Origin of the sequence: Chitinilyticum litopenaei DSM 21440, assembly GCF_000428145.1 — a bacterium.
GTDB lineage: Bacteria > Pseudomonadota > Gammaproteobacteria > Burkholderiales > Chitinibacteraceae > Chitinilyticum > Chitinilyticum litopenaei.
On the sequence record NZ_ATZJ01000006.1, the window covers coordinates 1 to 57,671 of the forward strand.

At 59.5% G+C, this 57,671-nt stretch carries 48 protein-coding genes, 2 tRNA genes and 1 pseudogene (1 of these 51 running past the window's edge); 20 read left to right on the forward strand and 31 right to left on the reverse strand.

The window, feature by feature from the left end:
- Positions 1-657: 657 nt before the first annotated feature.
- The 5 genes from C515_RS22265 to C515_RS0103815 form a co-directional block, all read right to left on the reverse strand.
- Entirely contained in the window at positions 658-1,041 is a 384-nt protein-coding gene (locus C515_RS22265) for a phage holin family protein (RefSeq protein ID WP_051304601.1), read from the reverse strand.
- Positions 1,038-1,343, reverse strand: coding sequence for an ElaB/YgaM/YqjD family protein (locus tag C515_RS0103800; RefSeq protein ID WP_028454452.1), 306 nt, complete (start codon positions 1,341-1,343; stop codon positions 1,038-1,040). The genes C515_RS22265 and C515_RS0103800 overlap by 4 nt, the downstream gene beginning before the upstream one ends.
- Before the next feature lie 4 nt (positions 1,344-1,347).
- The gene (nadC, locus tag C515_RS0103805; protein ID WP_081686732.1) at positions 1,348-2,220 is read right to left on the reverse strand and encodes a carboxylating nicotinate-nucleotide diphosphorylase; all 873 of its coding nucleotides are present in this window, start codon (positions 2,218-2,220) and stop codon (positions 1,348-1,350) included.
- 34 nt (positions 2,221-2,254) lie between these two features.
- Positions 2,255-3,283: a YheT family hydrolase gene (locus C515_RS0103810; protein ID WP_308417118.1), complete on the reverse strand. Its 1,029-nt coding sequence runs from the start codon at positions 3,281-3,283 to the stop codon at positions 2,255-2,257.
- 62 nt (positions 3,284-3,345) lie between these two features.
- A complete protein-coding gene (locus C515_RS0103815; protein ID WP_028454455.1) occupies positions 3,346-4,950 on the reverse strand; it encodes an ABC-F family ATPase in 1,605 nt (534 codons plus the stop codon).
- A 138-nt stretch (positions 4,951-5,088) separates the two neighbouring features.
- Between C515_RS0103815 and C515_RS19385 the strand changes: the two genes are divergently transcribed.
- The 4 genes from C515_RS19385 to C515_RS22270 all read left to right on the forward strand — a co-directional run bounded on the left by C515_RS19385 (position 5,089) and on the right by C515_RS22270 (position 9,664).
- Positions 5,089-6,309: an aminotransferase class I/II-fold pyridoxal phosphate-dependent enzyme gene (locus C515_RS19385; protein WP_051304602.1), complete on the forward strand. Its 1,221-nt coding sequence runs from the start codon at positions 5,089-5,091 to the stop codon at positions 6,307-6,309.
- 3 nt (positions 6,310-6,312) lie between these two features.
- Entirely contained in the window at positions 6,313-7,842 is a 1,530-nt protein-coding gene (locus tag C515_RS0103825) for a cyclic-di-GMP receptor FimW-related protein (RefSeq protein WP_028454456.1), read from the forward strand.
- A gap of 74 nt (positions 7,843-7,916) precedes the next feature.
- A tRNA-Ser gene (locus C515_RS0103830) sits at positions 7,917-8,006 on the forward strand.
- Positions 8,007-8,125: 119 nt separating this feature from the next.
- Positions 8,126-9,664 (forward strand): site-specific integrase, encoded by a 1,539-nt coding sequence (locus tag C515_RS22270; RefSeq protein WP_051304603.1) that lies wholly within the window; start codon positions 8,126-8,128, stop codon positions 9,662-9,664.
- A 67-nt stretch (positions 9,665-9,731) separates the two neighbouring features.
- Here C515_RS22270 and C515_RS22950 read toward each other — a convergent pair whose 3' ends face one another.
- From C515_RS22950 to C515_RS19395, 3 genes and pseudogenes are all read right to left on the reverse strand, one after another.
- Positions 9,732-12,806 (reverse strand): UvrD-helicase domain-containing protein, encoded by a 3,075-nt coding sequence (locus tag C515_RS22950; RefSeq protein ID WP_144290327.1) that lies wholly within the window; start codon positions 12,804-12,806, stop codon positions 9,732-9,734.
- Positions 12,807-13,136: 330 nt separating this feature from the next.
- The gene (locus tag C515_RS23440) at positions 13,137-14,093 is read right to left on the reverse strand and encodes a hypothetical protein (protein WP_144290328.1); all 957 of its coding nucleotides are present in this window, start codon (positions 14,091-14,093) and stop codon (positions 13,137-13,139) included.
- 764 nt (positions 14,094-14,857) lie between these two features.
- Positions 14,858-15,328, reverse strand: a pseudogene (locus tag C515_RS19395) (IS3 family transposase); the annotation flags it as partial.
- A 145-nt stretch (positions 15,329-15,473) separates the two neighbouring features.
- Here C515_RS19395 and C515_RS0103855 point away from each other — a divergent pair.
- From C515_RS0103855 to C515_RS0103870, 6 genes are all read left to right on the forward strand, one after another.
- Positions 15,474-16,397 carry a hypothetical protein gene (locus C515_RS0103855; protein WP_028454457.1) on the forward strand — a complete coding sequence of 308 codons (924 nt, stop codon included), beginning with the start codon at positions 15,474-15,476 and terminating at the stop codon, positions 16,395-16,397.
- Between the two features lie 141 nt (positions 16,398-16,538).
- Positions 16,539-16,967 carry a hypothetical protein gene (locus C515_RS23445; protein WP_144290329.1) on the forward strand — a complete coding sequence of 143 codons (429 nt, stop codon included), beginning with the start codon at positions 16,539-16,541 and terminating at the stop codon, positions 16,965-16,967.
- A 217-nt stretch (positions 16,968-17,184) separates the two neighbouring features.
- A complete protein-coding gene (locus C515_RS23450; protein ID WP_144290330.1) occupies positions 17,185-18,105 on the forward strand; it encodes a hypothetical protein in 921 nt (306 codons plus the stop codon).
- Between the two features lie 223 nt (positions 18,106-18,328).
- Positions 18,329-18,577 (forward strand): hypothetical protein, encoded by a 249-nt coding sequence (locus C515_RS0103860; RefSeq protein WP_028454458.1) that lies wholly within the window; start codon positions 18,329-18,331, stop codon positions 18,575-18,577.
- A gap of 30 nt (positions 18,578-18,607) precedes the next feature.
- Positions 18,608-19,564: a tetratricopeptide repeat protein gene (locus C515_RS19400; protein ID WP_051304604.1), complete on the forward strand. Its 957-nt coding sequence runs from the start codon at positions 18,608-18,610 to the stop codon at positions 19,562-19,564.
- A gap of 185 nt (positions 19,565-19,749) precedes the next feature.
- A tRNA-Ser gene (locus tag C515_RS0103870) sits at positions 19,750-19,839 on the forward strand.
- Between the two features lie 107 nt (positions 19,840-19,946).
- Here C515_RS0103870 and C515_RS0103875 read toward each other — a convergent pair.
- From C515_RS0103875 to rplM, 12 genes are all read right to left on the reverse strand, one after another.
- The gene (locus tag C515_RS0103875; RefSeq protein ID WP_144290331.1) at positions 19,947-20,453 is read right to left on the reverse strand and encodes a hypothetical protein; all 507 of its coding nucleotides are present in this window, start codon (positions 20,451-20,453) and stop codon (positions 19,947-19,949) included.
- Positions 20,446-20,811 carry a hypothetical protein gene (locus C515_RS0103880; protein WP_028454460.1) on the reverse strand — a complete coding sequence of 122 codons (366 nt, stop codon included), beginning with the start codon at positions 20,809-20,811 and terminating at the stop codon, positions 20,446-20,448. Before C515_RS0103880 ends, C515_RS0103875 begins: the two co-directional genes overlap by 8 nt.
- Before the next feature lie 2 nt (positions 20,812-20,813).
- Positions 20,814-22,994, reverse strand: coding sequence for a DUF3987 domain-containing protein (locus C515_RS22275; RefSeq protein WP_051304605.1), 2,181 nt, complete (start codon positions 22,992-22,994; stop codon positions 20,814-20,816).
- A gap of 2 nt (positions 22,995-22,996) precedes the next feature.
- The gene (locus C515_RS24325; protein WP_051304606.1) at positions 22,997-23,416 is read right to left on the reverse strand and encodes a CHC2 zinc finger domain-containing protein; all 420 of its coding nucleotides are present in this window, start codon (positions 23,414-23,416) and stop codon (positions 22,997-22,999) included.
- Positions 23,417-23,427: 11 nt separating this feature from the next.
- Positions 23,428-23,637 (reverse strand): helix-turn-helix transcriptional regulator, encoded by a 210-nt coding sequence (locus C515_RS0103895; RefSeq protein ID WP_028454462.1) that lies wholly within the window; start codon positions 23,635-23,637, stop codon positions 23,428-23,430.
- A gap of 81 nt (positions 23,638-23,718) precedes the next feature.
- Positions 23,719-24,123: a hypothetical protein gene (locus tag C515_RS0103900; RefSeq protein WP_028454463.1), complete on the reverse strand. Its 405-nt coding sequence runs from the start codon at positions 24,121-24,123 to the stop codon at positions 23,719-23,721.
- Complete coding sequence (locus C515_RS19410; RefSeq protein ID WP_245574980.1) at positions 24,120-25,433, reverse strand: tyrosine-type recombinase/integrase; 1,314 nt, start codon at positions 25,431-25,433, stop codon at positions 24,120-24,122. The genes C515_RS0103900 and C515_RS19410 overlap by 4 nt, the downstream gene beginning before the upstream one ends.
- A gap of 265 nt (positions 25,434-25,698) precedes the next feature.
- Positions 25,699-26,049 (reverse strand): iron-sulfur cluster insertion protein ErpA, encoded by a 351-nt coding sequence (gene erpA, locus C515_RS0103915; RefSeq protein WP_028454464.1) that lies wholly within the window; start codon positions 26,047-26,049, stop codon positions 25,699-25,701.
- A gap of 59 nt (positions 26,050-26,108) precedes the next feature.
- Positions 26,109-26,519 (reverse strand): bactofilin family protein, encoded by a 411-nt coding sequence (locus C515_RS0103920; protein ID WP_028454465.1) that lies wholly within the window; start codon positions 26,517-26,519, stop codon positions 26,109-26,111.
- 2 nt (positions 26,520-26,521) lie between these two features.
- A complete protein-coding gene (locus C515_RS0103925) occupies positions 26,522-27,247 on the reverse strand; it encodes a DUF6776 family protein (RefSeq protein WP_028454466.1) in 726 nt (241 codons plus the stop codon).
- A 262-nt stretch (positions 27,248-27,509) separates the two neighbouring features.
- On the reverse strand, positions 27,510-27,902 hold the full coding sequence (gene rpsI, locus C515_RS0103930; protein WP_028454467.1) for a 30S ribosomal protein S9: 393 nt from the start codon (positions 27,900-27,902) through the stop codon (positions 27,510-27,512).
- A 26-nt stretch (positions 27,903-27,928) separates the two neighbouring features.
- The gene (rplM, locus tag C515_RS0103935) at positions 27,929-28,357 is read right to left on the reverse strand and encodes a 50S ribosomal protein L13 (RefSeq protein WP_028454468.1); all 429 of its coding nucleotides are present in this window, start codon (positions 28,355-28,357) and stop codon (positions 27,929-27,931) included.
- Between the two features lie 319 nt (positions 28,358-28,676).
- On the opposite strand from rplM, the gene C515_RS0103940 reads away from it, so the two are divergent.
- The gene (locus C515_RS0103940; RefSeq protein WP_028454469.1) at positions 28,677-29,096 is read left to right on the forward strand and encodes an OsmC family protein; all 420 of its coding nucleotides are present in this window, start codon (positions 28,677-28,679) and stop codon (positions 29,094-29,096) included.
- A gap of 119 nt (positions 29,097-29,215) precedes the next feature.
- On the opposite strand, the gene C515_RS0103945 is transcribed toward C515_RS0103940, so the two are convergent.
- The 6 genes from C515_RS0103945 to coq7 all read right to left on the reverse strand — a co-directional run bounded on the left by C515_RS0103945 (position 29,216) and on the right by coq7 (position 37,571).
- Positions 29,216-31,954: a M16 family metallopeptidase gene (locus C515_RS0103945; RefSeq protein WP_028454470.1), complete on the reverse strand. Its 2,739-nt coding sequence runs from the start codon at positions 31,952-31,954 to the stop codon at positions 29,216-29,218.
- Between the two features lie 309 nt (positions 31,955-32,263).
- A complete protein-coding gene (locus C515_RS0103950) occupies positions 32,264-32,923 on the reverse strand; it encodes an MCP four helix bundle domain-containing protein (RefSeq protein WP_028454471.1) in 660 nt (219 codons plus the stop codon).
- Between the two features lie 73 nt (positions 32,924-32,996).
- Positions 32,997-33,605, reverse strand: a complete 609-nt coding sequence (locus C515_RS0103955) for a cytochrome b/b6 domain-containing protein (protein WP_028454472.1) — start codon at positions 33,603-33,605, stop codon at positions 32,997-32,999.
- Positions 33,606-33,617: 12 nt separating this feature from the next.
- Positions 33,618-34,445 (reverse strand): formate/nitrite transporter family protein, encoded by an 828-nt coding sequence (locus tag C515_RS19415; RefSeq protein ID WP_051304608.1) that lies wholly within the window; start codon positions 34,443-34,445, stop codon positions 33,618-33,620.
- A 125-nt stretch (positions 34,446-34,570) separates the two neighbouring features.
- Positions 34,571-35,869 (reverse strand): L-lactate MFS transporter, encoded by a 1,299-nt coding sequence (locus tag C515_RS0103965; RefSeq protein WP_028454473.1) that lies wholly within the window; start codon positions 35,867-35,869, stop codon positions 34,571-34,573.
- 1,057 nt (positions 35,870-36,926) lie between these two features.
- The gene (gene coq7, locus C515_RS0103975) at positions 36,927-37,571 is read right to left on the reverse strand and encodes a 2-polyprenyl-3-methyl-6-methoxy-1,4-benzoquinone monooxygenase (RefSeq protein ID WP_028454474.1); all 645 of its coding nucleotides are present in this window, start codon (positions 37,569-37,571) and stop codon (positions 36,927-36,929) included.
- Between the two features lie 112 nt (positions 37,572-37,683).
- Here coq7 and C515_RS0103980 point away from each other — a divergent pair, with 112 nt between their 5' ends.
- From C515_RS0103980 to C515_RS19425, 5 genes are all read left to right on the forward strand, one after another.
- Positions 37,684-38,292 carry a peptidylprolyl isomerase gene (locus C515_RS0103980; protein WP_028454475.1) on the forward strand — a complete coding sequence of 203 codons (609 nt, stop codon included), beginning with the start codon at positions 37,684-37,686 and terminating at the stop codon, positions 38,290-38,292.
- Between the two features lie 40 nt (positions 38,293-38,332).
- Complete coding sequence (locus tag C515_RS0103985; protein ID WP_028454476.1) at positions 38,333-38,833, forward strand: peptidylprolyl isomerase; 501 nt, start codon at positions 38,333-38,335, stop codon at positions 38,831-38,833.
- A gap of 61 nt (positions 38,834-38,894) precedes the next feature.
- Complete coding sequence (locus C515_RS19420) at positions 38,895-39,644, forward strand: UDP-2,3-diacylglucosamine diphosphatase (protein WP_043648018.1); 750 nt, start codon at positions 38,895-38,897, stop codon at positions 39,642-39,644.
- Between the two features lie 197 nt (positions 39,645-39,841).
- Positions 39,842-41,872, forward strand: a complete 2,031-nt coding sequence (gene recG / locus C515_RS0103995; protein WP_028454477.1) for an ATP-dependent DNA helicase RecG — start codon at positions 39,842-39,844, stop codon at positions 41,870-41,872.
- Between the two features lie 190 nt (positions 41,873-42,062).
- The gene (locus C515_RS19425; RefSeq protein WP_043648021.1) at positions 42,063-42,521 is read left to right on the forward strand and encodes an acyl-CoA thioesterase; all 459 of its coding nucleotides are present in this window, start codon (positions 42,063-42,065) and stop codon (positions 42,519-42,521) included.
- A 29-nt stretch (positions 42,522-42,550) separates the two neighbouring features.
- Here the strand turns inward: C515_RS19425 and C515_RS0104005 are convergent, their stop codons facing one another.
- The 3 genes from C515_RS0104005 to C515_RS0104015 form a co-directional block, all read right to left on the reverse strand.
- Positions 42,551-43,885, reverse strand: a complete 1,335-nt coding sequence (locus C515_RS0104005; protein ID WP_028454478.1) for a sensor histidine kinase — start codon at positions 43,883-43,885, stop codon at positions 42,551-42,553.
- A 178-nt stretch (positions 43,886-44,063) separates the two neighbouring features.
- Entirely contained in the window at positions 44,064-45,173 is a 1,110-nt protein-coding gene (gene corA / locus C515_RS0104010) for a magnesium/cobalt transporter CorA (protein ID WP_081686735.1), read from the reverse strand.
- Positions 45,125-46,606, reverse strand: a complete 1,482-nt coding sequence (locus tag C515_RS0104015) for a Ppx/GppA phosphatase family protein (RefSeq protein WP_144290332.1) — start codon at positions 46,604-46,606, stop codon at positions 45,125-45,127. Before C515_RS0104015 ends, corA begins: the two co-directional genes overlap by 49 nt.
- A gap of 346 nt (positions 46,607-46,952) precedes the next feature.
- Between C515_RS0104015 and C515_RS0104020 the strand changes: the two genes are divergently transcribed.
- Together C515_RS0104020 and C515_RS0104025 are read left to right on the forward strand one after the other, a co-directional pair.
- Positions 46,953-51,593, forward strand: a complete 4,641-nt coding sequence (locus tag C515_RS0104020; RefSeq protein ID WP_028454481.1) for a glutamate synthase-related protein — start codon at positions 46,953-46,955, stop codon at positions 51,591-51,593.
- Positions 51,594-53,057 carry a glutamate synthase subunit beta gene (locus C515_RS0104025; RefSeq protein WP_028454482.1) on the forward strand — a complete coding sequence of 488 codons (1,464 nt, stop codon included), beginning with the start codon at positions 51,594-51,596 and terminating at the stop codon, positions 53,055-53,057.
- A 279-nt stretch (positions 53,058-53,336) separates the two neighbouring features.
- Here C515_RS0104025 and C515_RS19430 read toward each other — a convergent pair whose 3' ends face one another.
- Positions 53,337-54,104 (reverse strand): formate/nitrite transporter family protein, encoded by a 768-nt coding sequence (locus C515_RS19430; RefSeq protein ID WP_051304610.1) that lies wholly within the window; start codon positions 54,102-54,104, stop codon positions 53,337-53,339.
- Positions 54,105-54,312: 208 nt separating this feature from the next.
- Between C515_RS19430 and C515_RS0104035 the strand changes: the two genes are divergently transcribed.
- Positions 54,313-55,362, forward strand: coding sequence for a metal-dependent hydrolase (locus C515_RS0104035; RefSeq protein ID WP_028454483.1), 1,050 nt, complete (start codon positions 54,313-54,315; stop codon positions 55,360-55,362).
- Between the two features lie 290 nt (positions 55,363-55,652).
- Here C515_RS0104035 and C515_RS0104040 read toward each other — a convergent pair whose 3' ends face one another.
- Positions 55,653-56,564 carry a LysR family transcriptional regulator gene (locus C515_RS0104040; protein WP_028454484.1) on the reverse strand — a complete coding sequence of 304 codons (912 nt, stop codon included), beginning with the start codon at positions 56,562-56,564 and terminating at the stop codon, positions 55,653-55,655.
- Between the two features lie 332 nt (positions 56,565-56,896).
- Between C515_RS0104040 and gdhA the strand changes: the two genes are divergently transcribed.
- A protein-coding gene (gdhA, locus tag C515_RS0104045) for an NADP-specific glutamate dehydrogenase (protein ID WP_028454485.1) crosses the window boundary here: on the forward strand, positions 56,897-57,671 show its 5' portion. The gene runs 569 nt beyond the window's last position; 775 of the gene's 1,344 nt are visible here — the first part of the coding sequence; its start codon is at positions 56,897-56,899; its stop codon lies off the right edge, out of view.

Below are 57,671 nucleotides of genomic sequence, written 5' to 3' on the forward strand. Positions count from 1 at the left end.
TCAATCTGAGCCAGGATCAAACTCTTTCGTTTAATCACTGTTACTACTTAATTGCGCTCGCTTGCTTAAAACTCAGAATCAACAAGTGTGTACTTGTTACTTCTGTCTTAAGTGCGAGTGCTGGTCAAACCAAGCACTCACACTCATCGGCTGTAGATTGTTAAAGATCGTTGCCCTGACGCTGCAAACTTCGCTAAACTTGTCGTTTCGCTTCGTTTCTTTCGCTGCGTCAGCAGCAGAGAGGCCGAACTATACGGCCCGAACCCGAACCCGTCAACACCCCGCCACACAAAATCACCACACAGTTCGATAAGCGCTTGATTTTCATCAGGCCAATCAACCAACCTGGACTCCCCCCTGCAAACAAAAACACCAGCAGAAGCCGGTGTTTTTGTTTGCAGGGGGGGTACTCACTTGCGCACCTTGCGATATAGAAGGAATACCTGCAAGGCAAGACGCGGCCACGGTCCGCGCAAGAAACGCGACACCACCCCCTGCCCGACGGAACAAGATGCCACTGCCGGCGTATCAAACCACGCACCAAGCAAACGCACAGGCCTGATCAACTCCCGGCCACTTTTTTGCATGACTAGTCGGTGCTGCTTCGCCTTGAGCTGCAGAAACTCCTTGCGAATTGCACGGGCCAGCTGCTCATTCCTAGCCATCTGCACGCCCTCCGCTGGCATTCAGCATCGCAATCGCGGCACGCAACTCTGCAAGACTGCACGCAAACAGGCAACGCCCTGCCCGAAGCTTTTGACGCACTTGCCAAAAGGCAAAAACGGCAACGGCCAGGTATGCAGCACAGAGGCTGGACGCCACCATAATGCGATGCGTCTCCCAAAAGATGATCAAAAGCAGCACCGAGAGCAAGAGACAGGCAAGCCCGCCAAATACGGCAATAACCCCAAGCCAGAACAGGCCGGAGACCCCCGTCTCGATAGCCTCCTGCAATTCAATGGCAAAAAGCTCAGCACTCACCTCACACAAACCTAGAGCGTGCGCGGAAAACTCCCGCAAGCGCTGACGATAGTCGCTCATTTGCGCGCGATCAGCATGCCAATCAATACACCGACTGCTGCAGCTATCCCTACAGCTTGCCAGGGATGCTCATGAACATATGTATCAGTGGCTTTGGCTGCACACTTGGCACGCTGCACAACGGCCTGCTCTGCATTGATCAGCTGCCCCTTGGCCGCACGCAAGCGCTCGGCAACTTTCGCGTAGAGGGCCTGGGCCTCACTGCCACCGGCGGCGATAGCTTCGCTAAGCAGTTGCTCGGCATCCTGCAAGAGCTCCTGGGACTCTTCAAGCATTTCACTGGAACGATCTGCACTACTCATGACCTTACTCCTCGTGGATACGCATGGATAAATCGATGGACTGGATGTCTTTGGTCAACGCGCCGATGGAGATCCGGTCAACGCCTGTTTCGGCAATCGCGCGCACTGTTTCAGCATTGACACCACCGGACGCCTCCAGCAACGCCCGGCCAGCCGTCCGGGAAACCGCCTCCCGCAAATCAGCAAGGCTCATGTTATCCAGCAGTATCGAAGAGGCACCAGCCGCCAGCGCCTCTTCCAGTTCACGCAGATTTTCGACTTCGATCTGAATTCCGACACCCTGCGGCACCAGCCTGTTTGCCTCTGCCAGCGCAGCAGAAATGCCGCCAGCTGCAGCAATGTGGTTTTCCTTGATCAAGACTCCATCGTATAAGGCTAGCCGCTGATTATCGCCACCGCCAACGCGAACGGCGTATTTTTGAGCCAGCCGCAAGCCCGGCAAGGTTTTGCGCGTATCAAGCACCCTGGCCGCAGTATCCGCCACCCTCTCGGCAAAAAAGGCTGTCCGGGTGGCCACCGCCGAAAGCGTTTGCAGAAAATTCAGCGCACTGCGCTCGCCCGTCAGCAAGCTGCGTGCCGGCCCGGAGAGCGAGCACAGCAGCGTACCCGCCGCAACGGCATCACCCTCCGCGACATGCCAGACAATACTCACCAGCGGGTCAAGCTGCCGAAATACTTCGTCAAACCAGGGGCGACCGCAAATGACGGCGGCTTCACGCACAATCACAGTCGCATGCGCGACAGCGCCTTCGGCGATCAACATGGCGGTCCAGTCACACACTCCGACATCTTCCGCCAGCGCCGCCGCAACATTCGCGGCCACGATATCGCCACGCGGTGGAACATGTTCTTTCATCAATTCAGACTTGCTGTTCATTCTCTTCGGGAGTCCTGCATGCCAGCCGGGCCATTCAGCGCGGCAGGTGATAGTGATAGTTAAAGAAGCGCATCAGCGTATCCGGAAGCCAGCTCAAACGGCCAGGCGGGTGTCCGCTGACAAATCCCGCATGCCCGCCTTCGTCGGGCTGTAGCAAGCGCACGGCATCGGGCATCTCGTCCGGCACCGGCAAACTGCCCTCCGGAATGAAGGGGTCATTGCGGGCATTGATGACCAGCGTTGGCACGGCAATGCCAGCCAGCAGCGGCTTGCTGCTGGCAGAACGCCAGTAATGATCCACGCCATGAAAACCATGCAGAGGCGCGGTGACCAGATCATCGAATTCGCGCAAGGTCTTGACCCGACGCACCCGCTCGAAATCAATAAACGGATTCTGGTTAAGCTTCAGACCGGTCAGGGTTTTGATTCGCAAGGTTCGCAGGAACTCACGCGTATAGACCTGGCGATTGAATCCCTGATCCAGCACCTTGCCGGCAGCGGCCAGATCCATGGGCACCGAAACCGCCGCCGCCGCATCGAGCACTGCCAGAGCCCGCTCGCCCTGTTCGCCCAGCCATTTCAACAGGGCATTTCCACCCAGCGAGACGCCGACCGCAAAAACCGGAGCCTCGGGGTGCATGTCCTTGACTCGGCGCAGCATCCAGTCGATCTCGGCAGAATCGCCCGCGTGATAGGCTCTCGGCAAGCGATTGGGGACATTGCCGCAGGTACGAAAATGCGGCACCACACCAAACCATCCCTGCCGACCAACCCGTTCGATGATCGAAGCAGAATAGTGGCTGCGGGAGCCCCCTTCCAGGCCATGAAAAAGCACGACCACCGGCTTGCCCACCCGACCATCCAGCCAGTCGGCCGCAATCGCATCAAGATCAGGCGTAATCCAGCCCTCGCGACGCCAGTGCAAATGCCGGCGCCAGAACATCAATGCGGGGTAAATGGTCTGCGCGTGCCCACCGGGCAGCCAGTGCGGCGCACGGTAAGGCGGCAGCTCAAGGGTGTGCTCGCGTAACATGCCGTCAGTTTGGCTGAACAGGGCAGGCAAATCCAGTGCACAAAATGCAGACAGCCCGCCAAAGGCGGGCTGTCGTGGCAGAGCGTGGTGATTTATTCCAGACCACGACTTTCGAGATACTCCTCGTAACCGCCAAGGAAGTGCTCATATGTGCCGTCGCCATTCAGCTCCAGCACCTGCGTGGCCAGCGAGGAAACGAACTGGCGGTCGTGCGACACGAAGATCAGCGTGCCCTTGTAAAGTTCGAGCGCGATATTCAGCGACTCGATGGACTCCATGTCCATGTGGTTGGTCGGCTCATCCATGATCAGCACATTGGGCTTTTGCAGGATGAGCTTGCCGTACAACATGCGCCCCTTCTCGCCACCGGACAACACTTTCACCGATTTCTTCACATCGTCGCCGGAAAACAGCAGACGACCAAGAATGCCGCGAATCACCTGGTCGTCATCACCGGGCTGACCCCAGTTCTTCATCCAGTCGAACAGCGTTTCATCCTTTTCGAAATCCGCTTCGTGATCCTGGGCGAAGTAGCCCGGCTGCGCCTTTTCCGCCCACTTCACGGAGCCGGCATCGGGCTTGAGCTCACCGACCAGCAGCTTCATCAGTGTGGATTTGCCCACGCCATTGCCGCCGATTACAGCGATCTTCTGGCCGGCTTCCAGAATCAGGTTCAGGCTCTGGATCAGCGGCTTGTCGAAGGACTTGGACAGATTGGCCGCCTCAAAGGCCTGGCGGTGCAGCTTGGCCTTGTCATCCATGTCGAAGCGGATATAAGGATTCTGGCGTGAGGAGGGCTTCACCTCGACCATGTTTTCCTTGATCTTGTCGGCCAGCTTCAGGCGCGAGGTGGCCTGGCGGCTCTTGGACTTGTTCGCGGCAAAGCGCGCGGCAAAGGCCTGCAACTCGGCCACCTTTTCCTTGGCCTTGCTGTTGTCGGTCAGCAGGCGCTCGCGCGCCTGCGTGGCGGCCAGCATGTAGTCGTCGTAATTGCCCGGATAAATGCGGATCTCGCCATAATCAACGTCGGCAATGTGCGTGCACACCTGGTTCAGGAAGTGGCGATCATGCGAAATGATCAGCATGGTGGATTCGCGCTCGTTCAGCGTGTGCTCCAGCCAGCGGATGGTGTTGATGTCCAGGTTGTTGGTCGGCTCGTCGAGCAGCAGCACGTCCGGATCGGAGAACAACGCCTGCGCAAGCAGCACGCGCAGCTTCCAGCCTGGCGCCACTTCGCTCATCGGGCCGTTGTGCAGCTCGATCGGAATGCCAGCCCCCAGCAGCAGCGCGCCCGCGCGCGCCTCGGCCGTGTAGCCGTCGTATTCGGCGACCTTGCCTTCCAGCTCGGCGGCGTGCATGTAATCGTCTTCCGTCGCGTCCGGATTCGCGTAGATTGCGTCACGCTCGTGGATCGCCGCCCACAGTTCGGCGTGACCCTGCATCACCACATCGATCACGCGCTGCTCTTCGTAGGCGAACTGATCCTGCTTGAGTTTGCCCAGACGCACGCCCGGCTCAAGGCTGACGTTGCCGGCACTCGGCTCCAGATCGCCGCCGAGGATTTTCATGAAGGTGGATTTGCCGCAACCGTTGGCGCCGATCAGGCCATAGCGGTTGCCATCGCCAAACTTGACCGAAACCTTCTCGAAGAGGGGTTTCGCGCCGAATTGCATCGTGATGTTGGAAGTACTGATCATGTCTGTATTGTGTGCCGCACGCGTGGCGCATTGGCCGCACCGTCAGGTGTGACCAAGGCATTAAAATGGGAAAAACACCGGCCCGCCAGATTGGCGGGCCGCTTAAACTACTGAATTTTAGCATAAACAGAGGCCGCCATGCCGCATACCGCCCCACGCCTGCGGGCGATCGAGCCCTTTCACGTCATGCGCATCCTCGCCGAAGCGCAAGCCCTGGCAGCCAGCGGCCGCGACGTGATTCACCTGGAAGTCGGCGAACCGGATTTTCCGACACCGCAACCGATCATCGATGCCGGCATTGCCGCCCTGCAAAACGGACAGACCTTCTACACCGGCGCCTGTGGCCTGCCGGCCCTGCGCGCCGCCATTGCCGGCTTTTACGCCGCGCGACTCGGCGTCATTGTTGACCCCGCACGCATCATCATCACGCCCGGCGCCTCGGGCGCACTGCAGCTGATTCTTGCCCTGCTGGTCGGGCGTGACGACGAAGTGCTGCTGACCGATCCGGGCTATCCCTGCAACCGGCATCTGGTCAGCCTGCTGGAAGGCAAGCCCGTCAATATTCCGGTCGATGCCGCCAGCAACTTCCAGCTGACACCGGAACTGATCACCCGCCATGCTGGCCCGCGCACCGTCGCCGCCCTGCTGGCCAGCCCGGCCAACCCGACCGGCGCCGTGCTTTCCGCAAGCGACATGGCAATACTAGCCGAGGTATGCAGCCAGAGCCAAATAGCGCTAATCGTTGACGAGATATACCAGGGGCTGGTTTACGACAGTCCACACGACACCGCCCTGCGCCTCAGCCAGGAACTGTTTGTCGTGAACAGCTTCTCCAAGTTTTTCCAGATGACGGGGTGGCGGCTGGGCTGGCTGGTCGCCCCAGCCTGGGCAGCACCGGAACTGGAAAAACTGGCGCAGAACCTGTTCCTTGCCCCGCCCACGCCGGCCCAGCACGCCGCGCTGGCGGCATTTACCCCCGAAACGCTGGCCCTTCTGGAAAGCCGCCGCCAGGAACTGGCACGCCGCCGCGATTTTCTGCTGCAGGCACTGCCGGGACTGGGGCTGCCCCCAATGGCCAGAGGCGATGGCGCGTTTTATCTTTGGCTGGACTGCCAGCAACTGAGCGACGACGCCGAGCATTTCGCCAGCGCCCTGCTGCAGGCCGAAGGCGTGGCTGTCACGCCAGGTCGCGACTTTGGCGCTCACGGCACGCGGCAGGCTTTGCGGATCGCCTACAGCCAGCCGCTACCCCGACTGGCCGAAGCCGTGGCGCGAATCGCGCGATTCCTGCCCGACTATTGCGCCGCAACAGGGCGCAGATTACCCTCTCAGCAAGCAAACCATTTTCAGGACCACTGACTCATGTTCGATTTCAAAGGCCTGATCAGCGCCCTGTTCTCCCGCAAGGAACAGGAAGGCGTACACGATCTGAAATCCGCAACCCTGCTGATGCAGGAATTGCCGGAAAGCGACATCCTCAACGCCCAGATTGAAATCGTCAAAGCGCTCCAGCAACTGAACGGCAACACCCAGATCAGCCTCAAGGAACGGATGCGCACCGTCCCCTATCTGGACGAAAAGGCCCGCGGCCTGCAAAAGCATCTGGTCGACATCTATTACGGCCGCCAGATCGACACCGGCGCAACGCCGCAGCAGGTACTACCCACCCTGCTTGCCTTCTGGAACGACATGGGCGAGGCTTATCGCCTGTGCCTGAAACAGGCCAGCCAGACCAATGCCCGCGGCCTGGAAGAACAACTGCAGCGCTTCAGCCTGCGCGCCATGCGCTACTTTGGCGAACACATCAAATGGGCCTACCTGCGCTACATGGAAATCGACCCGCGCACCTGGCGTCGGCTCAACAAGCTCTACCAGTTCGCCGAACAGCAAGGCTTCGCCATCGCCCCGCAGAACGCCTACAGCGACACACCGGGCGAAACCATCCGGCATGAATACATCCGCATCCTGATGCTGGCGCTCGCCAATCCGGACAAGCTGCAGCCCGAGCAGATCGAACTGATCAGCGAATGGCTGGGGCACTGGTCACACCGCATCGACCTGGAAGACCAGATTCGCCCGAACCGCCAGCTGTTTGCCGTCAATATCGCCGGCACTTCACCTCCGAAGCGCCTGCGGCGCGACATGGTTGGCGAGAACTGGCGCTACTGGTACACCGAAGCGCTGATCACCCACCTGAAGGATGTCAGCGAACAACTGCAGCGCGGCGTACCGCCGGAACACCTGGAGCTGCCGGAAGCGTCGGCCACCGCAGCCAACCAGGAACTGCTGCGCAGCCTGATCGACCTGTGGTCACGCGACACGCCCGCCCCCATCCGCAAAACCGAACGCCAGCTCACCAGCAAGAAAGTGCTCGTGCAACGCGGCTTTGCCCAGGTTCTGCGCCGCTACACCGAGCCGGACAAAACGGCGCCGCGCGGCAGCCTGCAACAGTGGGAAGTGGTGAATGAAAGCGCAACAGGGCTGGGCGTGCGCTATCAGAGCCTGATTGACGACCAGCTGCTGGTGGGTGAACTGATCGGCATCAGCGATGCGCCGGAAACCCCGCCCAGCATCGCCATCGTCCGCCGGATCAACAAGCGGCTGGACGGCCAGGTGCTGGTCGGCATCGAAACGCTCACACACACACCCATCCTGGTCGAGCTGGCCGAGCTGCAGGGCGGCGGCGCGCGCAAGGCACTCTACTCACCGGAAAACACCACCGCCTACCAGAGCCGCTTCCTGATGGTGGCGCTGGAGGATTTTGCCGAACAGCGCGAATACCGGCTCGCCGCCCAGGGCAAGGCCTACCGCATTCGCCTGTCGCCCGCACTGGAGCGCACGACCTCCTGCATGCTGGCCAATTTCGCGGTACTGGAGAAACTGGATAACTGAACGGAAACGGTGCAAGCGCGGCGTTCTTTTGCTAAACTTGCGCCCGCTGTTGCCTCCGGCAACGGCATCAGGACGGAGGCGTGGCTGAGTGGTTTAAGGCAGCGGTCTTGAAAACCGTCGGGGATTTACGTCCCCCGTGAGTTCGAATCTCACCGCTTCCGCCACACTCTTGAATAAAACACTAAAGCCTTGATAAATCAGGGCTTTTTTATTGCCCGAAATTTACTCAGCTGGATTTGTTACACGCACTGCTACACAGCGTGCTACACAAAGGACAGCGGCCATGGCTCACCTCAGCAAACGCAACGGCATTTATTACTTCCGTTGCCGCATCCCCAGTACATTAATCAGCCACTTCAAAAAAACAGAGATTTGGAAATCACTCCGGACATCAGATCGTAAGACTGCAATCCTCAGATGTGCCAAAATCCAGATTAGCTTTCAATTGCAGATGCTAAAAATGGTCAAACCCATCCCTACCGTCGAAGAAATGCTTGAACAAGAGTTGCGCGATGCCAGTATTGCAGCCATTGAAAACGGCACCTATTGGGATAGCTGGACAGCCCCCGATCCACAACCAGAACTTGAGCTTAGTAAAGACCAAATTGAAGCCATTGAGACTGAAGGCGCTGCATTTACACGCCATTACGAGTGGCTAGGCGCTAGACGCGAAGGCATGGCTATGATGGCTGCCACGCACGAAGAAGAGCAAAGACGTGTTGCTGCTCAGCCCACTTCAAACCAGCTTGTAAGCGATTTAATCAAAACGCTGAAAAGCGCAGAGATGAACATCAAGCAAGACGGCAAACTCAGCAAAATATACGAAATGTATATTGAAGAAAAAACGCTATCTGGTGTGGGTGTGGCGCAAATCACCTCGCTCAAAGAAGTCATTTATGGCATCTTGACGGGGTTCTTTGGAGCGGAAGCTGTCTGCTCTGATGTAACGGATGAACGCGTCCATGAGCTTTTTACCTTAATCCAGCAATTGCCTCAAAAATTCACACTGACACCAGACTGGAAAACCAAAATCGACCGTGCAAGAGAGCTGGAAGGCACGCTTTCATTCACCACAGTAAAACGCAAATGGCTCACTGTGCTGGAAATTTTCAGCTCAAACTCCGCGCTGACATTTTTTAAACGCTCACCGTTTGAAGGTGTTCGTTTCAAAAAAAATGACAAGCGAAACAAACAGAAAAAAACATATAAACTCTTCAATGACACCGAACTTGTAGCCCTATTCGCGCAAAGTCACCTGAAATTCAATGCCAAACGACCAGCCCAATACTGGGTGCCATTGATTGGCTTGTATGCAGGGCTACGACTGAACGAAGCCTGCCAATTGCTTGTCGCAGATATTAAGCAGCATGATGGCATTTGGTGCTTCCGGGTGCAAGAAAGCGCAGATGATAACGACCAAAGCATTAAAACAGAGTACAGCGAACGCAACACCCCGATCCATTCGAAACTGATCCAGCTTGGCCTACTCGAATACGCCAATTCGCAAGCAAAAACCGGAAGACTATTCCCAGAGTTGACTTGGACTGCGAAAAACAAATGGGGCGGTTCAACTTCAACTTGGTTCGGTCGATATAAAACAGGGCACGGAATTAATGACCCAGAAAAGGTTTTTCACAGTTTACGCAAACACTTTAACCAATCCATGAAAGACAATGGCGTAACCGAAGAAATTCGAGAAGCCGCCTCAGGGCATGCACCGACAGGGATCAACTCTGAGATTTATGCTAACAAAACATTAACATCCATGCTTAAGGATGCGGTCGAAGCAGTGCGCTTTCCTTGCTTGGATGGCGTTATTTAGATTTTTATTCAAAAACGGGCACCTGGCAGTTCGTAGAACTGCCATTGTTTTGTACAGCTCACAATGACTACTCCAAAGCCTGTAAAAATGCGGTAGGCAAGCCACCCACAGCAGTAATCAGTAAACTTTTCTTGGCTCTTGTGATACGCACATACCATTCGTTAGTCGTTTCCAGACCATCGACTTCTGCACGCTTCCTTTTCCCGCATCGCAAAACAACATTCTCAGCCTCAGCTCCTTTTGCAGCATGAATAGTCATGACGCTTGCTTTGTTAGCAAGGCCTTTTTCCCATAATCGTTTTTTGATTTTAATTCGTTCGGAGTTCTGCCTTGTAAGCACAAGTGAATGACTCTGCTGATTTTGGACGAAAGTGATAATTTGTTGATGCTCCGATACCTCATCTTTACACTGCTTGCTAATTACTGAGCCGCCTCGCTTGATTGCAATGGATGAGGCATAGTCACTGGCTAGCTTGTTGGCTAAGCCAATAATTGCAGCACATGACCTCCTACTATGAGTCATTAATATACGGCCCGAAGTACCAAACAGGTCTCGCTGGCAGGAATTTAGAAAATGGATAAACTGCGTAGATTCTGCACCTCTCCAGCCATAGATGGATTGCCTCGCATCACCGACTGCGTAGATTGATGCACCCAATGCGTGAAGCAGCTGCCACTGATCCGCATCCAAATCCTGAGCTTCGTCAGCCAGAACATGAAATTCTTTGATTGCAACTTTTGCTGCTAAAACGATCAGTTGATCGTAGCTATTACAAGCATGTGAAGCACCGTTCTGAGCAAGCACTTGACCTGCAAAATGATGCAGCGTCCCCACCATAACTTTGGTGATTCCTAATTCAGCCAGTCTTGTTTTAAGTTCATTCGCAGTATGACTGGTGTAGGTGGTTACCAGAATTGAGGATGCAGAAATCCCCGCTTTGAGCATGATTTGGACTCTTCTGATGAGCACATAAGTCTTGCCTGAACCTGCTGCGGCCATGATGGCGTGGTTTTTACCAATTGGCGCATAAATGGCAATGTTCTGCGCCAAATCTGAATCAGTGGACGCACCAAGAATGGCGTGTTCAATCAGTTTTTGTGTGTGATCAGTTGTTAATACTGAGTCATTCCCCACACTCGTATAATTTGGATTTTTTAAAACGGACACATTTTTGTTTTCGTCTTGATGATGTTCTTGGGCTGGTTCACCAGACCTTGCCAATACATTTAACTGCGTAAGATATGCCATGTAACTGTCACGATGGTTATGTGTAGTAATTTTGTAATCACCCAATTTAGTCTTGACCGTGGTTGCTATAGCTAGTTTCTGTTGATTTTTTCGAACCAATAGGCGCTGCTTTCGCAGAATCAACAATTGTCTTTGCTTTGACAGTTCTTCCTGCAGTGGATAAATGTTTTTACCTGCACGCGCCCAGTCAATGACCTTTTTTTGTAAGCTTTTGATTTCCCTTTGTCGTTGCTTGACTTTGATTTGAGCCGGATTGTCACGCATTAGAACGGCAAGCCGTTGTACGTCGTATACCATTAGTCCAGTGACCTTACCGCTTGATTTGTCGGGCTGAATTTCTTTCAGTACTTCAACTTTGTAAGTATCTGCGTTTTTCTGCATCCACACCCAGAGTTCGAAAAGCCTTGTATGAAACTGCACCTGATCGTTCGAGTTCGACCATGCCGAAGGCATCTTTTTACAATGCCTGATCAAATTGATCAGGATTTCGGTTCGCTCGGTTTTGTCCGGTCTTTTTTCTAAGGCTTTCAGCACATGTTCTGGAGTGTGTAAGGCCACATCCCATACACCAAGCGAGCCATCAGGAATTCCCGATGCCTGCATCGCCTTCAGTCCATGAGCACTTCTATGTGCCATGACAGCTAAAACCGAATCTGTCAGCACACCAGATTTTGGAATTCCTTTTGAGATGTATTTGATCAGGTAACTGATTAATGACTGTTTACCTGATATGGGCGAAAGCTGGTCGGGCGGGATCATTTTGGAAGAAATTGCCTCCAGATCAAACCTGACGCCGCCTCCGCCTTTGTTTAAATCAAATGCCTCTCCTTTCGATGGACTGCCATTATGAATGGCATAAACAGTGCCTTGCCTGTTGTTGATTTGATATTTCAACTTGTCATCTGCACGTTCAATGACATTTGCTGTACGAGTACGGATCACCAACCCAATATTATGTTTAAAGCTGAAACCTTGGCCTGTGATTGTGCTCCTGTGGCCATATAGCCTTGGCAAATCCATCACCAATCGGTGCTTAATGGCATCAAACCATTCAGGTTTATACCAAATGACGATGTGGTAATGTGGTGTGCCATCCTCTTGTGGCTCCTCCACCTTGACGGCAAGCAGCTTGATCTTGCATTTCAATAGCACCGCTTTGACAGCGTTGAAATAGTCAGTGATCAGTTTTGCGCCACGCTTGATGGTGTGCTTGGAAGTCCATTGTGGTGTGTTTGTACGGTCTTTGGCTTCTTTGGGATTCGAGTGATATTCAGGAGGCAAAGTAATGGTCAACATTCCGCCAGAAGTTAACCCTTGATGCTCTGCCAGCAGACGCATCGCTTGTAGCTGGCAGTACCATTCCGCAAATTTTATGTCGGGCTTCTGCGGTGTTATTGCACATTTCTCTGCTCGCCTTGAATCGAACAGAACTCGACTTTTCGCAAACTGGCGACAAGCATCGATTTGTGATTTTTTGTGCGAAATCGCTGCCTTAGAGGCATAGGACTGACCCGAATCACCACCAATTTGCTTTCTCTTCTGCGCCGCAAGTTCAACCGCTTGCAGAACATTCGCCCTGTACAGCCTTCGCCAGTTTTTGGGATTTGTCGCCTTACCGAGCACCCATTTTAGCGTAGGCGGGACATAAATTTTCTGATCATAAAGGCTGGAAAACGATGGAAACTGACCAAAAATCTCGTCTTTTAAACGATGAATATGGTGCTCGGGGATCAGGAAATTTTTGTTTTCCAGCTCAAGATGGCTGAAATTCGCTTGGATGTACTCAAGGCATTGATTGGCTTTTTCTATCGCGGCAGCCTGAATGTCAGGCCTGCCCCAACTTATTCGCTCAGCGATGTTCTGCCTGATGTATTTGTATTGTGATTTCGTCATTCGCGCCCCCCCAATTGTGGTTATTAAATGGAGGTAGAACGCTGAAAACACCAAATAATCGCTACACTACATAGACGTGATTCCTCTTCACTCCCCCCCCTCTGATGTCCAACCACTTGCAGGTGGTTGGATATTTCTTTGTGCGTTCATTTGGTCTCTAGGATTTGATCGCAACAATTGAAAGTATATGCCCGAAGCACCGTGCTTGATGAACTCGCAAAAAATAAAAGCCCCGCCGAAATTGGCGGGGCTATTACCGACACGAAGTCGAAATCAAGTGCAGTGTGCTCCAAAATATGAGCATCACATCGTATGGCCTACTAGGTATAGTCAGCAATTCGAATTTGGATCAAAGACTAGCGAAAAATTCTTGTCCAAATATGCGCTTGAAGCAATGACGGAAGCAGTCGGAGTTTTATGGTGCAAATAATCGCTTAATGCATAAGGGATAAACTTGATGAATTGCATGCTTGTTAAATAATCGTAAGTTTCATCGTCTAACCTATTTTTCAATCTGCTTTCAAAATCCCCTGCGCCACGAGGTGATGTATTTACGTAAAACAACACGTTCCTGAGCTGTGCTGCACCGTGCAACAGCTGAATGCTTGCTAGCATTTGCGACGCCCGATTTCCTTGAATCGCCTGACTTTTATCTAATCGAATACCAGTCAGAAAAGTAGCTAAATGACGAAATTGCTTCTGCCCTTTGGGGGTTTTCTCGTTTTCTATCCAAGTCACTGCTGCGGGTTCGTTCGGATCGGTAGATCGCGTCATAATCAGCCCATCGGCGAGTTTTCCTTTGCAAGTGTAACGGGCTTTATCGACGTAGAAGTCCAACTCGGAAATCAGTGATACTCTTGCCAGCAGTCGATTAACCTTACTGATGGCATCCACTGAGTTTGCCGAGGTATTCACTGTCTTTTCTAGCCGACGGGCAGTGATTTGCAACCGCCTTGCCAGCATGATGTTGGCTGTGTACATCCTGTGAACCCGTCGCCCCATGCTAGTCTTGGCATAATCTGCATGGTGGCGCACTCCAGTTTCAAAATGTGCAGATACGAAACTTACTCCCTTTTTCGTAATGAAAATGATGTCTGGCCTAAAACCAGTAATCTTCCTTTTTGCCAGCAATCCTTGCCGAAAAAGGTATGCCAAATCGCTTCTTGTCGTTTTGATATTGCCGCACTGAATGGCGCATGCTTCATCAAAACTCAGAAAGCCAAACTTCGCAAAACCTGCAAGCAGGTTGATCTTTCTATCGCTTGGGCGTAGCTGGATGTATTGCATATAAAATCTCCTAGTGCCGTTGAAACTACGTATAGCTAACAACATCGGAGCTTTGTCACCTCATGAGAAAACCACATGAAATTATCAAAAAACGCTGGAAAAACACAGCAAAATCAAAATCACGGATTCCCCGCTAAAATATGCAGCCCTGCCGAACTGATATATGGATACACCAATTACAAACATACTGCGCAAAACGTCGGACAATCTCAATGTTCTCCGCTGGACGCGGCATCTCGAATTCGGCTGGGGCCTCTGCGACCAAGTTTTTTGTCAAGGGGGGGGCCATACCTCATCACATATGATGATGGGCTTTGAGAAAATCCACTCAAAGCCCATCATCAATTAACGCTCACATTCATTTTCCCTTTGGGGAAACTGTGTTCCGTAACATTGTCTCGGTCTGGCGGAGCCCCCCCTGTCATGCTGACCGTAGCCAATGACCAGCCATTGGGATGGCTTTCCATCAGGAGTCGCAAAATTTCGCAAGCTCAATTATTGCTCAACCTGATGAATTCATTAGCTCCTCCTTGCACGTACTCGCCGTAGGCGTCGAGCATCGCCCTCCACGACGCTGCAAATAGCCATAAAGCGGACTATTTTTGCTGCGGAATTCGACCCTTTGGGCTTTAAAACAGCAACAGCACTTCGCTTCAAGTCAACATCTGCGCCAGTCGCTATGCTTTGTGGCACACATCTCGACACTCAAAACTCAGCCAAGCCCAAAATCATCGAAGCAAGCCAACTGAATCTCACCAACTTTTCTAGAGACTCTTGAGCCGTTGGAAATACTGCTTTTCAAACTCTACCGGCGATAGCCCATTTGCGGAACCGTGACGACACTTCGGGTTGTAGAACAGCTCGATGTAGTCGAAGATGTCCCGCCGGGCTTCTTCCCGGTCGTTATAGGTTTTTCGCTTGATGCGCTCCCGCTTCAACAACTGGAAGAAGCTCGCCGCAACCGCATTGTCGTGGCAATTCCTGCGCCGTCTCATGCTCGGCACCAAACGATGCGCCTTCAAGAAGTTCTGCCAGTCATAACTGCTGAACTGGCTTCCCTGATCGGAATGCACGAGCACCTCCTGCGTGGGCTGGCGTCGCCATACCGCCATCCACAAGGCATTCAAGACCAGCTCCCTGTCGATGCGTGACTGCATCGACCAACCAATCACCTGCCGTGAGAACAGATCAAGCACCACCGCCAAGTACAGCCATCCCTCATGCGTGCGGATGTATCCACGTTGTTATTCCGATTACTCCAGCATCATATATTTGAACTTTTATGCCAACGGAGGTAAGCTCGAACTCAGCAGAAACAAAAAAATATTATGGAATTTAACAGCTAAGTTTTCATAAATTCTAATATTCGGAGATGGCGCAGTGGGAAAGATCACAACTAAATACAACCATATCTTGCGCACCACCGCTTTGCTTGCACTAGCATCTAGCGCAAACGCAGGCCTGCTGGATGATGTAACGAAAGAAACCAACAACAGCAAGGAATACTTCGCGATTTGGGACATTCCGAACGTTACCAACCCAGATGCACTGTACGACCAGTTGAAAGACTCAATCCGCGTACAGGCCACATCTGCCCATGCCACTCGCCCAGTGCAAGCAGATGAACCGCCAGAGTTCCCGAACAAAATGGAATTCAAAGGCATCACCGTCATGGGCATCACCATCCCGATGCCCAGCTGCAACGGCCATACTTTCCAGATCACCACGATGGACAACAGCATGGCGCAATACGGTGATAGCACGATGATGATGGCTTGTGTATTTCCTTATCGCACAGGCATGCGCATCAACTATTACGCACGGTTTTCTGAACAAGTAGGCACCAGCTCACTACTTTCAGGCGCACTACTGGGTAAAATGATTACAAAGGCAGTTGGTTTAGGCGATACCAGCAAGTTTGTTGGCTCAACCATGAATCAAATCGACTCTGATTTGAAAAATATGGGTTTGCAAGCCACTTTAGTGCAACTGCAACCAGCGATGGAAGGCAAAGTCGTCAGCGCAGACCCTCTAGCCGCCCAACAGCAAAAAAACAGACAATCCGCCAGCAACACCCAAGCAGCTCTTGCAGCTCGCAAAGAGCTTTTAGGTATTGGCCTGACTTATTCAAATCGGGACCAATTTGTTGACGCCATTAAACGCGGCGACGCCATTACCGTCGATTTATTCGTTAAAGCACGTGGCGTGGATTTGAAATCAGCAGATAACAGCGGAAAAACACCACTTCGCTATGCCACCGATGAAGAAGTAATTGGTATTTTAAAGGGTGCAGGAGCAAGCTAAGCGACCTTAAACCCTTTAATACATCGGACAAGGCCGAATGCAATTACACATAAAATCCGAGCAGCACTCAACAATGAGTTTTCGACTGCCGTGCCGCGGAAGCCAATAACATTGGCAATCAAATTTAAAGGACACTATGAAATGAATTGGAAAAACCATTCAAAAATCATTATCACTATCTGCATTTTTTCTATTTCTTTTTGGTGTCCGATGGCTCTAGCACATACAGCTGTTGCCACCGTCAAAAACCATGCTACGGAAGCCTTTGGATATGCATATAACTACCCAACACAGAAACTAGCCGATGAAAATGCCGTTAAAGCATGTCGTAGTGATGCACTAAAAAATGGGGTAGGTCATTTAGCCAAACAATGCAAAGTTGATTTACGTGGCAAAGGCCCGGGTTATGGAGCAGTCACTTGTGGGGAGAATGGCTGTGGATACGTCACAGGTTTTGATGATTCACAAGCAGCTATTGATGCTGCATATGTGCTTTGCAACACGTATTACACAAGCTGCAACACAAAAAATATTAAATACTGGGAGGACTTTGTCGGTTTTGGAAGATAACAATTAGCTGCATTCCTAGGAACAGTCAGTGAAACTGCTAGTCTTTATGCAAAGACGGTGGTTACATTATTAAGTATTCCTATGACTGTAAAATTAGAGCACAGGTTAACCCAACCTTTGATTCACTCCCAAATCAATGACCCAGTCCCAGTAAATACTGCTAGCAAAATATACCCCCCATCAGTTATAGCAATATCAACTTTTAGGTAAAATGCACATGCACAAACAGAGTTATTTTTTTGTTTTATTAGGTTTCTTAGCACTAATCGGTGCATTTGGCAATCTTGCCCATCAGCCGACTCCACTCGGAACATTTGAATATGTTTACAATGACATCAGTTATGTAGGTGGTTTGGCATGGCTATTACCGCTCTTGGCACTTACTGGAACTTGCCTTGGCTTTTTGCGAGTATTTAAATGGAGCAAAATACCCGACTTGCGTTGGTGGAGTGTTTTATTCTCTATAATTAGCCTAGTGGTGCTATTTATCGTTCAAGTACAGTCAGTCCAAAAACTTAACGAATATGCCAGCATTCCGGGAAGTAGCCCGGGCTGGGGTGCATACCTGCAATGGACTGCATATCTGCTTTATTTTGTTTACTCCTTGCGTTGGTATTCCAGCGAAGCAAATGAGCAAAACGGAACTACTGATACTGATGGACTTTCATCGTTCATAATTAATGATTTTATACCTGATGCACCAAGCAAACTCGTCAAAGTGGCGCTTTGCCTCTCCTGCCTGCTAACGGTTTTAGTATTTGAGGCTCCAGTTATCCAAGTCTCCTTGCTGAATAAAAGCGTCGGGATCAACATCAGTGCATCTGACTGGATCTGGGCCTCTTATTTCAGTGCAATTCAAATCAATCTGATTGTTCTAGCACTTATATTTGCTCCGGCAAGAATAAATTCAAGTTATTTATTTTCTGGGAAAACAGCCTGCATCGTGATTGCAATTGCTTATGCTTACATTTGGTGGGAGAGCAAACAACCAATGACAGAAGAGCTTGCAATACAAAAAGAAATGGTTTTCCAAACTACTGCATGGCCTTTTTTAATTGTGATTCTTGTTGCTATAATCGCTACATCTTTACTGCTAATCAACAAGTCACGCAAGAAAAATTTAAAAATGGCTGATTAACAAACGAAGCCGCAAGCACTTAACTGGTTTCGCAAAGCGGCCGAACAGGGCGAAGACACGGCGCAATATAACCTTTCGGCCGTGCAAGCAACTGGTCAAGGCGTTCGGCAAGATTTTGTTCAAACGAGCCGCCGAACAAGAGCTAGCCAAAGGTCAATGAGTCCAACAGGATAATACCCTTGCTGCTCACTGGTATACCAAAGCTGCCGATCAAGGAATAGCAATGGCGCAAACCCATCTTGCTCAATTGTATATGGATGGGCAACAGGCGCCACAAAACTGGGAAATTGTTTATGCACCATTCAATCTTGCCGCCAATGACGCCACCACCAATGCAGCAATAAGCATAGTGCTCGCCGCCGAACAGCTAAGCGCCAGAGACCTTGCCGAGGCAGAGCGACTTAGCAAAGACATAGCCAGACCAAATAATTTGAAACGTGCCATTGAAGCCTACCTCAGACTCTCGATTTAAAAACATGCAGCTTAAGAAATTGGAAGCCTCATGAAAATCAACCCCACACTACTTACCCCACTCATTGCAGTGCTATTTTCGTTTTCAACTGCTGCCTACGCAGGATTTGATGAAGGCCTCACAGCCTATCAAGAAAAGAACTATCCGCTTGCCCTAAAAGAATTTTCTGCTGCGGCAACCCAAGACGATGCGAGAGCTCAATTCGGCCTCGGCCTCTTATATTCCAAGGGTCTTGGTGTAGCACAGGACCATATACAAGCCATCAGTTGGTACCGCAAAGCAGCGGAGAAAGGTAATGCTCAAGCGCAGCATAATCTCGGTCTCATGTATCAAAAAGGCCAAGGTGTTGCACCGGATTACCCGCAAGCCGTCAGCTGGTATCGCAAGGCAGCCGAGCAAGGGTATGCAGATGCGCAAAACAACCTCGGTCAAATGTATGACGAAGGTCGAGGCATAGCACAAAGCTACAATCAAGCCCTGTATTGGTATAGGAAAGCCGCCGAGCAAGGCAATGAAGCTGCACAATTAAATCTAGGCATCATGTACCACTTGGGCCAAGGTGTGAAACAGGATGTCATGCAAGCCTTCAACTGGTATAGCAAAGCAGCCAAGCAAGGACATGCGGGTGCTCAATACAATCTCGGCGTCATGTATGGCAGCGGCCAAGGTACAACACAGGACTACTTGCAAGCGTTCTACTGGTATCGTAAATCAGCCGAGCAAGGGAACGTAGGGGCACTCAACAATCTCAGTGCGATGTTCCTCGGCGGCCAAGGTGTACAGCAAAATCCAATCGTTGCTTATGCTCTATGTAATGTCTCCGCCTCACTAGAAGGATCAACGGACAATAAGGCAATCAAGGTTCGCGATATATTAAAAACTAACATGACGCCCAAGCAAATCACTATTGGGGATGCCCTCAGTCGAGAAATGCTCAAGCCAAATAATTTGTTGAAAGCATTGGATGCCTATTTGAAAAAAAGCTAAAAAGTCAGCAGGGGGACTAGACCTGTTACACAAACTGCTACACAATACTCACCTCGATTGCCACTTAGCCTTAAGAGTTATTTAAAATTAATTTTTAGAATTTACAGAAATTAAGGCAATCTAAAAACTTAAATCATTGAATTTAAACACAAATTCAGCAATGGTTGCGGTGTTTTATCAAGTACGGAAGCGTGGCTGAGTGGTTTAAGGCAGCGGTCTTGAAAACCGTCGGGGATTTACGTCCCCCGTGAGTTCGAATCTCACCGCCTCCGCCAGAATATGCGCACAAAGCCCTGATTATTCAGGGCTTTTTCTTTTTCACACCTAGGCGACCCCACATTTAGCCCCACATCAGGCGATGCACTGCGCTGGCGCTGCCCGGTCAGCTTGCCCGTGTGCGCTCGACAATCGCTTCCAGCGCAGCAAGGCGCGTGGCTAGCTGCTCAGTTTCAAAAATCGCCATCCGCGTGCTGATCGCTGAAACCATCGCCACCCCAATGTCGGCAGGTACATGCCCAGTCGCGATGCCATCGATAATCGCGTCGGCCCGTTGCGTCGCCGTTGCGCCGGCAGGGAATTGGATCTCAACAAGCGGCATTGCTGATTTTGATAGCGGCGCAAGTCTGGCGAGAATCTCGGCCATGATGCGGCCAGCTTGAGGGCTGGCGTCATCGAGTGCACGGGCCACAAGCTCACTGGCGAAAGCCTCTTCACTTAGCCCACGGTCTGCCAACGCCTTAAGGATGTGCGCGCGCCAGCCATTGCCCCGACGACGTTGCGGCTGATAGTCTGCTGAAAATTGAGCCATTTCCCGTATTTTCTCCGTTTTTACGATGCAGCAATGATAGTCTTTAGCTACTGAAAATGGTATTTGATAGTTTCTACGCATAGCAGGGGCCGGTGTCCGGTCGGGAAATGAAGGCCATCACATCGGCCAGCGCCAGCGATTCGGCTACATCCCGGCTGTGCTGCCCATCATGCTCACGAATTGCGGCGCGTTCCTGATACAGCTCGGCTACGGTTAGCCAAGGCAGCTTGCAGCCACTTGTCAGCCATGCCCCGACAATCTCGGGTGGCGCGTGGTCTGTCTGCTGCTTCAATTCGGCAATGATGGTTTCCTTATGCCGGCGGATGTAGTTGGCCAGCTCCGGGGTGATGCGCTCGGCAGGTGTAACCGCGATTTTCTGGCCGTCCGGTTTCAGGCTGACGCAGAGGCCAGCCCCGGCCAAAATGAACAGGGCTGACATGGTCAAAACTCCATACTTGCGGCTTCCAGATCGTCCAGCCAAGCCGCATGATCGGCTGTAAGGTTTGGCGGGGTTGTGGCCTCCTGAAAAATCACGCTTTCCGGTTTGCTGTCGCTGTCTTTGCTGTTTTTGCTGTCTGCGGCGCAGTTTTCTCCTGTCCAGACAGCAGAGACAGCAGAAACAGCGACAGCAGCGGGCTGAAACAGCGTTATTTCTCCTGTGTCCTCCGTAAGCCAGCGGCGGCGCAATAGCTCATCAATCGCAGCGGTGCGGCGGTTCACGTCCCTGCGCAATACTCCCGGCGCATACTGCCCCAGCTTTTTCCGAGTGAAGCTCTGCCAGTCCTTGCGTTGCAGCCAGTGCAGCAGGCTTTGCGCATCGCGCTCGGCTTGCGTCAGTGTGCCGGCCTTCTGGTGGGCGAGCCATTCTTGCAGCGAATATTCCACCAGTGACACGGCGCAGCGCATGACATCGCCATTCACGACGGGCAGCGCCAGCCCCTTGTAGTGCTGCTCCCAGATTGCAAACACGGCGGCGATCCGAGCGGCCAGTTCGCCGGCACGGTTGGCAAAGGCAGCGATGCAATCCAGATCGCCGGACTTGCCAAGCTCACTTTCGGTGCGGTTGTAGAAGTCCAGCCATTCGGTCGTGGCGGCGCTATCCAGCGTCACGGCTTCCAGTGCCAGTCCACCATTCGCATCCAGATTCAGCGGCTTGGCAACCATACCGGCCAGCGTTTCCCAGTAGCGGCCAATACGCCCATCCTGATCGGCACGACGGCTCAGGTCAGCAGCGGTCAGCAGGCGATTACCTGCCAGTGATGCCGGCGCAGCCAACAGGAATCGTGGCAGGAAACCTTGCCCCCGCAAGATCGGGTCGCCCAGCGCCTCACGCACAACAACGGGTTGCACGCTCAGGAAAAGGCCAAAACGCACGCGGAAGCGGAAGCCGCCCATGCCCTCCCCGACGCGGTCACGCTCGCAGCCCTTGCCGTCAAATAGCCTCGTCAGACTGCCAAGGCTGGCGGCGCGGGTGTCACTCTTAAGGGAATGCCCGCCCAGCAGTGAGCCACCTTCATCAGTGGACAGGCTCAGAGCTGGCGCTGAACCACGGATAAAGGCGACTTCCACGGCCTGTACGGTCGTGTCCGTGAAAATCGTTCTCGGGTCGGGCGGCAGATCAGTCAGCAGCGCAGCGCGGTCTTTGGGCTTGGCGGCAAAGGCTTCCTGCTCAGCCTGCTGCATGGCGAGTTTGTGGGCATTGCGTGCCTCAACTTCGGCCGTGGTAATGGGGCGTGTCGCCAGCCGGTAGCATTCCGATTTCCGTTCGCCGGACGCGGCCAGCGTCAGCACAAACACGCTGCAAGGCATGGCTCCGGTCTTGGGGTGGCTGGCATCGGCAAGGCGCATCGCCACATGCGCCACGGCAGCAAGCACGGCCATGCCAGCCAGCGCGACAGGGGCTTGCGCATGGTCGGCAATGGCTTGTGCTGCTTCCCGCATGCCGTCGGGCAAGCAATCATCCGGCCATGGCGTCGGCTCGCTGTCTTGCTCAAACGGCTCCGGCCCTTCAATCTCCGGGCTTACCTTTTCCCATTCCAGATCGGCAAACGGATCGCCGTCCGGGTGCAGCTCGAACCAGTCGAACGCATCGCCCTTGTCGGGTGCGCCAGTGCTGCCCGGATCAACAGTCCAGGCAGTGCAGCCTTGTTGCAGCAGGCGCGGCAGCAGTTCGCACGCCCAGCTCGTCCCGGCTTTGTCATAGTCGGCCCACAGGTGCACGGAGCGGCCTGCCAGCGGCTTCAGATCGCACGTTGCGGCATTGCCAGCCCCGCCGGTACTCAGCGCCACGAAACCGCGCCGGGTGCAGGCATCAGCGGCTTTCTCGCCTTCCAGCAAAATCACGCGGTCAGCGCCAGCCAGCAGCGCCAGGTTAAAAAGCGGCCTGCCGTCCGGGTGCGTCGGCTCGCCCAGCTTGAAGCCCTGCCCATCGCGCCAGAATGGGCGGATTTCCTTCCTGCCGTCCCGGTGCTTGCAGCGAAAGCGCCAAAACAGAGGCGCTCCGTCTTGGCTGGTATAAACATGCAGTCCTTCCGCTACATAACCTTGCGCCAGATACCTAGCGGCAAAGCCCCTTGCGGCGTCCTTGGTAGCGCCATCGGCTCGAATCGTTATATCAGCCATATTCAAGCCCTCCAAGCGTTCAGCCGCTTGGCTGCGGTCGGAAAATCGCAGCCGCTGCGCTGCATCTCGAAGGCCAGCACATCGCCGCCATGCACTCCGCAGGCCATGCAGCGGAATGCCCCGGTTTCGAGATTGATCCGCAGGCTTGGCGTCGTGTCGGTGTGAAAGGGGCAAAGCGCATCGCGCCAGACGCCACGGCCATGCAGGCGCATCGCTTGGCGGTCGCCGTAGTAGCTGGGTGGCGACGGCAGCAAATCACGATCAAAGCGCCCTTGCTGGCGCTGTGCAGGCTTGGATTTTTTGGCTATCTGGCTGGCGGCAAAGGCGGTCAGTGCTTCCCCGATACGGTCGCGGAATGATGTAGAATCGACGTGCTGATCGTCGGCGCTGCTCGTTTTTTGGGTGGCGCTATTTTTTTGCATGGCCGCCCCCGTTATGCCGCACGGCGGGCGCGGGAATCTACAAAGTCGGCGATTTCATCAGAGCGCCATGCCACAGCACGCGCACCAATGCGCACCGGCTGCGGGAATTGGCCGGTGGCCATCATCGCGTAAATTGAGCTGCGGCTAAGGCCGGTAACCTGCTCGACAATCGGGCGGCGCAGCAGTTGCGGCAGGGTGGGAAATTGGCTTGCCTGGGTCATCTCGAATCGTCCTTTGCCTTTCGCGGCGTTTGTTGGAACGACTCGGATTTAATACCTGATTATCTGCGCAAAATAGAAACGTCAGCGGGGCTTGGCGTTACCCCTTTTAGCGCGAGCATATGCGGCTTTGGCCGTTTCTTGCTCGGTATAGCCAAATGCGCTTGCCAGCATGGCGTGCAGGTCATCGTTGCGCAGTCGCAGCGCCTTCTTATCAGCCCGATTCAGCGGAACGTATTTAAACTGCTGCCGCCATGCCTCCCAAACCTGCCCCAACTCCAGCAATTGCTGCTCTCGCAGCTTGGGTTTTTTGGGTCGATCAACACGCCCCCTGATGAAGTCTGCAATATATCGCCGCGCCTCAGCATCCAGCGGCAGGCCTTCAATAATGACCTGCTCAAGCCGGGATGTATCGCCCGTCTGCTCGAACCATTGCCGGGCAGCGATGAATTGCGAGCGTGCGCTGATTTCTTCAATGGTCGCCATCATGCAGCCCTTGCATGGATCGGCACGACGTTGTCCGCGCCAGCCTCTTTGCCAGCAACAAAGTCAGCCCATGCCTGCATCATTGGCCGGCGCAAATCCAGCAGGCGCTCGCGATGATAGGCGGCCTCGACTTTGCCCCCGACAGCATGCGCCAGCGCCATTTCGGCAAGGTCGCGGTCATAGCGATTTGCGCTTGCCCAGTCCCTGAAGCTGGATCGGAAACCGTGCGCAGTTGCAATACGGCCGGGCGTGCTGCTGGGGGCCTGTACGCGGCGCAGAAAGGCGGTCAGTACCATGTCGCACACTTCTTTGCGGTCGCGTGGGCTGGGGAAAATCAGCGTTTCGTGCATGCCTTGCTGCTGGCGCAGAATCGCAAGCGCCCGGTCAGATAGCGGCACGACATGGGACTGTTTTGCCTTCATGCGTGAGGCCGGCACGATCCATAAGCCAGCCTCCCAATCAATTTCCGCCCACGTTGCCCCGCGCACTTCACCGGATCGCGCAGCAGTCAAAATCAAAAATTCCAGCATAGGGCGCGTAACGTCATATCTGTCCGCGCCATGCAGGTGTTCCGCCACCCATGCCGGCACATCACGCCACGGCATTGCAGGCTGGTGCAGTGTGCGGGCCGCCTTGCCCGGTTGCTGAGGCAGCAGGTAATCCACGACATCAACCGGGTTTGCGCTCACGAAACCGTGCGCCCAGCCCCACGCCATCACGGCATGCATGCGCTGCTTTGTTCGCGCCGCAGTCTCCGGCTTTTCCATCCAGATCGGGCGCAGCGCATCGGCCACATGCTTTGGCGCGATTGCATCCAGCGGCAAGGCCCCAATTTTGGGAAAAATGAACTGCGCCAGGGTGTTTATCCACTGCTGGCCGTGCTTGGCGTTTTTCCAGCCCGGCAGCAATTCGGCATGCAGCGTGCGGGCGGCCTCTTCAAAGGTCGGCATTTTCGGCGCGGCGGCTTCGGCTCGTTTGACCTCAAGCGGATCAATGCCGGCGGCAATCTGCTTGCGCATTTCTTCGGCAGCCTCTTTCGCAGCGGCTATGCCCACTTCCGGGTAACTGCCCAGCCCAGCATCACGGCGCTTGCCGGTCAGTGGCGACACAAAGCGCAGCTCCCATTTGCCGCGCCCTTTGGTCTTTGTTGGCAGCAGTCGCAGGCCCGGAACGCCGCCATGCGGCAGCGGCCTGCCATCAGGCTTGAGTGCTCTTGCTTTGGTGTCGGTTAGTAGCGCCATTTTGCCCCCGGAATCAGCCCCACATTTAGCCCCACACGAAAGGCAGGCTTTTGCAGGAATCCACAGGAACATTCTAGCACAGCACCACACACAAACCCTTGTTTATGCTTGGATTTATTGGATTAAACAGGAACATGCCGGAACAGCATCAGGCGGTCACCGCCTCCGCCAGAATATGCAAAACCCAGACGCGCTCTGGGTTTTTTCTTGTCCACTCGTCAATACCCGCCAACCCATCAACCCTCACGCCAACCTGCTGCTTGGCCATGGGCACATACCCAGCAAACGACCATAAAAAAACCTCGCCGCAGCGAGGTTTTTACGAACGGGCAACAACTCAGACCGAGAAGGACGAACCGCAGCCACAGGTCGACTGGGCGTTCGGATTCTTGATGGTGAACTGCGAGCCTTCCAGGCTTTCGACATAATCGATCTCGGCGCCAACCAGATACTGGTAGCTCATCGGATCGATCAGCAGGGTAACGCCGTTTTTCTGCACGGCAGTATCGTCATCGTTGGTGATTTCATCGAAGGTGAAGCCGTACTGGAAGCCCGAGCAGCCGCCGCCAGTCACGAAAACCCGCAGCTTGAGGTCCGGGTTGCCCTCTTCGAGAATCAGTTCATTGACTTTGGCAGCCGCGTTATCGGTGAAGATGAACGGCAGCGGGGTATCTGTAGCAGCGCTCATGCCTGGCTCCAAAATAGTTGACTAATAAAGTAGGATTATCCGCATTCGTGCCGCGCGGGTCAATTGGCTTCCTTGACCGGCTCGATGGAGGCCGGATCGACCTCGACGCGCTGGCCGTTCGCCAGATGCACCAACCGCCCCTGGATAACGGCGCCGGCGTGCATTTCCAGTGTCTGGTAGCTCAAATCGCCGTTGACCCGCGCCTTGGGCTGCAATTCGACATACTTGGACACCTCGATCGGACCGTTGATTTCGCCATTGAGGATCAGATGGCTGCACTGCACGGCCCCGGTAATCACCGCCTTTTCGCTGATGACCAGCGTACCGTTCTTGCGGTCGGCAGCAAGCACATCGCCCTCCACCCGGCCATCAATGCGCAAGCCGCCACTGAAGGCAATATTGCCGGTGAGCGTGGTGCCCTGGCCGATCAGGCTGTCGATCTTGGTGCTGCCCTTCTTGTTGCCAAACATCCTCATTCCCCCTGTTTCTGCTGGCAACTGGCCAGCACATTGTTGTCGGCATCGACGACCCTGGCTTCAAACCACTGCGGTCCGGCGCCAGCGGGCAGACTGATCACGCCATCGCTGCGCCCGTAATGCCGGAATTTCAAGGCCTGCTCCGGCAGCGTCTGCGCCAGCGTCTTGCCATCCTGGCGGTAATGCAGCGCCAGCTGCAAGCGCCCCTGAAAATCGGTGTCGCGATTGATACCCTGAATCAGCAACAGGCGATAACGCGCGCCGCCGTTGGCCTCCGGCACAATACCGCACACGGCAATCGATACCGGCTTGTTGCGCTCATTGGCCTGCAGCAACGACTGGAAAAACGCCAGCGTCTCCTGCTGCAGGCTCAACTGGCCACGCAATTCAGCCAGCTCGCTGGCCTGTGCGGCACGTTCGGCCTCGCGCATGCGCAAGGCCTGACCCAGCACGGCTTCGCGCGCGAGCACGGCGGCAAACTCGCTTTCGAGATTGGCGCCACGGGGCATGCTGGCGGCACCGCTCGGCGCGGCAAGCAACCGCTGCGGCTGCGGCTGCGACTGGCGCGCATGCCAGCCCCCACCCAGCCAGCCCAGCCCCAGCAGCGCCACGGCCAGCCCCGCCTTCAGCAACCAGGCTTGCCAGCCGTGCGCAGCCTGTACGCGCGGCGGTGCGGCTACCAGACGGCGACGGCGCGCACGATGCCAGTGCTTGATGGGCATCTCAGCGCCAGCTCATTCCCGGCACAGGTGCGCAACCACGGCGCTCCTGCCAGCCAGGCTGATCACCCGCCGCACCATCCGCATCAACGGCCACTTTCAAGCTGAACATGCACGTTTCCCGCCTACAGAAATTTGTCAGCGATATTAAAACAAAAAGTCGCCGAACGGCGACTTTGCAGCAGGACTGCCCCGGAAACACAAAAGCCACCCCGAGGGGTGGCTTTTTGCGTGGGCAAGCAGTCCGGCGAAATCGTTGTAACGATTAGCGCTTGGAGAATTGCTTGCGACGACGTGCGCCGCGCAGACCCACTTTCTTACGTTCAACTTCACGGGCGTCGCGGGTCACCAGACCTGCGGCCTTCAGCGTGCCCTTCAGGGCTGCGTCGAAGTCAACCAGAGCGCGAGTCAGGCCGTGGCGGATGGCGCCAGCCTGGCCGGTTTCGCCACCACCGGTCACATTGACCATGATGTCGAAAGCTTCGAGGTTGTTGGTCAGCGCCAGCGGCTGACGAACAACCATGCGGCCGGTTTCACGGGCGAAGTATTGGTCAACCGGCTTGCCGTTAACCACGATGTTGCCAGTACCCTTCATCAGGAATACACGCGCAACAGCGCTCTTGCGACGACCGGTACCGTAGTTGTACTTACCTACCATTTTGCAATCCTTTCCTATACGCCGGCTTACAGAGCCAGGGCTTTCGGTTGTTGCGCGGCGTGCGGATGCTCGCTACCGGCATAAACCTTCAGCTTCTTGATCATGGCGTAACCGAGCGGGCCCTTCGGCAGCATGCCCTTTACGGCCAGTTCCAGCGCACGACCCGGGAATTTGGCTTGCATCTCGGTGAAGTTACGCTCATAAATGCCACCCGGGTAACCGGTGTGACGGAAGTACTTCTTGCTGGTGGCCTTGTCACCGGTCACGCGCAGCTTGTCAGCGTTTACAACAACGATGTAATCGCCGCAATCCACGTGCGGGGTGTACTCAGCCTTGTGCTTGCCGCGCAGACGCTTGGCAACTTCAGCCGCAACACGACCGAGCACGAGATCAGCTGCGTCAACGACGAGCCATTCGCGCTTCACTTCATGCGGCTTGGCAGAAAAGGTTTTCATGACTGCTATTCCACGTTTTCTGATTTCGAGAAAGTCGCAGATAATAAACGACCCGGCAAGGGGATGTCAAACCCCGATTGCGGATGCGTACAAAAATGGCGTCTGCGAACAAGAATGGGCGCGCCGTGCGCCTGCGGTTCATTCGTCGGGCCGGGCCCGGCGACCGGGCTTGGGCTGGCGCGCAGCGGCCATGCGGGCAGCGGCGCGGGAATCAGCAAGACCGGTCTGCCGGCGGCGCGGGGGCACGCGGGCGGTCTGGTCGTGGCGCGACAAGGCGGTACAATGCGCCATTACCACCGGAAACACAAGGACCAAGCCGATGAAAGTACGTCTGAAATGGGTTGAGGAAGTGAGCTTTCTCGCACAGAGCGAATCCGGCCATGCCGTGCTGATGGATGGCCCGCCCGAGGGCGGCGGCCGCAATCTGGGCCCGCGCCCGATGGAAATGGTACTGATGGGTGCCGCCGGCTGCTCGACCTATGACGTGATCCACATCCTGAAAAAGGGCCGCGCCGATGTGCGCGACTGCGTGGTCGAGGTCGAGGCCGACCGCGCGGAGACCGAACCCAAGGTCTTCACCCGCATTCACCTGCATTTCATCGTCAAGGGCCGGGGCCTCAAGCCCGAACAGGTGGAGCGCGCGATCAAGCTGTCGGCGGAAAAATACTGCTCGGCGACCATCATGCTGGCCAAGACCGCCGAGGTCACCCACGACTTTGAAGTGCTGGAAGTCGACTAAACCCAGGCTCTGTTGATGTTTGGCTGATAGCAATCAGACATCAACACAGCCTGATACCCCAGCACCATACAGCCTCTGACCCTTTACGTAAAAAGGTCAGAGGCATATACCCCGCAATATCAGCCCCCTTCCTGCCACAGACCGGCCAGCTGCCCTGCCGCGACGGGCGCGCTGCAGCCGGTGGCATCCAGATAGGCGGCGTCAGCCGCCAGCCAGCGCAGCGCGGCTTCCTGCACGGTCGCCGGCGTGATGATCTGCGCCAGATCGGGCGCGAGCCAGCCGGTATCCGGCCCGTAACGCCAGTGGAAACTCAGCGTGCCGGCAAAGCCGGCCGCGTGCAGCGGGCGCTCGGCAATCTGCTTGGCCATGCGCGCCAGCACCGCATCGACTTCGGCGGCGGTGACACCCCCGTCCTGCAGGCGGCGGATTTCGCGGATGCTCAGTTTCGCGAGATCCAGGCAACGGTCGGCCGCGCCCTGGTTGGCCAGCTGGAATGCCACGCCGACGCCGGGCCCGACATCGTAGCCGGCATGCACGGCATAGCTCAGCCCGCCCTCGACCCGCAGCACCGGCATCAGCCGCTGGCGCAGGATGTCGGCCAGCGCGTCGAGCAGCCAGGCATCGCGCGCCGCAACCGCCTGCGGCGTGACAAAGCGCCAGCTCAGCTGCGCCTGTCCCTTGCCCACCCCATTGAGCACGCGCTCGGGACGCAGCGGCAGCAGGGCAACGCCGGCACGCGGGGCGGCGGGTCGCGCCTTGAGGCTGCCCAGATAGCGCTCGGCCAGCACCTGCAGCGCCTGCGGGTCGGCAATGCCGGTAAGCGTCACCCGCAGTTGCGCCGGGTCGCCGAACAGCAGGGCGTGTGCCTGCTGCAATTCCGCGACCGTCAGCTGCTGCGCGACCGTCTCGGGCCAGTTGCGCCAGGGCCAGGCCTCGCCATGCGCCAGCAGGCCCAGGCGGTCACCGCGCTCGCCGCGCAGCCACTGCGCCAGGCCATCGGCAGCCCGCTGGCGGGCGCGCTCGTCGGCGGGCAGCGGCTGCAGGGCCAGATGCAGCACCTGCAGCAGCGGCTCGAGATCCTGCGGCGCCGCACTGCCACCCAGACCATGTTCGTCGACGCCAATCCACGGCGAGAGCCCCAGCGTGCGTCCGGCCAAGGCATCGGCCAGCTGTTCGCGCGTCAGGCCTCCGAGCCCGGCCTGATTCTGGTAGCCCGCCAGCACGCTGCCGGCCACCCGCAGGGACTCGGGCAGCGCCAGCATGCCGCCATCCGCACGCACGGCGATGCCGACCTGCTCGTCGGCCTGCAGGCGCTTTTGCCACAACAGCTGCAGGCCGTTGGCAAAGTGCCAGATCGCTCCTCCGGCCACGGCCTCGCGCCGCAGCACCGGGCCGGCAGGTGGCAGGGTCTCCAGCAGCGGACGCGACGTCACCTGGCGCACGCCGCCTTCCAGCTGGCGCGCGGCCACGCGGGCGCGGATGGCCAGCGCATCGTCGCGATTGAAATAACCAAAGCGGACGGCATCATCGGCGCTGGCGCGTTGCAGCTGCGCCACGACGCCCGGACTGGCAAGCAGGCCGGCCAGCGCCTGCTGCACGGCCTGTGGCGTCGCCGCAGCCGCCTGGCGCGTCAGGCGCGGCAGATAGTCGGCCGGCGTTTCCAGCCGCCCGCCTTCGCGGGCATGCGCGCTGAGCAGCGCCAGCCAGTCCTGCTGATCGAGCGGCAATCTGGCACGCGCCTCGGCATTGGCGCGATGCAGACGCAGGACTTCGCCAACCTCTTCGGCCGAAAAGCCGTTGCGGGCGGCGCGCTCGGCCTCCGCCAGCACCTCTTCCAGCGCCAGCAGCGGCTGGCCGGCACGCAGGTCGACATTCAATCCCCACAGCACCAGATCGGGCACGCCGCTGCCGCTGAAAGCCTGGGAATTGTCGTAGCTGCGCCCTTCGCGGGCCGCATGCAGGCGGCGCTGCACCAGATCCAGCGCCAGGCCACGCAGGAAATCGCGCTGCAGCAGCGCATCATCGGCCGGCTGTCGGCGCTCTTCCAGCCAGACCCAGCCGGCCTGCGAACGCGACAGCTGGGCGCCATGATAACTGGCATACAGGTCGACCCCGCGCAAGGGCTCGGCCGGTGCGCGCCGGGCCGGGGCGCCGGCCGGGAGATCGCCAAACAGGGCCGGCAGCAGCGCCTCGACGGCCGCCGCGTCAATGTCGCCCACGACAATCAGCGTCATGCGGCTGGCTACATAGTGGCGGCGGTAAAAATCGGCCACGCGCGCCAGCGGCATGCCGGCCACGATTTCGGCCACGCCAATGGGCAGGCGCGCACTGTATTCGCGCCCCGGATAAAAGGTGTCGATGTAGTGCACCCAGTTGCCGCTGTCCTTGCTGCGCATGCGCATCTCGTCCAGCACAACCCGGCGCTCGGTGGCCAGCTCCTCGGCATCGAACTCGATGCCGCCGCCCCAGTCCGCCACCAGCCGCAGCGCACGCGGCAGTGCGTCGCGTCCGACCTTCAGGTGGTAAACGGTCTCGTCGTAACCCGTCCAGGCATTGCTGTCGCTGCCAAAGCGCATGCCCTGACTGTCGAGAAAGGCCGCGACCTCGCCCTTGCCGAAATGGCGGGTGCGCCGGAACGCCATGTGCTCCAGCAGGTGGGCGACGCCACGCTCGTCGTCGGCCTCGTCCAGCGCGCCGGTCTTCACCACCAGCTGCAGCGCCACCTTGCCGGGCGGATTGGCGCTTTCCTTCAGCAGGTAGCGCAGGCCATTGGGCAGCACGCCGTCGCGCAGCACCTCGGCCGCGTGGGCCGGGGCAAGGAGGATCAGGACGCAGGAAGCAAGCAGCAGGCGCAACATGGGCACATCATCCGGCAAATCGCGAAGTCCCGATCATAGCACCGTGCGGGCGACAGACGGCAGGCAAATACTTGCCACACTATCGCGCCACAACCCTTTACTGTATTGGGTCACAGACAAATACCTACCGAATCACGGAGAAAGTGCCGCGCAAAAACCGGAAAACCTTCAACGCAGAGACACAGTAGAAAAACCAGAGAGGTGCGCATCTTTCCTCTGCGTCTCTGCGTTGGATTCTGACTTTCCCGCTACCTTCCGGCTTGCTCCGGCGCGGTGAGGCCGCACATTGTGGGAGCCGGCATGGCCGCCTCAGGTGTCGCCCGGCCCTCGGGGCAGGCTGCGGCGAAACAGCCAGGCAGCGGCCAGCACGAAGAGAATGCCGGCGATGGTGGCCACGATGATGATCAGCGCCGTGCGCCGGCCGGTCTGCATCGACTGCTGCACCACCTGGTCGACCAGCCTTTCCTTGTAGCGCATGTGCTCGGCAAAGGCCGCGGTCAGGCGCTCGCCGGCCGGCTTCCATTCGCTTTCGATGATGATCACCGCCTGCTCGCGGTCATGGCGGCGCGAGGCGTCGAGCACGCGGTCGAGCGCGTCCAGGTACACGGCAAGCAGCGCCTCGTCGCTGGCCAGCAGCTCGCGGTCGCGCGCATTGACGGCCAGGTCCTTGCCGTATTCGGCCAGACGTTCGCGGATTTCGGCGATATTGCGGCGTATCGTCGCCTCGTGCGGCGCCTTGCGCTGCGCGTCGTCGTAGGAGAGGTGATAGAGCGCGTTGACGCGGATCAGCAGGAAATCGCGCTCGACGCTGGAGAGGATGGCGAGGCTGCGGATGATGTTCTCGTCGGTGAACTCCAGCTCGTCGGCGACCTGGCGCGAGCCGAGCACACCGATCAGGCCGGTGATCAGCAGCGCCAGGATGGCGCCGCCGACGATGGCAAACAGGCGCTGGCGGACGGTAAACAGCATCGCGGCCCTCCCCTCTCAATCACGTCCCCTGCCGGCGTGGCGCAACGGCAGGCAGGGGCATCCAGACCGCGCCTCAGCGCCGGGCGGTCTCCGGCTGATCCAGCCGCACGCCGGCGTCGTCCTCGACCGGCGCCAGCAGATAGGCCAGCGCCTCCTGCTCGGGCTGCATGCGCGCCAGTGTACCGGTACGCGCGAAGCAGTGCAGCGCCACGGCATAAAGCGCGTGCAGCAGGCACAGCGCCACAAAGATCATGCTGGCCATGCCGTGCAGCTCGCGCATCAGCGCCAGCGCCGACGGCGCCAGCAACAGCGGCACCTGCCAGCCCAGCCAGACATTGCCCGCCGCGTAGGCCAGCATCAGCAGCGTGCCGGTGCAGGCCAGAAAACCGACCGCGCCGTACAACAGCGCGTGCAGGCAGCGCGCCACCAGCTGCTGCTGCGCGTCGCAGCCGTCGACGGCCGGCGTGCCGAAGCGGCTGAACACGGTCAGGCGCAGCAGGTTGAGCAGAAAGAGCAGCTGGCCGGTCACGACATGGGCGCCCAGCAGCGCGGCGCGCGACAGGCCGCTGCCGCCCCAGCCAAGCAGCAGCGCCGACACGCCGCAGGCGCCGGCCAGCAGGGCCACCAGCCAGTGCAGCAGGATGGACAGTGGATGATAGGCGGGGCTGGTGCTGAGCGTCATGGCAGTCTCGGATCAGGGCAGGTCGATTTCGGCAGGCTGGTCGACCTTGCCGTCGCTTTCGCTGTACAGCCAGGCATAGGGCAGACCGATCAGCAGGGCGCCGCCGACGATATTGCCCAGCGTGGCCGGCAGCAGGTTGTCGATCACGAACTGGCCCAGGCCGATGTCCGCGCCGGCCAGCATGGCAGCCGGAATGAAAAACAGGTTGGCGATGCTGTGCTCCATGCCCAGCGCGACGAAGGCCATCACCGGCGCCCAGATGCCGACCATGCGCCCCAGCGTGTCCTTGGCCGAATAGCCCTGCCAGGCGGCCACGCACACCAGCATGTTGGCCAGCATGCCCTTGATGAACACCACATGGAACGGCTGGTGCACCTTGTGCTCGGCCAGCTTGCGGGCATAGGCGGCCCAGGGCTGGTGCGCGTCGAGCAGGCCGGTCAGGTAAGCAAACACCAGGGCGGCAAACAGCGCGCCGACCAGATTGCCGGCATAGGACACGCCCCAGACGCGCACCACTTCCAGCAGCTTCACCTGCCGGCGATAGAGCGGCACCATCTGCGTGGCGCAGTTGGAGGTGAAGAGATCGGCGCCGGTCAGCACCACGGCGATAAAGCCCACCGGAAAGACCGCGCCAAACAGCAGCTTGTCCAGCCCCGGATTCTGGGCGGCCAGCGTCGTCGCACCGCCGGCAACCACCAGCGCCAGCAAGGCGCCCAGCGCAATGTAGACGCCGCCGAGAAAGGCCATCACCAGCAGCCGGGGCTGCTGCAGCGTCGCCTTGCTGACGGCGGATTCGTTGATGTAATTGACCAGGTAATGCGGAGCGAGAATCTGGGCCATGGCAGCTGAAATCATGACGGAGGGATGAGGTGACTCTACGCCATCCGTACTAGTCCGAAAGTGGTAATAAAACACAAAAGGGAGCCTGTTTGCCCCCTTTTGCGCCTTTGTTTGCGACAGGTCAATCAGCGGCTTTCTTCATCCGCCGCCGCCAGTGCCAGGCCATCGGCCTCCACCTGGGCATAGGCCAGATGACGACGGGCCAGTTCGCGGTTGACGAAGAGCTTCATGGCAATCGACACGCCCAGGGCGACCACGAAGATCGCGGCAAACACGGTGGTCATCGCGGCATAGCTGCCGGTCGCCTCGCGCAGGAAGGACGCGAACGAGGAGCCGACCAGACCGGCCATTGCCCAGGCGGTGAGCACATAGCCGTGGATCGCCGACACCTGCTTGGTACCGAACAGATCGCCAATATAGGCCGGCAGGGTCGAGAAGCCGCCACCGTAGCAGGTCATGATCAGGTAGAGCACCACCTGGAAGAGCAGCACATCCTTCAGCGTCGGCAGCAGGAAGAAGGCAAACACCTGGATCAGGAAGAAGGCGATATAGGTATTCGGACGCCCCAGCGTATCGGAGAACGAGGCCCAGGCCAGCCGCCCGCCACCGTTGAAGAGCCCGATCATGCCGACCACGGCGCCCGCCGCCAGTGCGCTCATGCCGGTCACTTCCTGCGCCATCGGCGAAGCCACCGAGATCACCGCGATGCCACAGCTGATGTTGATGAACATCATGATCCACAGGCCATAGAAGGGCTTGGTTTTCACCGCTTCGTTGGCAGTCATCGGCATCAGGTCCATGGCCGGCTTCTTCTTGCCCGAGGCCAGCGCCTCTTCAAAACCGGCCGGCTTCCAGCCCGCCGGCGGCGGCTCCAGATAGCGCGCGGACGCCAGCATCACCACCGCATAGATGCAGCCCAGCGTGTAGAAGGTATTGGCGATGCCGAAAGACTGGATCAGCTTGGCCATCAGTGGCGCGCCCAGGAAGGACGCAAAACCGAAGCCCATGATCGCCAGCCCGGTCGCCAGACCGCGCCGGTCGGGGAACCACTTCATCAGCGTGGACACCGGAGTCACATAACCGGTCCCCAGGCCAATGCCGCCGATCACGCCATAGCACAGATACAGCAGCCAGAGATTGCCCAGATCCACCGCCAGACCGGCGCCCAGCAGGCCCACCGCCCAGAAGATGGCGGACAGCGTACCCGAGAAGCGCGGCCCGCGCTTTTCAACCACATGGCCCATCACGGCGGCCGAGGTGCCCAAGAGGAAAATCGCCAGGCCAAAGGTGAACCCGACTTCCTTCAGCGACCAGCCAAACTGGGCCATCAGGGGTTTCGAAAAAACACTCCACGCGTACACCGAGCCGATCGATATATGGATACCGACCCCCGCCGCCGCGATCAGCCAACGATTCTTAGCCATCTCACCACTCCTCCAGAATGCCTGGTCCATGTCGTTAATTTTTACGAGGCCAGCTTCGCAGGAATACGGATTGCGCATCTTGACAGGCGTCAAGTTGAGCCAGTGCGCCGGGGCGCAAACGGATACGGGCCGAGCAACGGCGGACAAGGGGCGCTTGATGGTTTTCAGCGCCTGCGGCGCGGTGTTTTGATGCCGGTTCCGCCCGGCTGACGGGATACTTTCTTTGCTTCGCCAAAGAAAGTATCCAAAGAAAGGCGAGCCCAATCCGCCGCCCTTCGGGTGCCCTGCGATGCTCGCAGGCCACAGCGCGGGTTCGAAACTCGCCCTACGGGCTCAAACATCTCACCCGCGAAACCCTGTGGCCTGCTGCGCTTCTCGGCGGCTTCAGGGCGGGGCGTGCTAACTGGCAGCTGTGGTAATTCGTAGGGCGGGTTAGCCGATGGCGTAACCCGCCATGCAATAGTAGGTATACAGCTACAGCCCTTTGGATTATTAGGCTGCGGGCTTATCACTGCATGGGTATACTGTGTCGCTGCTTAGCACACGATGCCCTCGCAGTCGCCGAGAAGCGCAGTCTGCGGCAGGATTTCGACGGGGGGAGTGTCTGAGGGCGAAGCCCGAGTTGCCCCCCGTCGCTGCCGCAGACGAGCATCGCAGGGCACCCCGCGCAGCGGGGCGACGGTCACCGCAGAGCTTGGCGGCTTTGCCGCCTAGCGTCGCGCGATGCCGGCTTGCTGGCACCGGGCGCGCCTTGGGGGTGTCGGGGGGTTTGGCAAGACAAGCCCCCTGACGTGCCGCCGGGCACACCCGGCATCAAATACTCGCGCCGCAGGCGCTGAAAACAACAACCGCATCAGCAAAAAACAGCCTGATCAGATAGCCAGCTCAGCAACTCGTCATGCCGGCGAAGGCCGGCATCCAGAGCGACGCTCGAACAGGCATTGCAGCTGGATTCCCGCCTTCGCGGGAGTGACGAATGTTGTTTGCTGAGGTAGCCAACTGATCAGGAAAAACAAAGCCCGCAGCAGCGGGCTCTGTTCCTGAAACGCCGTCCGGGTCAGAAGCGGTAGCTCAGCGTCGTCATCACCTTCGAACTGGCCTGCATCAGCGCCTTCACCGGCGCCGGCAGCTCGGCCGCGCCCAGCTCGACGGCCTTGTCGGCGTGGCTCATCTCGTCCTCGTACATCTGCGCGACGATGGCGCGGCTTTTGGCGTCCTGCGCGGGCAGCTCGTCCAGGTGCGACTGCAGGTGCGCGCCGACCTGGCGCTCGGTTTCGGCGAGAAACCCGAGGTTCCAGCGGTCGCCGATCAGGCCGGCGGAAACGCCGATGGCCAGGCTGCCGAAATACCACAGCGGGTTGAGCAGCGACTTGTGGCTGCCCAGCTCATGCAGCCGCTGCTCGGTCCACGCCAGGTGCTCGACCTCTTCGTGCGCGGCTTCGCGCAAGGCCTCGCGTGCCGCCGGGTCGCGCGCGGTGAGCGCCTGGCCCTGGTAGAGCGCCTGCGCGCACACCTCGCCGCAATGGTTCACGCGCATCAGCCCGGCGGCGTGCGCCTTTTCGGCGGCGCTCAGCTCGGCGCCATCCACCCGGGTATCCGGATGCGGGCGAACGCTGTGGGCGCTTGCGGCCAGGGTACGCAGCATGGTATCGAATTCAACAATCAGGGCATCGAGCGCAGGCGGGGGCGGCAGCTTGAACATGGCGGGCGGTTCCGTTTACAGGCAGGACGGGGCAATTCTATCACCGCGCTGCGGGCGCGGCAGAGCATGCTATATTCGCGACTTTGTCACACCAATCACGAGCGTGTTCACCATGAAACGTCTGTTTGCCTCCCTCGCGCTGGCCTCGCTCAGCGCCGCCGCACTGGCCGCCAACCCGCAGGTCGAGCTGACCACCAACCAGGGCAAGATCGTGCTGGAGCTGTACCCGGAAAAGGCGCCGAAAACGGTGGCCAACTTCCTGCAGTACGTGAAGGAAAAACAGTACGACGGCGTGATCTTTCACCGTGTCATCGACGGCTTCATGATCCAGGGCGGCGGTTTCACGCCGGACATGAAGGAAAAGCCCACGCGCGCGCCGATCAAGAACGAAGCGAACAACGGCCTGAAGAACGAGGCCTACACGATCGCCATGGCGCGCACGCAGGACCCGCACTCGGCCTCCGCGCAGTTTTTCATCAACGTGAAGAACAACGATTTCCTGGACTTCAGCGGGGAAAACGTGCGCGGCTGGGGCTATGCCGTCTTTGGCAAGGTGATCGACGGCAAGCAGGTTGTCGACAAGATCAAGGGTGTGCCTACGGCTACCGTCGGCTATTACGAGAACGTGCCGACCACGCCGGTCATCATCCAGTCGGCGCGCGAACTGCCCGCGGCTGGCGCCAAGAAGGCCGACAAGAAAGACGCTTCGAAAGCCAAGTAATCGTCGCGGCCACGCCGCGCCCATCGCAAAAGGAAACAGCATGACCAAGGTAAAACTGACCACCTCCCTGGGTGAACTCGTTCTGGAACTCGACGAAGTGAAGGCGCCGATCACCGTGAGCAACTTCGTCCAGTACGTGCAGGACGGCCACTATGACGGCACCATCTTCCACCGCGTCATCGACGGCTTCATGATCCAGGGCGGCGGCTTCGAGCCGGGCCTGAAGCAGAAGAAGACCCGCGACAACATCAAGAACGAAGCGCAGAACGGCCTGAAGAACGTCGCCTACAGCGTGGCAATGGCGCGCACCCCCGATCCGCATTCGGCTTCCGCGCAATTCTTCATCAATGTCGGCGACAACGATTTCCTCGACTTCCGCAGCGAAACCCCGCAGGGCTGGGGCTATGCGGTGTTCGGCAAGGTCGTCGAAGGCAAGGATGTCGTTGACCAGATCAAGGGCGTGAAGACCGGCAGCAGCGGCTTCCACCAGGATGTACCGAAGGAAGACGTGCTGATCATCAAGGCCGAAGTGCTGGCCTGATCCGCCCCAACAGCGCGGCCTGTCGAAGATGGGCCGCGCTTTTTCTTTGCCCCGGCCCGCCATGACCGCAGCCCTCTTTATCGCCGACCTGCACCTCAATCCCGCCGACCCGGCCACGGCCGAGGCCTTCGCAGGCTTTCTGGCCGGCCCGGCGCGCGCGGCCGGCACGCTCTACATTCTGGGCGACCTGTTCGACTATTGGCTGGGCGACGATCAGCTCGATGACCCGTTCTACGCCGCGCAGGCCGCAGCGCTGCAGGCGCTGGCCGCTGAGGGCGTCGCGCTGCATTTCATGCCGGGCAACCGCGATTTCCTGTGCGCGCGCCGTTTCGCCCGCGCGGCCGGGCTGACCATCCTGCCCGACCCGAGCGTCATCACCCGCGATGGCCAGCGCCTGCTGCTGGCGCATGGCGATGCCTACTGCACCGATGACATCGCCTACCAGCGTTTCCGGCGCTTCGTGCGCAACCGCTTCCTGCAGGCGATCCTGTGGCTGGCGCTCCCCCGGCGCTGGCGCCAGCAGAAGGCGCGCCAGTTGCGCGAGCGCTCGCAGCAGCACAACCGGCGCAAGGATTACCGCATCATGGACGTCAACGCCGACGCCATCGACGCCGCGCTGGCCGGGCACGACTGCCGCATCCTGATCCACGGCCACACGCACCGCCCCGCCACCCACGCGCACCGGCATGGCGTGCGCCATGTGCTGCCGGACTGGCACGCCGGTCAGGGCGGCTATCTGCAACTGCAGGATGGCCAGCTCAGCCGGCACGACTGGCCGGCGACCCAGCCAGAAAACCCCACCGGTATATAGCCAGAAGCCAACGTGACATTGAGCCCAAAGCATATACACCGCAATGTATGCAATGCTTTCGCTTCCCCTTCGCGACGGCCGGCCCTGCGGGTTCACGGCTCTGCCACGAATGCCAGGGGCCAGATCATGCACGGCGTCCAAGCGGCCCTGGGCACAAGCTGCTAAAGTAGGCGAACGTTCGTACGCTTTCGCTATTCATGGATTTCCAGGCCCTTTCCCCTGCGACGCAGGCCCGGCTCGGCAAGCTGGGCATTTCCCGCGCCTTTGACCTGGTGCTGCACCTGCCGCTGCGCTACGAGGACGAAACGCATCTGTACCCGATTGCCGATGCGCCGCTTGGCGAACCGGTACTGGTCGAGGCCACCGTCACCAGCGTCGAGAAACAATTCAAGCCACGCAAGCAGCTGATCGCGCGGGTGAAGGATGCGTCAGGCACGCTGAATGTACGACTGATCCACTTCTATCCCAGCCAGGCGCAGCAGCTCACACCGGGCAATACCGTGCGCCTGTATGGCGAGATCAGAAGGGGCTATTTCGGCGACGAAATGGTGCACCCGAAAATCCGCGTCGGCGGCGAAGAAAAATCGCTGAACGACGCGCTGACCCCGGTCTACCCGACCACCAGCGGGCTCAACCAGAACACGCTGACCAAGCTGATCCACATGGCGCTGCGCCACACGCCACAGCCGGAAACCCTGCCGCCGGCGCTGCTCGACGAACTGGGTCTGCCGGGCTTCGCGCAAAGTGTCGCGCTGCTGCACGCGCCGCCGCCCGACATTGCCCGCGTGCTGCTCACCGAGCGCATCCACCCGGCCTGGCGACGCATCAAGTTCGACGAACTGCTCGCCCAGCAACTCAGCCTCAGAATGGCGCACGCGGTGCGCCGCGAGCGCAATGCGCCGGTACTGGCGCCAGCCGGCACCCTGGCGGCGCAACTGCTTGCCGCCCTGCCCTTTCCACTGACTGGCGCGCAAACACGTGTGGTTGCAGAGATCAACGCCGATCTGGCGCAGGCACACCCGATGCAGCGGCTGCTGCAGGGCGATGTCGGCGCGGGCAAGACCATTGTCGCCGCGCTGGCCGCCTGCCAGGCCATCGAGGCGGGCTATCAGGTGGCGCTGCTGGCGCCCACCGAAATCCTCGCCGAACAGCACTTCCGCAAGCTGGAACACTGGCTGACGCCGCTCGGCGTCAAGGTGGTGTGGCTGGCAGGCTCGCTGAAAGCCAAGGCCAAACGCGAGGCGCTGGCAGCCGCAGCGGACGGCTCGGCGCAACTGGTGTGTGGCACGCACGCGATTTTCCAGAGCAAGGTCGAATTTGCCAAATTGGGGCTGGCTCTGGTGGACGAGCAGCACCGCTTCGGCGTCGCCCAGCGCCTCGCGCTGCGTGACAAGGCCGGCGACATGAGCCCGCACCAGCTGATGATGAGCGCGACGCCGATTCCGCGCACGCTGGCGATGAGCTATTACGCCGATCTGGACGTGAGCATCATCAACGAGCTGCCGCCGGGGCGCACGCCGATTGTCACCAAACTCATCAGCGACGCCCGCCGCGACGAGGTCATCGAACGCATCGCCGCCAAGGTGGCGGAAGGCCGGCAAGTCTACTGGGTGTGCCCGCTGATCGAGGAATCCGAAGCGCTGCAATTGCAAACCGCGGTAGACACGCACGAACAGCTCGCGGAAGAGCTGGAAGGCATCGCGGTGGGCCTCTTGCACGGGCGCATGAAGCCCGACGAAAAGGCCGCGATCATGGCCGAATTCATCGCCAACCGCATCCAGGTGCTGGTGGCCACCACCGTCATCGAAGTCGGTGTCGATGTGCCGAACGCCAGCCTGATGGTCATCGAGCACGCCGAGCGCATGGGGCTGTCGCAGCTGCACCAGCTGCGCGGTCGCGTCGGCCGTGGCGCGCACGCCAGCCTGTGCGTGCTGCTCTACACCGGGCCGCTGGGCGACACGGCCAAGGCGCGACTCAAGGTGATTTATGAGAATACCGACGGCTTCGAGATTGCCCGCCAGGATCTGCAGATCCGCGGGCCGGGCGAGCTGGCCGGAGTAAAGCAGTCGGGCGTACCGATGCTGCGTTTTGCCGATCTGGAAGCCGATGCCGATCTATTGGATGCCGCGCGCGAGGTCGCCGAAACCCTGCTCGCCACGCGGCCGGACATCGTGCAGGCACACCTCGACCGCTGGCTGCCGGGACGCGAAGCATTGCTACGGGTTTAGCCACTATCAACAGGTATATCCATGCAAGCAATGCGCATAAAAGGCCCCAGCGTCATACACGCCACTGTATAAATTCAAAACCCAACGCAGAGGCGCAAAGGCGCAGAGAAAACCGATGTGCCTGTGCCTTTTCTCTGCGTCTTTGCGCCTCTGCGTTGATAGCTTTTAACTTGTGCCACTGGAGAATGCGATGTCCGACCTCCCCCGCCATGAACTGACCATGACCGTGCTGATGACGCCGGATCTCGCCAATTTCTCCGGCAATGTGCACGGCGGCCAGCTGCTCAAGCTGCTCGACGAAGTGGCCTACGCCTGCGCCAGCCGCTACGCCGGCACCTATGTCGTGACGCTGTCGGTCGATCAGGTGATGTTCAGGCAGCCCATTCATGTCGGCGAGCTGGTGACCTTTCTCGCCAGCGTCAACCACACCGGGCGCACCTCGATGGAAATCGGCATCAAGGTGATCGCAGAGAACATCCGCGCGCGTTCGGTGCGCGATACCAACAGCTGCTATTTCACCATGGTGGCCATGGGCGAGGACGGCAAGCCGGTGCAGGTGCCGCCGCTCGTCCCGCAAAGCGCAGTCGAACAGGCCCGCTGGCAGGCCGCCGAACGCCGCCGCAAACTGCGCCTGGAAGCCGGCGACTGAATGCCTGCCACAGCGCGCACTGCCGCGCATCAGGCCTCGGGCTGGTCGGGCAGGAAGATCTCGTAGCGCAGACCCGCCCCCGGCGCGCTGATGACCTCGATATCGCCCTGCAGCTTCTGCACCAGGTTGAACACCAGGTTCAGACCGAGGCCGGTGCTGCCCTGGGCGCGGCGGGTGGTGAAGAAAGGCTCGAAGAGCTGCTCGCGCACCGTGGCATCGATGCCGCAGCCATTGTCGGCAAACACCAGCAGCACGCCCCCGGCCTGGCGACTGGCCGTGATGCTGACCCGCTTGTCGTCCTGCGCGGCAAAGGCATGCAGCTGGGCATTGGCCAGCAGATTGGCAAGAATCTGCGTCAGGTGCCCCGGTGGCAGGCGCACACGCAGCTCGGGGTCAATCGTCACCTCAACCCGGATATTGTCCGCATCCAGCAGGGAACAGTAAGCCTGCGTCACCACCGCGACCTGTGCCGCCAGCGGAAACTCGCGCACTTCTTCCTGTTCCTGTGCGACGGCCAGATTGCGGAAGTGGTTGATCACTTCGCCCGCGCGCAGCAGATTGGCCACCGTCATCTCGGCGGCTTCGCTCAGCGTGGCGGCAATCTGCCTGAGCTCGCTGCGCGACACCCTGTCGCCGGCCAAGCACTCGCCCAGATGGCGCGCCTCGTGCTGCAGGCTGCTGACTGCGGTAAGCGCCACGCCCAGCGGCGTGTTCACCGCATGCGCCACACCGGCCACGAGCCCACCCAGCGCCACCAGCTTTTCCCGCTCCAGCAAGCGCCGGTGCGCGGCCTTCAGGCTGGCGGTACGCTCGGCGATGATGGACTCCAGCTCGGCCTCGCGCCGCTGATGCTCCAGCTCGGCAGCGGCACGCGCCGAAAAGATCGACAGCAGCGACAGGGCAAAGACACGCTTGCCTTCATCCATCGGCCGGGTATCCAGCGCCACCAGCACGCCCAGCGTGCGCCCCTCGGTGCCGATCATCGGCATGCCGATGTAGCTCTCGGCCTGCATGGCCACCAGCAGGGTATCGAGCGGATAGTCCTGCTGGATGCGGCAGGAGTGAAAGCACATGCTCTGGTCAGCCACATTGCGGCAGGGCGTGTGCGCCAGCGGGTAGCGGATATTGGGCGCATAGTCGTCGCCGGCCCAGACGGCCAGCGTCTGGATGGCTTCTTCGCCGTTCTCGTCACGCACCAGCGCGCCGGCAATCACATAAGCCACCTCCATCGCCTGCGCCAGCTCGCGCACCAGCACGCGGTAAAAGGCATCGCCGCTGCTGCGCGAGGTGGCCAGCGTAATGGTGCGCAAGGAGGCTTCGGCCAGGATTTGCTGTTCGGCCAGCGAAAAGGTCGGTGCGGTCATGGGGGCATCCCGGAGCGGATTGGCTCTTACTATAGCCAACGCCTTCGCGGTCTTGCCCCGGCGCGGCAGCTGATGGCACCGACGCGCGGCCGGTGCGCCAGATGATCAACACCATATACCCATCACCCGGTATCGCCGTAGCCCATACCGTTAAATGGCTACAGACACATACCCACCATCACACCCAGCGGCGCGAGCGAAACAGCAAGGTCAGCAAGCCGGCAATCAGCGCCATCGCCAGCAGCGTGGCCCAGAAGCCGAAATGCCATTTCAGTCCCGGCATGCGCTCGAAATTCATGCCGTACACGCCGGTGATCAGCGTCAGCGGCATGAAGACAATGGTGATGACGGTCAGCCGGCGCATCTGCAGGTTGAGCCGGTGGCCCTGCAGCGAATGATAGGTATCCTGCTGGCCCAGCAGCGCTTCGCGCAGCGCCTCCACCGTTTCGATCAGCTGGATCGAATGGTCGTAGACATCACGCAGGTAAAGCTGGGTTTCGTCGTGGAAATAATCCTGCTCGTCGCGCTGCAGCGTGTTGAGCAGCTCGCGCAGCGGCCACAGACCACGGCGCATGCCCTGCAGGCTGCGGCGCATTTGCTGCAGCTGCAGCAACTGCTCGGGCTGCGGGCCGTGTTCCAGCATCGCGTCTTCCAGCTCGTCGGAACGGTCGCCCAGCTGTTCAAGCACGGTAAAGTCACGATCAACCAGCTTGTCGAGAATCGAATACACCAGATAGTCGGCGCCAAAACGGCGGATGTTCGGCTCCCCCTGGCGCAGGCCCTCGCGCAGCGCGGCAAAGGTGCCGGTGGGCTTTTCCTGGAAGGTCAGCACGAAACCACGACCGAGCACGATGCTGACCTGCTCGCCCTCCAGCCCGCCCTCGGCATCCAGCCCGTGCAGGCGCACGGTGATGAACAGGTATTTGCCATAGGCTTCGACCTTGGGGCGCTGCTGCGTGTTGAGGATGTCTTCCAGCGTCAGCGGGTGCAGACCGAAACGCTCGCCGACCAGCTGCAGCAGTGTCTGGTCCTGCAGCCCATGCAGATTGAGCCAGAGCACCGGATAGGTCGGCCGGTAGTCGCGCCCCTGCTGCAGGTCGGTAAAGCGGGTTTCCAGAAAATCGCCGGGGTCCGGGCCGTATTCGATCAGCGTCGCCAGCGTCGGCAGCGGCTCCTGCGCGCCGACATAGCGCAAGGTGCCCGGCGCACTGCCGGCCTTGTCGGCGCGCAGGTGTTTCTTTACCGGCTTAGCGCCGGAACCCTTAGGGTGATGCCGGTGGCTTGCCATGCCGCGATTTCCTCCTGCAGCGCCTGCTCGATCAGCGGCGCATTGGCCAGCCAGCTGGCCGGCAGATCGAATTCATAACACTGCCCGGCCGTGACGGCGCCACCCTGCCAGCCCTCGGGCCAGACACAGTCGGAACGCGCGCGCGTCAACAGCACGGCCAGGCGCAGCGCCAGCAGCGCGGCGATGTCGGCAGGGCTGCTCGCGGCAAGCGCGGGCAAGGGGCCGCATTGCGCACCGGTCATCCACGACAGCCAGGCCTGCTCGCGCTCGGCAAAGCCCAGCATGTCCGACCAGGCGAGGATGTAGGCCGTGTGCCGGGCATAATCCTGATGCGCGATCGTGCGGCCGATTTCATGCAGGGCGCCAGCCATGCCAAGCCGGTGCTGCAGCTCGGCCTCCCCGGGGCAGAAGTGCGCAAACAGCTCCTGCGCCAGCATGCGCACCCGCTCGGACTGGCCGACATCGGCGTGATAGCGCCGCACAAAGGCCGCCACCGTGCGGTCGCGCACGTCCTGGCTGGCCGAGCGCGCCATCAGGTCATACAAAATGCCATCGCGCAGCGCACCATAGGTCACGCTCATGCGCTGGATGCCGAACATTTCAAAAGCGGCATTCAGAATGGCGAAGCCGCCCGGCAGCACGGGGCGGCGGTCGGCGCGCAGGCCGTTGAGTTCAACGCGGTCGATGTGCCCGGCCGTCAGCAGCTCGGCGCGCAGCCGGGCCAGCCCGTCACGCGTGATGCCGAAGGACGAGAATTCGTTCAGTTCGAGGATGTCGGCCAGCGAACGCGCGGTGCCGGACGTGCCGATGGCGCGGTGCCACTGGCCGGCACGAAACTCCGGCACCAGCGGCAGCAGGGTGCCGCGCGCCGCCAGCTCGGCAGCGGCCATGCGCTCGGCATTGATGAGGCCGTCGGGAAAATAGCGCAGGCTCCACGCCACGCAGCCCAGCTGCACGCTTTCGGTCACATGCGCGCGAAAGCCGCTGCCGATGATGAGCTCGGTGGAGCCGCCGCCGATGTCGAGCACCATGCGCCGCTCGCGCGTGGCCGGCAGGCTGTGCGCCGCGCCAAGATAAATCAGCCGCGCTTCTTCGCGGCCGCTGATGATGTCGATGGGATAACCGAGGGCGGCTTCCGCCGCCGGCAGAAAGGCCTGGCGGTTGCCGGCCACGCGAAAGGTGTTGGTGGCAACGGCGCGCACGCAATCGGGCTGATAGCGCGCCAGAATGGCGCCAAAGCGGGCCATGGCGGCATTGAGCTCGGCCTGTGACTCCGGATTCAGATGGCCGGAACGGTCGATGCCGGCAGCCAGGCGGACGGTTTCCTTGCTGGACTCCAGCGGAAAAACCTCGCCATCGACAACGCGGGCGACTTGCAGGCGAAAGCTGTTGGAGCCCAGATCGACGGCGGCAATCACAGGACAATCAGGCATGAGCAAGTTCCGGGGCTGGGCAGCAGCGCTGCCGATCAAGGCGGCATGATAGCGGCTTGGCTGCGGCGGCGGCAATGTGGCGCAGTGCAACACATGGCCGTAAGTAAAATGATCTTGGTTAAAAAAAAGCCGAATTTCCACTGACAGCCCGGCCGATTCTGGCAAAATCATCAGGGAATTCCCGCATGGCGGCAAAGAAGCCCGCCGGCCCTGCAGGAAACGGGACAACCCCAGCTGGCGCACGCCGGCTTTTTTTGACTGCAGCGGCCCGGCATTAGCGGCTGGACGGCTTGCGGATTATGCCTGCACTGCGGTGCGTGAACGACTTGAGCGAAAGGTAGAGGATATGGAAGCAATGCCTCCCGAGCAGCAGGGTTTGTATGACCCGGCAAATGAACGCGATGCCTGTGGCGTCGGCTTTGTGGCCCATCTGAAGGGCCAGAAAAGCCACTCGATCATTGAACAGGGTCTGCTGATTCTGAAGAACATCGACCATCGCGGCGCGGTCGGCGCCGACCCCTTGATGGGCGATGGCGCGGGCATCCTGCTGCAGATCCCGGATGCGTTGTATCGTGAAGACATGGCCAGCCGGGGCATCGCCCTGCCGCCGGTCGGCGAATACGGCGTGGGCATGATCTTCCTGCCCAGGGAAGCTGCCGCGCGTGCCGCCGCCGAAGAAGAAATCGAGCGCGCCGTGCGCGCCGAGGGCCAGATTGTACTGGGCTGGCGCGATGTGCCGGTGAATGCCGACATGCCGATGTCGCCGGTGGTGAAAGCCAAGGAACCGGTGATCCGCCAGATTTTCGTCGCCCGCGGCTCCAACGTGCTGGTCACCGATGCCTTCGAGCGCAAGCTGTACATCATCCGCAAGCGCGCCAGCCACGCCATCCGGGCGCTCAAGCTCACGCACGGCCGCGAATTCTACGTGCCGTCGTTCTCGGCGCGCACCGTCAACTACAAGGGCATGCTGCTGGCAACGCAGGTCGGCGAATACTACTGCGATCTGCTGGACAGCCGCTGCGTGTCGGCGCTGGCGCTGGTGCACCAGCGTTTCTCGACCAACACCTTCCCGACCTGGGATCTGGCCCACCCCTTCCGCATGATCGCGCACAACGGCGAAATCAACACGCTGCGCGGCAATGTGAACTGGATTCGTGCCCGTGAGCGCGCGATTTCCTCGCCGGTGCTCGGCCGCGATCTCGACAAGGTCTGGCCGCTGATCTACCCGGGCCAATCCGATTCGGCGTCCTTCGATAACGCACTCGAACTGCTGGTGATGGGCGGCTATTCCCTCGCCCAGGCCGTGATGATGATGATTCCGGAAGCGTGGGAAAAGCACACGCTGATGGACGAAAAGCGCCGCGCCTTCTACGAATACCACGCCGCAATGATGGAACCGTGGGACGGCCCGGCCGCGGTGGCCTTCACCGATGGCCGCCAGATCGGCGCCACGCTCGACCGCAACGGCCTGCGTCCGGCACGCTATCTGGTCACCGACGATGATCTGGTGGTGATGGCTTCCGAATCCGGCGTACTGCCGATTGCCGAAAGCCGCATCGTCAAGAAATGGCGTCTGCAGCCGGGCAAGATGTTCCTGATCGACATGGAAGAAGGTCGCATCATCGACGACAAGGAACTCAAGGACAGCCTCGCCAAGGCCAAGCCCTACCAGGAATGGATCGACAAGATCCGCATCAAGCTCGACGAAGTCGAAGGCGCTGCCGCGCTGACCGGCGAGCCGTCCGACGTATCGCTGCTGGATCGCCAGCAGGCCTTCGGCTTCACGCAGGAAGACATCAAGTTCATCCTCGAACCCATTGCCAAGAATGGCGAAGAGCCGACCGGCTCGATGGGCAACGATGCCGCACTGCCAGTGCTCTCCGCCAAGAACAAGCCGCTGTACAACTACTTCAAGCAGCTCTTCGCGCAGGTGACCAACCCGCCGATCGACCCGATCCGCGAAGAGCTGGTCATGTCACTGGTGTCCTTCATTGGCCCCAAGCCGAACCTGCTGAACACCGCCGACATCAACCCGCCGATCCGCCTCGAAGTCGAACAGCCGGTGCTGGGCTTCAAGGAAATGGAGAAGATCCGCAACATCGGCCGATATACAGAGGGCAAGTTCGACGCGCATGAGCTCGACATCACCTATCCGGCCGAGTGGGGCGCACAGGGCGTCGAGGCACGGCTGGCCTCGCTGGTGGCCGAAGCCGAAGATGCGGTGAAATCGGGCTCCAACATCCTGATCGTGTCCGACCGCAAACTCGATGCCGCGCACGTAGCCATCCCGGCGCTGCTGGCAACCTCGGCCATCCACCTGCACCTGGTGAAGAAGGGCCTGCGTACTTCGACCGGTCTGGTCGTCGAAACCGGCTCGGCGCGTGAAGTCCATCACTTTGCGCTGCTGGGTGGTTACGGCGCCGAAGCGGTTCACCCCTACCTCACGCTGGAAACCCTGGCCGAGATGGCCGGTGACGCGGAAACTGCCAGCAAATACCAGAAGAACTTCATCAAGGCCGTCGGCAAGGGCCTGTGCAAGGTGATGTCCAAGATGGGCATCTCGACTTACATGTCGTACACCGGTGCGCAGATCTTCGAAGCCATCGGTCTTTCCAAGGCCTTCATCAAGAAATACTTCACCGGCACCCCGTCACAAATTGAAGGGATCGGCCTCTTTGAAGTGGCCGAAGAAGCGCTGCGCCTGCACAGCGCCGCCTTCTCGGCGGACCCGGTTCTGGCCGATGCGCTGGACGCCGGCGGCGAATACGCCTTCCGCATCCGCGGTGAAGACCACCTGTGGACACCGGACGCGATTGCCAAGCTGCAGCACTCCACGCGCAGCAACCAGTATTCCACCTACAAGGAATACGCGGCACTGATCAACGACCAGTCCAAGCGTCACCTCACGCTGCGCGGCCTGTTCGAAATCCTGCCGGCCGGCAACGCTGTGCCGCTGGAAGAAGTCGAATCCGCCAAGGAAATCGTCAAGCGCTTCGCCACTGGCGCGATGTCGCTGGGCTCGATTTCGACTGAAGCACACACCACGCTCGCGATTGCGATGAACCGCATCGGCGGCAAGTCCAACACCGGTGAAGGTGGCGAGGATGCGACCCGCTTCAAGCCGCTGGTGGCTGGCCAGACCTTGTCGGAAGTGATCGGGCCGTCGCGCATCGTGCGCGACTACACCTTCAAGGAAGGCGACAGCCTGCGCTCCAGCATCAAGCAGGTGGCGTCCGGCCGCTTTGGCGTGACCACCGAATATCTGGTGAATGCCGACCAGATCCAGATCAAGATGGCGCAGGGCGCCAAGCCGGGCGAAGGCGGCCAGCTGCCGGGCCACAAGGTGTCCGAGTACATCGGCTATCTGCGTCACTCGGTACCTGGCGTGGGACTGATTTCCCCGCCGCCGCACCACGACATCTACTCGATCGAAGATCTGGCCCAGCTGATCCACGACCTGAAGAACGTGAACAGCAAGGCCAGCATCTCGGTGAAGCTGGTTTCCGAGGTCGGTGTCGGCACGGTAGCTGCCGGCGTTTCCAAGGCCAAGGCCGATCACCTGGTGATTGCCGGTCATGACGGCGGTACCGGTGCATCGCCGCAATCGTCGATCAAGCATTGCGGCACACCGTGGGAACTCGGTCTGGCTGAAACCCAGCAGACACTGGTACTGAACCAGCTGCGCGGGCGGATTCGTGTTCAAGTAGACGGTCAGATGAAGACTGGTCGCGACGTGGTGATCGGCGCGCTGCTGGGTGCCGACGAATTCGGCTTCGCGACTGCACCGCTGGTCGTTGAAGGCTGCATCATGATGCGCAAGTGTCATCTGAACACCTGTCCGGTCGGCGTGGCCACCCAGGATCCGGAACTGCGCCGCCGCTTTACCGGCCAGCCGGAGCACGTGGTGAATTACTTCTTCTTCATTGCCGAAGAAGTGCGCGAAATCATGGCGCAGATGGGTATCCGCAAGTTCGACGACCTGATCGGCCGCGCCGATCTGCTGGACAAGCGCGCCGGCATCGAGCACTGGAAGGCCAAGGGTCTGGACTTCAGCAAGATCTTCCACTTGCCGGCCATGCCGGACAGCGTGGCGCGTCTGCACGCCGAAGAACAGGATCACGGCCTTGCCAAGGCACTCGACCAGAAGCTGGTCGAACTGGCCCAGCCGGCGCTGGAATCCGGCAAGAAGGTCGAGATCAGGCTGCCGGTCATCAACGTCAACCGCACCGTCGGCACCATGCTGTCGGGCGAAGTGGCCAAGCGTTACGGTCATGCCGGCCTGCCGGACGACACCATCCACATCCAGCTCACCGGCACGGCCGGCCAGAGCTTTGGCGCCTTCCTCGCCAAGGGGGTGACGCTGGAGCTGATCGGCGAAGGCAACGATTACGTCGGCAAGGGCATTTCCGGTGGCCGCATCATCGTGCGCCCGCATGCGGATTTCCGCGGTGACACCACGCAGAACATCATCGTGGGCAACACCGTGATGTACGGCGCGATTGCCGGTGAAGCCTACCTGGCCGGCGTGGGTGGCGAACGCTTCTGCGTGCGCAACTCCGGTGGCCAGGCCGTCGTCGAAGGCGTGGGCGACCACGGCTGCGAATACATGACCGGCGGCACCGTCGTCGTGCTGGGCCAGACCGGCCGCAACTTCGCGGCAGGCATGTCGGGGGGTATCGCCTACGTGCTGGACGAAGATGACAGCTTTGCCGATCGCTGCAATATGGCGCAGGTGGCCCTGGAGCGGGTATTGCCTGCTGCGGAACAGGCCGGCGAAGAACTGCATCGCAAGCAGAAGGACGAAGATCAGCTCAAGGACATGATCACCAAGCACTATGAGCTCACCGGCAGCGCCCGCGCGCGCGCCATTCTGGCCGACTGGGCCGCTTACCGCGCCAAGTTTGTCAAAGTCTTCCCGAACGAATATCGCCGCGCGCTGAAGGAAATGGCCGCAGCGGCAGCCAACCAGGCCAAGGAGATTGCATAAATGGGCAAGCCTACCGGTTTCATGGAATTTGCTCGCGTCAAGGAAGGGTATGCGCCGGTTGCCGAGCGCATCCAGCACTACCGCGAATTCGTCCCGGCGCTGAGCGCTGACGAAGCGAAAACGCAAGGGGCGCGCTGCATGGATTGCGGCATCCCCTTCTGCAACAACGGCTGCCCGGTGAACAACATCATTCCGGACTGGAATGACCTCGTTTACAAGGGCCGTGCAAAGGAAGCCATTTCGGTGCTGCACAGCACCAACAACTTCCCCGAGTTCACCGGCCGCATCTGCCCGGCACCGTGCGAAGCAGCCTGTACGCTCGGCATCAACAGCGACCCGGTCGGCATCAAGTCGATCGAGCGCTTCATTGCCGACACCGCCTGGGAAAACGGCTGGATTGCCCCGCAACCGGCACAGGTGAAAACCGGCAAGAAGGTGGCGATTGTCGGCTCCGGCCCGGCCGGCCTGGCTGCGGCGCAGCAGCTGGCGCGCGTCGGTCACGACGTGACGGTCTTTGAGAAGAACGACAAGGCCGGCGGCCTGCTGCGCTACGGCATTCCGGACTTCAAGCTCGGCCAGGACGTGATCGACCGCCGGCTGGCGCAACTCACTGCCGAGGGTATCGTCTTCAAGACCAACACCATCGTTGGCTCTGGCGACATACCCAAGGGCATCGTCAATGATGCCAAGACGGTTGTAACGCCGGAACAGCTCAACGCCGAATTCGACGCCGTGATTCTGGCCGGTGGCGCGGAAGTGCCGCGCGACCTGCCGGTACCGGGCCGCGAACTGAAAGGCATCCACTTCGCGCTGGAACTGCTGATCCCGCAGAACAAGCAGGTAGGCGGCGGCCCCGCCAACCCGATCAACGCCGCCGGCAAACATGTGCTGGTGATCGGCGGTGGCGACACCGGTTCCGATTGCGTGGGCACCAGCAACCGCCACGGCGCGGCCAGCGTTACCCAGCTGGAACTGATGCCGATGCCGCCGGAAGAGGAAAACAAGCAGCTGACCTGGCCGTACTGGCCGGTGAAACTGCGCACATCCAGCAGCCACGAAGAAGGCGTGTCGCGCGACTTCGCCATCCAGACCCAGGAATTCGTGGGCGAAAATGGCCAGGTCAAGGCCGCCAAACTGGTGAAACTGGACTGGTCGTCGGGCAAGCCGGTGGTGGTGCCGGGCAGCGAATTCGAGATCCCCTGCGATCTGGTCTTCCTCGCCATGGGCTTCACCAATCCGGTCGCCAGCGTGCTGGACGCCTTCGGCGTGGCAAAGGATGGCCGCGGCAATGCCCGCGCCACCACCGATGGCGAAGGCTGCTACGCCACCAATGTCGCCAAGGTGTTTGCCGCCGGTGACGTGCGCCGTGGCCAGTCGCTCGTCGTGTGGGCGATCCGCGAGGGCCGCCAGGCCGCCCGCGAGGTCGATGCCTTCCTGATGGGCAGCTCCACCCTGCCGCGCTAACAGGTATACGCCCACAGCCATTTACCTAAAAGGGCTGCGCGGCAATACCCAACAAAAAACCAGCCCCGCGGCTGGTTTTTTGTTGTCCGGAAAAAGACCATTCCCCCTGACTGGCAAGACGTCCCAGCAAAACCCAAATGAAGCACAGAGGCACAGCGATCACAGCGCACAGCCGGAGGAAATCTTGTGCATTTCTCGGGCTGATCTTCCTCCGTGGCCTCTGTGTTTCTGTGGTGCAAAAAGCTTGTTGCTGCAAGGCGAGAAGGCTTTGTAATCTGCTTACTCTTTCTCGGTCGGGTTGATGTAGGCAAAGGGCAGGCCCAGAAACAGCGCGCCGCCGACGATATTGCCCAGCGTGCTCCACAGCAGATTGTGGCCGGCCTCGCCGTAAGCAATCGCGCCATTGCCCAGCAGCGAAATCGCGAAGGTGCCCATATTGGCAATCGAGTGCTCGAAGCCCAGATACAGGAAAATGAACACGACCGGGATGATGACCATGATCTTGGCCACGTCCTCCTTGCAGCGCAGCGCCAGACGCACGGCCAGGCAGACCACCCAGTTGGCGAGAATGCCCTTGAAGAAAATCACCTGCGCCGACTGATGCACCTTGTGCGCGGCGCCGGCATGCAGGGCATGCTCGGGCGGCAGCGCGGCAATGGCGCCGGCGCCCAGCAGCAGGCCGGCGACAAGCAGCGCGCCCGCCAGATTGCCGGCATAGCAGACCGCCCAGAGAAACAGTGTCTCCTTCCAGCCGGTCTTGCCCTCGCTGGTGGAGACCGTCATGTACATCGTATTGCTGGTAAACAGCTCGGCATTGGTAAAGACGATGATGGTGAGCCCGACACCGAAAAAGGCCGACGCCAGCACCTTGCCGTACGGCCCGTCGTGCAGGTTGTGCATGAGCGCCCAGTAGGTGAAGACGGTGATGGTCAGATACATGCCGGCCAGCAGCGAGCGCAGCGTGTAGCGCAGCGGGTCGGTTTGCAGCAGCGTGAGCTTGGTCAGCCCGCTGTCGGCGGCTTTTTCTACATAGGATCGGTCGAACATGGCTACTCCCGGGGAATGTACCGATTGTAGCAGCGCCCCCGCCCGGAGCCCTGCGCCACGCTCGGCTCCAGGACAAGCAGCAATACCGCGAAGCAGGCGTCGGGTTGCCGGAGCTGCCGGGCAGGCCTGGGCGCTGCGTCTTGCCGATTGGGCTGAACCTTCGGCACGACACACAGCCAAAGCCTGACTTGCAAGGAGGACAACACGCATGGATTCGCTGACCCAGCTCGTCCTGGGCGCCGGCATCACCGCCGCCCTGGCGCCCGCCAGCCAGCGCCGTCGCGCCCTGCTGCTGGGCGCGGCATTGGGCACCCTGCCCGACCTGGACGTCATCCCGCTGGCCCTGCTGGATGTCGATGCCATCAGCCGCGTCACCCTGCATCGCGGCGCGTCGCATTCGCTCTTCGTTCTGACACTGCTGGCCCCGCTGCTGTGGTGGCTGGCGCGCCAGCGCTGGCCGGACATGGCAAACCGGCGCTGGCTGCTGGCCATCTGGCTGACCCTGATCACGCATCCGCTGCTCGATGCGCTGACGATCTATGGCACGCAGCTGTGGTGGCCCCTGATGCCCGCGCCGGCGATGTGGGGCAGCGTCTTCGTGATCGACCCGCTGTACACCCTGCCGCTGCTGCTGGCCTGCCTGCTTGCCTGGTGGCGGCCGGCGGCGCGGCTGAGCCAGTCGGTGCTGGTCGCGGCACTGGGCCTGAGCAGCGCCTACCTGGGCTGGTCGCTGTACGCCCAGCAGCGGGTCGATGCCGTGGCCGAGCGCGCACTGGCACGGCTGGGGCTCGCCGACGCGCCGCGCTTTGTGACGCCCGCACCACTCAATACCGTGCTGTGGCGCGTGGTGGTGATCGATGGCGACCGCTATCTGCAGGGCCTGTATTCGCTGGCTGCCGATGGCGAGCACATGCAGTTCAGCGCCCATCCGCGCGGTCGCGACTGGCTGGCGATGCTGGCCGAGCATCCCGAGGTGCAGCGCTACCGCTGGTTTGCCAGCGACTTCGTCAGGATCCGGCAGGAAGGCGAGCGACTGATTCTCAGCGACCTGCGCATGGGTCATGAGCCCGATTATGTATTCAGCTATCAGGTTGCCACGCTGGGCGGCCACATGCCGCGTCCGCAGCGCAGCGAACGGGTCGACACCACCCGCGGACCGCGCGTCGTGCCGGGCGAGCTGTGGCGGCGCATGTGGCAGGGCGCCCCCGAGCTGCGCGACATGGAGTCGGCACATACACCCCGCCCCATGAGTCCATAGCCCTTCACCACAATTGGCTTCACGCGGATACCCCAAGACAATCCTTCAATCTGGATCATCCATTGGGACACGGGATGATGGTTAGGCGTTGCGCGAGTGAATGCACGCGCTTGCGCCAAGCCCATAGTGGACGACGGGCGCGAAATAAGTGCGTGAAGGCGCCGCGAAACGGCGATCCGCGCGCAAAACGGAGGCGAATCACGGCATTGCGCAGCGGATCACCAAGCTCCGCCTGGTCGGGCAGGCGCGGCTGAATGCGGCGGGCGGTGGGTGATGAGTGCCGGCCGGCGTCACGCCGCCTCCCGGTCCCAGTAGGGTTCCGCGCCGAAATACTCCTGCAGGTAGGCAATAAAGGCGCGCACCTTCAGCGGCAACTGGCGATTGGGCAGGTGCACCGCGTAAATGAAGAACTCGGTCGGCACAACGCCGGGCAAAACCTCGACCAGCCGGCCGGCCTGCAAATCCCGCCCGACGATGAAGGTCGGCAGCAGCGCCAGCCCCAGTCCGCCCAGTACGGCCTGCGACAGGGCCTCGTCGTCGTTGATGCGCAGACTGCCCGAGACCGGCACGGCCACCTGCCCTTGCGGGCTTTGCAGATGCCACAGCCCCTGCGTGCTCAGAAAGGTGTAATCGAGGCAATTGTGCCGCGCCAGATCGGCCGGCGCCTGCGGCACCCCGGCGCGCGCGAGATAGGCGGGGCTCGCGCAGATTTTGCGGCGGATTGGCGCCAGCCTGCGCGCCACCAGGTTCTGGCCGGGCGCGGCCGTGATGCGCAGGGCGATGTCATAGCCTTCCTCGGCCAGATCGACAAAACGGTCGCTCAGCGTCAGGTCCACCGTCAGATCCGGGTACTGCATCATGAAGCCTGGCAGGGCCGAGGCCACGTGCATGGTGCTGAAAGCCACGGGGGCGCTGATTTTCAGCCTGCCGCGCGGCTCCTGCTGCAGGCGCGAAACGGTCATGTCTGCCAGCGCCACCTCATCGAGTATCCGTTCACAATGCTCGAAATAGGCTTCGCCCACCTCGCTCAGGCTCAGGCTGCGCGTGCTGCGGTGCAGCAGCCGCACCCCCAGCGCGCTTTCCAGCCGCGCAATCGCCTTACTCACGCGCGACTTGGACACATCCAGCCGGCGCGCCGCCCCGGAAAAGCTCTTTTCCTTCACCACCGCGGCAAAGTACAGCATGTCGTTGATATCGTGCATTGGCGTGACCCGGCCTTGTTGTTTCCAAAATGGAAACAGTCTTGTTCATCTGCATCGGCTTATCAAGCCCCGCATCCACCTCTATGATCAGGCCCTGCGGAAATGACTGATTGACAGAAACAGCAAACAGCAAACAGCAAAAGACAACCGGACACCCCCTTTCTCGCGAGCAAGGCAGGAGCGGCTGCACAAGCAGGCTCCGGCCCGCGCCACACCCGTGCTTGCACCCCTCACTGTTTCCCAAAGGAATCAATCGCCGTGACTGGCGAGGGGCTTTTGCGCGCCGGAAAACTGGCCTTGCCCCATCACCCATCCGAAGCCACGGAAGCACCATGCGTTACCAGACATTCGAAGCATTCATCCAGCACGTTGCCCTTCGCAACCCGGGCCAGCCCGAACTGCTGCAGGCCATCACCGAGGTCATCGAAAGCCTATGGCCCTTTATCGGGCAGAACCCGAAATATGCCGCGCACGGCCTGCTGGACCGGCTGGTGGAGCCCGAGCGCGTTCTGATGTTCCGCGTGGCCTGGGTGGACGACCAGGGCGAGGTGCAGGTCAATCGCGGCTATCGCATCCAGCACTCGTCAGCCATCGGCCCCTACAAGGGAGGCATCCGCTTTCACCCCTCGGTGAACCTTTCCATCCTCAAGTTCCTGGCTTTCGAACAGACCTTCAAGAATGCGCTGACCACCCTGCCCATGGGCGGCGGCAAGGGCGGCGCGGACTTCGACCCCAAGGGCCGCAGCCCTGGTGAAGTAATGCGCTTCTGCCAGGCTTTCGTGAGCGAACTTTATCGGCATATCGGCGCCGACACCGATGTGCCCGCCGGCGACATCGGCGTGGGCGCGCGCGAAGTCGGCTTCATGGCCGGCATGATGAAAAAGCTGAGCAACCGCGCCGACTGCGTGTTCACCGGCAAGGGCCTGAGCTTTGGCGGCTCGCTGATCCGCCCGGAAGCTACCGGCTACGGCACCGTGTATTTCGCCGAGGAAATGCTCAAGCAGCAGGGACGTAGCTTCGAAGGCATGCGCGTCAGCGTCTCCGGCGCCGGCAATGTGGCCCAGTACGCCATCGAAAAGGCCCTGGCGCTGGGCGCCCGGGTAGTAA

Coding starts and splice junctions, on each gene's coding strand:
- C515_RS19400 (WP_051304604.1), top strand. CDS start 18,608: ATGAAAATCAACCCCACACTACTTACCCCACTCATTGCAGTGCTATTT.
- C515_RS0103895 (WP_028454462.1), bottom strand. CDS start 23,637: ATGACCCAGGCAAGCCAATTTCCCACCCTGCCGCAACTGCTGCGCCGC.
- C515_RS0103925 (WP_028454466.1), bottom strand. CDS start 27,247: ATGCCCATCAAGCACTGGCATCGTGCGCGCCGTCGCCGTCTGGTAGCC.
- C515_RS0103800 (WP_028454452.1), bottom strand. CDS start 1,343: ATGAGTAGTGCAGATCGTTCCAGTGAAATGCTTGAAGAGTCCCAGGAG.
- C515_RS0103985 (WP_028454476.1), top strand. CDS start 38,333: ATGACCAAGGTAAAACTGACCACCTCCCTGGGTGAACTCGTTCTGGAA.
- erpA (WP_028454464.1), bottom strand. CDS start 26,049: ATGAGCGCTGCTACAGATACCCCGCTGCCGTTCATCTTCACCGATAAC.
- C515_RS0104005 (WP_028454478.1), bottom strand. CDS start 43,885: ATGACCGCACCGACCTTTTCGCTGGCCGAACAGCAAATCCTGGCCGAA.
- C515_RS0103950 (WP_028454471.1), bottom strand. CDS start 32,923: ATGCTGTTTACCGTCCGCCAGCGCCTGTTTGCCATCGTCGGCGGCGCC.
- C515_RS19425 (WP_043648021.1), top strand. CDS start 42,063: ATGTCCGACCTCCCCCGCCATGAACTGACCATGACCGTGCTGATGACG.
- C515_RS0104025 (WP_028454482.1), top strand. CDS start 51,594: ATGGGCAAGCCTACCGGTTTCATGGAATTTGCTCGCGTCAAGGAAGGG.
- C515_RS0103860 (WP_028454458.1), top strand. CDS start 18,329: ATGGCGCAAACCCATCTTGCTCAATTGTATATGGATGGGCAACAGGCG.
- C515_RS19415 (WP_051304608.1), bottom strand. CDS start 34,445: ATGGCCCAGATTCTCGCTCCGCATTACCTGGTCAATTACATCAACGAA.
- C515_RS23450 (WP_144290330.1), top strand. CDS start 17,185: ATGCACAAACAGAGTTATTTTTTTGTTTTATTAGGTTTCTTAGCACTA.
- C515_RS0104035 (WP_028454483.1), top strand. CDS start 54,313: ATGGATTCGCTGACCCAGCTCGTCCTGGGCGCCGGCATCACCGCCGCC.
- C515_RS23445 (WP_144290329.1), top strand. CDS start 16,539: ATGAATTGGAAAAACCATTCAAAAATCATTATCACTATCTGCATTTTT.
- C515_RS0103955 (WP_028454472.1), bottom strand. CDS start 33,605: ATGACGCTCAGCACCAGCCCCGCCTATCATCCACTGTCCATCCTGCTG.
- C515_RS0103880 (WP_028454460.1), bottom strand. CDS start 20,811: ATGTCAGCCCTGTTCATTTTGGCCGGGGCTGGCCTCTGCGTCAGCCTG.
- C515_RS0103980 (WP_028454475.1), top strand. CDS start 37,684: ATGAAACGTCTGTTTGCCTCCCTCGCGCTGGCCTCGCTCAGCGCCGCC.
- nadC (WP_081686732.1), bottom strand. CDS start 2,220: ATGAACAGCAAGTCTGAATTGATGAAAGAACATGTTCCACCGCGTGGC.
- C515_RS0103900 (WP_028454463.1), bottom strand. CDS start 24,123: ATGATGGCGACCATTGAAGAAATCAGCGCACGCTCGCAATTCATCGCT.
- C515_RS22275 (WP_051304605.1), bottom strand. CDS start 22,994: ATGGCTGATATAACGATTCGAGCCGATGGCGCTACCAAGGACGCCGCA.
- rpsI (WP_028454467.1), bottom strand. CDS start 27,902: ATGGTAGGTAAGTACAACTACGGTACCGGTCGTCGCAAGAGCGCTGTT.
- C515_RS0104020 (WP_028454481.1), top strand. CDS start 46,953: ATGGAAGCAATGCCTCCCGAGCAGCAGGGTTTGTATGACCCGGCAAAT.
- C515_RS0103940 (WP_028454469.1), top strand. CDS start 28,677: ATGAAAGTACGTCTGAAATGGGTTGAGGAAGTGAGCTTTCTCGCACAG.
- C515_RS0103875 (WP_144290331.1), bottom strand. CDS start 20,453: ATGCGTAGAAACTATCAAATACCATTTTCAGTAGCTAAAGACTATCAT.
- C515_RS23440 (WP_144290328.1), bottom strand. CDS start 14,093: ATGCAATACATCCAGCTACGCCCAAGCGATAGAAAGATCAACCTGCTT.
- C515_RS0103965 (WP_028454473.1), bottom strand. CDS start 35,869: ATGGCTAAGAATCGTTGGCTGATCGCGGCGGCGGGGGTCGGTATCCAT.
- coq7 (WP_028454474.1), bottom strand. CDS start 37,571: ATGTTCAAGCTGCCGCCCCCGCCTGCGCTCGATGCCCTGATTGTTGAA.
- recG (WP_028454477.1), top strand. CDS start 39,842: ATGGATTTCCAGGCCCTTTCCCCTGCGACGCAGGCCCGGCTCGGCAAG.
- C515_RS22265 (WP_051304601.1), bottom strand. CDS start 1,041: ATGAGCGACTATCGTCAGCGCTTGCGGGAGTTTTCCGCGCACGCTCTA.
- C515_RS22270 (WP_051304603.1), top strand. CDS start 8,126: ATGGCTCACCTCAGCAAACGCAACGGCATTTATTACTTCCGTTGCCGC.
- C515_RS19430 (WP_051304610.1), bottom strand. CDS start 54,104: ATGTTCGACCGATCCTATGTAGAAAAAGCCGCCGACAGCGGGCTGACC.
- rplM (WP_028454468.1), bottom strand. CDS start 28,357: ATGAAAACCTTTTCTGCCAAGCCGCATGAAGTGAAGCGCGAATGGCTC.
- C515_RS0103945 (WP_028454470.1), bottom strand. CDS start 31,954: ATGTTGCGCCTGCTGCTTGCTTCCTGCGTCCTGATCCTCCTTGCCCCG.
- C515_RS19420 (WP_043648018.1), top strand. CDS start 38,895: ATGACCGCAGCCCTCTTTATCGCCGACCTGCACCTCAATCCCGCCGAC.
- C515_RS0103825 (WP_028454456.1), top strand. CDS start 6,313: ATGTTCGATTTCAAAGGCCTGATCAGCGCCCTGTTCTCCCGCAAGGAA.
- C515_RS0104040 (WP_028454484.1), bottom strand. CDS start 56,564: ATGCACGATATCAACGACATGCTGTACTTTGCCGCGGTGGTGAAGGAA.
- corA (WP_081686735.1), bottom strand. CDS start 45,173: ATGGCAAGCCACCGGCATCACCCTAAGGGTTCCGGCGCTAAGCCGGTA.
- C515_RS0103815 (WP_028454455.1), bottom strand. CDS start 4,950: ATGATCAGTACTTCCAACATCACGATGCAATTCGGCGCGAAACCCCTC.
- C515_RS24325 (WP_051304606.1), bottom strand. CDS start 23,416: ATGCAAAAAAATAGCGCCACCCAAAAAACGAGCAGCGCCGACGATCAG.
- C515_RS19410 (WP_245574980.1), bottom strand. CDS start 25,433: ATGTTCCTGTGGATTCCTGCAAAAGCCTGCCTTTCGTGTGGGGCTAAA.
- C515_RS0103920 (WP_028454465.1), bottom strand. CDS start 26,519: ATGTTTGGCAACAAGAAGGGCAGCACCAAGATCGACAGCCTGATCGGC.
- C515_RS19385 (WP_051304602.1), top strand. CDS start 5,089: ATGCCGCATACCGCCCCACGCCTGCGGGCGATCGAGCCCTTTCACGTC.
- C515_RS22950 (WP_144290327.1), bottom strand. CDS start 12,806: ATGACGAAATCACAATACAAATACATCAGGCAGAACATCGCTGAGCGA.
- C515_RS0104015 (WP_144290332.1), bottom strand. CDS start 46,606: ATGCCTGATTGTCCTGTGATTGCCGCCGTCGATCTGGGCTCCAACAGC.